Annotated in this window: 58 protein-coding genes and 4 tRNA genes (2 of these 62 only partly in view); 20 read left to right on the plus strand and 42 right to left on the minus strand. The window is 65.7% G+C overall.

Annotated features, from left to right (window positions below):
• The 3 genes from CH306_RS22220 to CH306_RS22230 all read right to left on the minus strand — a co-directional run.
• Window positions 1–498, minus strand: the 5' portion of a protein-coding gene (locus tag CH306_RS22220; RefSeq protein WP_045199773.1) for a transglutaminase family protein. The gene continues 402 nt to the left of window position 1, outside the view; the window shows 498 of its 900 coding nt (coding positions 1–498); the start codon lies at window positions 496–498; the stop codon falls past the left edge of the window.
• A complete protein-coding gene (locus CH306_RS22225) occupies window positions 498–3254 on the minus strand; it encodes a circularly permuted type 2 ATP-grasp protein (RefSeq protein WP_373453989.1) in 2757 nt (918 codons plus the stop codon). Before CH306_RS22225 ends, CH306_RS22220 begins: the two co-directional genes overlap by 1 nt.
• A gap of 128 nt (window positions 3255–3382) precedes the next feature.
• Entirely contained in the window at window positions 3383–6772 is a 3390-nt protein-coding gene (locus CH306_RS22230) for a transglutaminase family protein (protein ID WP_094648024.1), read from the minus strand.
• A 206-nt stretch (window positions 6773–6978) separates the two neighbouring features.
• On the opposite strand from CH306_RS22230, the gene CH306_RS22235 reads away from it, so the two are divergent.
• Together CH306_RS22235 and CH306_RS29180 are read left to right on the plus strand one after the other, a co-directional pair.
• The gene (locus CH306_RS22235) at window positions 6979–7581 is read left to right on the plus strand and encodes an RDD family protein (protein ID WP_256981235.1); all 603 of its coding nucleotides are present in this window, start codon (window positions 6979–6981) and stop codon (window positions 7579–7581) included.
• A 126-nt stretch (window positions 7582–7707) separates the two neighbouring features.
• Complete coding sequence (locus CH306_RS29180; RefSeq protein ID WP_179272740.1) at window positions 7708–8775, plus strand: DUF3824 domain-containing protein; 1068 nt, start codon at window positions 7708–7710, stop codon at window positions 8773–8775.
• 68 nt (window positions 8776–8843) lie between these two features.
• On the opposite strand, the gene aspS is transcribed toward CH306_RS29180, so the two are convergent.
• On the minus strand, window positions 8844–10628 hold the full coding sequence (gene aspS / locus CH306_RS22250) for an aspartate--tRNA ligase (RefSeq protein WP_094647959.1): 1785 nt from the start codon (window positions 10626–10628) through the stop codon (window positions 8844–8846).
• A gap of 169 nt (window positions 10629–10797) precedes the next feature.
• Here aspS and ypfJ point away from each other — a divergent pair, with 169 nt between their 5' ends.
• The gene (gene ypfJ / locus CH306_RS22255) at window positions 10798–11715 is read left to right on the plus strand and encodes a KPN_02809 family neutral zinc metallopeptidase (protein ID WP_094630111.1); all 918 of its coding nucleotides are present in this window, start codon (window positions 10798–10800) and stop codon (window positions 11713–11715) included.
• A 9-nt stretch (window positions 11716–11724) separates the two neighbouring features.
• Here the strand turns inward: ypfJ and CH306_RS22260 are convergent, their stop codons facing one another.
• A complete protein-coding gene (locus tag CH306_RS22260) occupies window positions 11725–12753 on the minus strand; it encodes an Rv2578c family radical SAM protein (RefSeq protein ID WP_094647960.1) in 1029 nt (342 codons plus the stop codon).
• 125 nt (window positions 12754–12878) lie between these two features.
• Here CH306_RS22260 and CH306_RS22265 point away from each other — a divergent pair, with 125 nt between their 5' ends.
• On the plus strand, window positions 12879–13349 hold the full coding sequence (locus CH306_RS22265; protein WP_032397972.1) for a DUF3237 domain-containing protein: 471 nt from the start codon (window positions 12879–12881) through the stop codon (window positions 13347–13349).
• Between the two features lie 7 nt (window positions 13350–13356).
• On the opposite strand, the gene CH306_RS22270 is transcribed toward CH306_RS22265, so the two are convergent.
• The 3 genes from CH306_RS22270 to CH306_RS22280 are packed head-to-tail and all read right to left on the minus strand — an operon-like array spanning window position 13357 to window position 15966.
• On the minus strand, window positions 13357–14010 hold the full coding sequence (locus CH306_RS22270; RefSeq protein WP_045195334.1) for a hypothetical protein: 654 nt from the start codon (window positions 14008–14010) through the stop codon (window positions 13357–13359).
• Window positions 14000–15271, minus strand: a complete 1272-nt coding sequence (hisS, locus tag CH306_RS22275; RefSeq protein ID WP_032397971.1) for a histidine--tRNA ligase — start codon at window positions 15269–15271, stop codon at window positions 14000–14002. The genes CH306_RS22270 and hisS overlap by 11 nt, the downstream gene beginning before the upstream one ends.
• A 2-nt stretch (window positions 15272–15273) precedes the next feature.
• Complete coding sequence (locus CH306_RS22280) at window positions 15274–15966, minus strand: MBL fold metallo-hydrolase (protein ID WP_094630043.1); 693 nt, start codon at window positions 15964–15966, stop codon at window positions 15274–15276.
• A 192-nt stretch (window positions 15967–16158) separates the two neighbouring features.
• On the opposite strand from CH306_RS22280, the gene CH306_RS22285 reads away from it, so the two are divergent.
• Complete coding sequence (locus CH306_RS22285; protein WP_094630044.1) at window positions 16159–17022, plus strand: peptidylprolyl isomerase; 864 nt, start codon at window positions 16159–16161, stop codon at window positions 17020–17022.
• A complete protein-coding gene (locus CH306_RS22290) occupies window positions 17019–17816 on the plus strand; it encodes a peptidylprolyl isomerase (RefSeq protein WP_045195339.1) in 798 nt (265 codons plus the stop codon). Before CH306_RS22285 ends, CH306_RS22290 begins: the two co-directional genes overlap by 4 nt.
• A gap of 67 nt (window positions 17817–17883) precedes the next feature.
• Here the strand turns inward: CH306_RS22290 and CH306_RS22295 are convergent, their stop codons facing one another.
• From CH306_RS22295 to CH306_RS22350, 12 genes are all read right to left on the minus strand, one after another.
• Window positions 17884–20376, minus strand: coding sequence for a RelA/SpoT family protein (locus tag CH306_RS22295; RefSeq protein WP_179272741.1), 2493 nt, complete (start codon window positions 20374–20376; stop codon window positions 17884–17886).
• Window positions 20377–20448: 72 nt separating this feature from the next.
• Entirely contained in the window at window positions 20449–20979 is a 531-nt protein-coding gene (locus CH306_RS22300) for an adenine phosphoribosyltransferase (RefSeq protein WP_373453533.1), read from the minus strand.
• A 5-nt stretch (window positions 20980–20984) separates the two neighbouring features.
• Window positions 20985–22688, minus strand: a complete 1704-nt coding sequence (locus CH306_RS22305; protein WP_094647961.1) for an ABC transporter substrate-binding protein — start codon at window positions 22686–22688, stop codon at window positions 20985–20987.
• A gap of 26 nt (window positions 22689–22714) precedes the next feature.
• The gene (gene secF, locus CH306_RS22310) at window positions 22715–23896 is read right to left on the minus strand and encodes a protein translocase subunit SecF (RefSeq protein ID WP_094630046.1); all 1182 of its coding nucleotides are present in this window, start codon (window positions 23894–23896) and stop codon (window positions 22715–22717) included.
• Window position 23897: 1 nt separating this feature from the next.
• Window positions 23898–25673 carry a protein translocase subunit SecD gene (secD, locus tag CH306_RS22315; RefSeq protein WP_179272742.1) on the minus strand — a complete coding sequence of 592 codons (1776 nt, stop codon included), beginning with the start codon at window positions 25671–25673 and terminating at the stop codon, window positions 23898–23900.
• A 161-nt stretch (window positions 25674–25834) separates the two neighbouring features.
• Window positions 25835–26245: a preprotein translocase subunit YajC gene (yajC, locus tag CH306_RS22320; protein WP_094630047.1), complete on the minus strand. Its 411-nt coding sequence runs from the start codon at window positions 26243–26245 to the stop codon at window positions 25835–25837.
• Window positions 26246–26383: 138 nt separating this feature from the next.
• Complete coding sequence (gene ruvB, locus CH306_RS22325; RefSeq protein ID WP_045199784.1) at window positions 26384–27412, minus strand: Holliday junction branch migration DNA helicase RuvB; 1029 nt, start codon at window positions 27410–27412, stop codon at window positions 26384–26386.
• 54 nt (window positions 27413–27466) lie between these two features.
• A complete protein-coding gene (ruvA, locus tag CH306_RS22330; protein WP_045195348.1) occupies window positions 27467–28072 on the minus strand; it encodes a Holliday junction branch migration protein RuvA in 606 nt (201 codons plus the stop codon).
• Window positions 28069–28686 carry a crossover junction endodeoxyribonuclease RuvC gene (gene ruvC, locus CH306_RS22335; protein WP_032397961.1) on the minus strand — a complete coding sequence of 206 codons (618 nt, stop codon included), beginning with the start codon at window positions 28684–28686 and terminating at the stop codon, window positions 28069–28071. The genes ruvA and ruvC overlap by 4 nt, the downstream gene beginning before the upstream one ends.
• A gap of 107 nt (window positions 28687–28793) precedes the next feature.
• Window positions 28794–29552 (minus strand): YebC/PmpR family DNA-binding transcriptional regulator, encoded by a 759-nt coding sequence (locus tag CH306_RS22340; protein ID WP_032397960.1) that lies wholly within the window; start codon window positions 29550–29552, stop codon window positions 28794–28796.
• An 88-nt stretch (window positions 29553–29640) separates the two neighbouring features.
• Window positions 29641–30243: a pyridoxal 5'-phosphate synthase glutaminase subunit PdxT gene (gene pdxT / locus CH306_RS22345; RefSeq protein ID WP_094630048.1), complete on the minus strand. Its 603-nt coding sequence runs from the start codon at window positions 30241–30243 to the stop codon at window positions 29641–29643.
• Window positions 30240–31091: an acyl-CoA thioesterase gene (locus CH306_RS22350; protein WP_045195353.1), complete on the minus strand. Its 852-nt coding sequence runs from the start codon at window positions 31089–31091 to the stop codon at window positions 30240–30242. The genes pdxT and CH306_RS22350 overlap by 4 nt, the downstream gene beginning before the upstream one ends.
• Before the next feature lie 80 nt (window positions 31092–31171).
• Here CH306_RS22350 and CH306_RS22355 point away from each other — a divergent pair, with 80 nt between their 5' ends.
• Entirely contained in the window at window positions 31172–31783 is a 612-nt protein-coding gene (locus CH306_RS22355; protein ID WP_094648027.1) for a hypothetical protein, read from the plus strand.
• A gap of 10 nt (window positions 31784–31793) precedes the next feature.
• On the opposite strand, the gene pdxS is transcribed toward CH306_RS22355, so the two are convergent.
• From pdxS to CH306_RS22400, 9 genes are all read right to left on the minus strand, one after another.
• A complete protein-coding gene (gene pdxS / locus CH306_RS22360; RefSeq protein ID WP_082073976.1) occupies window positions 31794–32735 on the minus strand; it encodes a pyridoxal 5'-phosphate synthase lyase subunit PdxS in 942 nt (313 codons plus the stop codon).
• Between the two features lie 184 nt (window positions 32736–32919).
• Window positions 32920–33945 carry an NUDIX hydrolase gene (locus CH306_RS22365; RefSeq protein ID WP_032397957.1) on the minus strand — a complete coding sequence of 342 codons (1026 nt, stop codon included), beginning with the start codon at window positions 33943–33945 and terminating at the stop codon, window positions 32920–32922.
• Complete coding sequence (locus CH306_RS22370) at window positions 33945–35069, minus strand: glycosyltransferase family 4 protein (RefSeq protein WP_032397956.1); 1125 nt, start codon at window positions 35067–35069, stop codon at window positions 33945–33947. Before CH306_RS22370 ends, CH306_RS22365 begins: the two co-directional genes overlap by 1 nt.
• Window positions 35066–35971: a phosphatidylinositol mannoside acyltransferase gene (locus CH306_RS22375; RefSeq protein ID WP_094647962.1), complete on the minus strand. Its 906-nt coding sequence runs from the start codon at window positions 35969–35971 to the stop codon at window positions 35066–35068. The genes CH306_RS22370 and CH306_RS22375 overlap by 4 nt, the downstream gene beginning before the upstream one ends.
• Window positions 35968–36651 (minus strand): phosphatidylinositol phosphate synthase, encoded by a 684-nt coding sequence (gene pgsA, locus CH306_RS22380; RefSeq protein WP_032397954.1) that lies wholly within the window; start codon window positions 36649–36651, stop codon window positions 35968–35970. The genes CH306_RS22375 and pgsA overlap by 4 nt, the downstream gene beginning before the upstream one ends.
• Window positions 36652–36676: 25 nt before the next feature.
• On the minus strand, window positions 36677–37219 hold the full coding sequence (locus tag CH306_RS22385; protein ID WP_032397953.1) for an HIT family protein: 543 nt from the start codon (window positions 37217–37219) through the stop codon (window positions 36677–36679).
• A gap of 2 nt (window positions 37220–37221) precedes the next feature.
• Window positions 37222–39282 carry a threonine--tRNA ligase gene (gene thrS, locus CH306_RS22390; protein WP_032397952.1) on the minus strand — a complete coding sequence of 687 codons (2061 nt, stop codon included), beginning with the start codon at window positions 39280–39282 and terminating at the stop codon, window positions 37222–37224.
• A 102-nt stretch (window positions 39283–39384) separates the two neighbouring features.
• Complete coding sequence (locus tag CH306_RS22395) at window positions 39385–39786, minus strand: TIGR02611 family protein (RefSeq protein ID WP_094630114.1); 402 nt, start codon at window positions 39784–39786, stop codon at window positions 39385–39387.
• Between the two features lie 116 nt (window positions 39787–39902).
• Window positions 39903–39974, minus strand: a tRNA-Val gene (locus CH306_RS22400).
• Between the two features lie 243 nt (window positions 39975–40217).
• Between CH306_RS22400 and CH306_RS22405 the strand changes: the two genes are divergently transcribed.
• The 3 genes from CH306_RS22405 (at window position 40218) to CH306_RS22415 (ending at window position 40489) form a co-directional block, all read left to right on the plus strand.
• Window positions 40218–40289 (plus strand) — tRNA-Gly (locus CH306_RS22405).
• A gap of 17 nt (window positions 40290–40306) precedes the next feature.
• Window positions 40307–40377 (plus strand) — tRNA-Cys (locus tag CH306_RS22410).
• Between the two features lie 37 nt (window positions 40378–40414).
• Window positions 40415–40489, plus strand: a tRNA-Val gene (locus CH306_RS22415).
• Between the two features lie 172 nt (window positions 40490–40661).
• On the opposite strand, the gene CH306_RS22420 is transcribed toward CH306_RS22415, so the two are convergent.
• Window positions 40662–41531, minus strand: coding sequence for a hypothetical protein (locus CH306_RS22420; protein WP_143545352.1), 870 nt, complete (start codon window positions 41529–41531; stop codon window positions 40662–40664).
• A 155-nt stretch (window positions 41532–41686) separates the two neighbouring features.
• On the opposite strand from CH306_RS22420, the gene CH306_RS22425 reads away from it, so the two are divergent.
• Window positions 41687–41938 (plus strand): hypothetical protein, encoded by a 252-nt coding sequence (locus CH306_RS22425; RefSeq protein WP_094647964.1) that lies wholly within the window; start codon window positions 41687–41689, stop codon window positions 41936–41938.
• 61 nt (window positions 41939–41999) lie between these two features.
• Here CH306_RS22425 and CH306_RS22430 read toward each other — a convergent pair whose 3' ends face one another.
• The 10 genes from CH306_RS22430 to CH306_RS22475 all read right to left on the minus strand — a co-directional run bounded on the left by CH306_RS22430 (window position 42000) and on the right by CH306_RS22475 (window position 49529).
• Complete coding sequence (locus tag CH306_RS22430; RefSeq protein WP_094647965.1) at window positions 42000–43232, minus strand: phage major capsid family protein; 1233 nt, start codon at window positions 43230–43232, stop codon at window positions 42000–42002.
• Between the two features lie 278 nt (window positions 43233–43510).
• Window positions 43511–43858, minus strand: a complete 348-nt coding sequence (locus CH306_RS22435) for a hypothetical protein (RefSeq protein ID WP_094647966.1) — start codon at window positions 43856–43858, stop codon at window positions 43511–43513.
• Window positions 43851–44213 carry a hypothetical protein gene (locus CH306_RS22440; RefSeq protein ID WP_094647967.1) on the minus strand — a complete coding sequence of 121 codons (363 nt, stop codon included), beginning with the start codon at window positions 44211–44213 and terminating at the stop codon, window positions 43851–43853. Before CH306_RS22440 ends, CH306_RS22435 begins: the two co-directional genes overlap by 8 nt.
• Window positions 44210–44722, minus strand: coding sequence for a phage terminase small subunit P27 family (locus tag CH306_RS22445; protein WP_094647968.1), 513 nt, complete (start codon window positions 44720–44722; stop codon window positions 44210–44212). Before CH306_RS22445 ends, CH306_RS22440 begins: the two co-directional genes overlap by 4 nt.
• 438 nt (window positions 44723–45160) lie before the next feature.
• On the minus strand, window positions 45161–45394 hold the full coding sequence (locus CH306_RS22450; RefSeq protein ID WP_094647969.1) for a hypothetical protein: 234 nt from the start codon (window positions 45392–45394) through the stop codon (window positions 45161–45163).
• A gap of 2 nt (window positions 45395–45396) precedes the next feature.
• The gene (locus CH306_RS22455; protein WP_094647970.1) at window positions 45397–45666 is read right to left on the minus strand and encodes a hypothetical protein; all 270 of its coding nucleotides are present in this window, start codon (window positions 45664–45666) and stop codon (window positions 45397–45399) included.
• A 359-nt stretch (window positions 45667–46025) separates the two neighbouring features.
• Entirely contained in the window at window positions 46026–47360 is a 1335-nt protein-coding gene (locus CH306_RS22460) for an AAA family ATPase (RefSeq protein ID WP_094647971.1), read from the minus strand.
• Complete coding sequence (locus CH306_RS22465; RefSeq protein WP_094647972.1) at window positions 47360–47746, minus strand: hypothetical protein; 387 nt, start codon at window positions 47744–47746, stop codon at window positions 47360–47362. The genes CH306_RS22460 and CH306_RS22465 overlap by 1 nt, the downstream gene beginning before the upstream one ends.
• Window positions 47747–47960: 214 nt before the next feature.
• Window positions 47961–48140, minus strand: coding sequence for a helix-turn-helix domain-containing protein (locus CH306_RS22470; protein ID WP_094647973.1), 180 nt, complete (start codon window positions 48138–48140; stop codon window positions 47961–47963).
• A 261-nt stretch (window positions 48141–48401) separates the two neighbouring features.
• The gene (locus tag CH306_RS22475; RefSeq protein ID WP_094647974.1) at window positions 48402–49529 is read right to left on the minus strand and encodes a tyrosine-type recombinase/integrase; all 1128 of its coding nucleotides are present in this window, start codon (window positions 49527–49529) and stop codon (window positions 48402–48404) included.
• A 312-nt stretch (window positions 49530–49841) separates the two neighbouring features.
• Between CH306_RS22475 and CH306_RS22480 the strand changes: the two genes are divergently transcribed.
• Genes CH306_RS22480 through CH306_RS22495 form a run of 4 tightly spaced genes read left to right on the plus strand, consistent with a single transcriptional unit; the run spans window position 49842 to window position 51819 of the window.
• Window positions 49842–50126 (plus strand): hypothetical protein, encoded by a 285-nt coding sequence (locus CH306_RS22480; RefSeq protein ID WP_256981236.1) that lies wholly within the window; start codon window positions 49842–49844, stop codon window positions 50124–50126.
• Window positions 50119–50826, plus strand: a complete 708-nt coding sequence (locus CH306_RS22485) for an alpha/beta hydrolase family protein (RefSeq protein ID WP_094647975.1) — start codon at window positions 50119–50121, stop codon at window positions 50824–50826. Before CH306_RS22480 ends, CH306_RS22485 begins: the two co-directional genes overlap by 8 nt.
• 16 nt (window positions 50827–50842) lie before the next feature.
• Complete coding sequence (locus CH306_RS29185; protein WP_179272743.1) at window positions 50843–51295, plus strand: hypothetical protein; 453 nt, start codon at window positions 50843–50845, stop codon at window positions 51293–51295.
• Window positions 51292–51819: a GNAT family N-acetyltransferase gene (locus CH306_RS22495; protein WP_094647976.1), complete on the plus strand. Its 528-nt coding sequence runs from the start codon at window positions 51292–51294 to the stop codon at window positions 51817–51819. The genes CH306_RS29185 and CH306_RS22495 overlap by 4 nt, the downstream gene beginning before the upstream one ends.
• Before the next feature lie 7 nt (window positions 51820–51826).
• On the opposite strand, the gene zapE is transcribed toward CH306_RS22495, so the two are convergent.
• Complete coding sequence (gene zapE / locus CH306_RS22500; protein ID WP_094630055.1) at window positions 51827–52840, minus strand: cell division protein ZapE; 1014 nt, start codon at window positions 52838–52840, stop codon at window positions 51827–51829.
• A 34-nt stretch (window positions 52841–52874) separates the two neighbouring features.
• Here zapE and CH306_RS22505 point away from each other — a divergent pair, with 34 nt between their 5' ends.
• The 5 genes from CH306_RS22505 to CH306_RS22525 all read left to right on the plus strand — a co-directional run bounded on the left by CH306_RS22505 (window position 52875) and on the right by CH306_RS22525 (window position 57516).
• Entirely contained in the window at window positions 52875–53663 is a 789-nt protein-coding gene (locus CH306_RS22505; protein ID WP_045195366.1) for a pyrimidine reductase family protein, read from the plus strand.
• A gap of 46 nt (window positions 53664–53709) precedes the next feature.
• Window positions 53710–55272, plus strand: coding sequence for an alpha/beta hydrolase (locus CH306_RS22510; protein WP_094647977.1), 1563 nt, complete (start codon window positions 53710–53712; stop codon window positions 55270–55272).
• A gap of 62 nt (window positions 55273–55334) precedes the next feature.
• Window positions 55335–56573, plus strand: a complete 1239-nt coding sequence (locus CH306_RS22515; protein WP_094647978.1) for a glycosyltransferase family 87 protein — start codon at window positions 55335–55337, stop codon at window positions 56571–56573.
• A gap of 27 nt (window positions 56574–56600) precedes the next feature.
• Window positions 56601–57029, plus strand: coding sequence for a peptide-methionine (R)-S-oxide reductase MsrB (msrB, locus tag CH306_RS22520; protein WP_032397944.1), 429 nt, complete (start codon window positions 56601–56603; stop codon window positions 57027–57029).
• Between the two features lie 28 nt (window positions 57030–57057).
• On the plus strand, window positions 57058–57516 hold the full coding sequence (locus CH306_RS22525; protein WP_045195371.1) for a MaoC family dehydratase: 459 nt from the start codon (window positions 57058–57060) through the stop codon (window positions 57514–57516).
• Here CH306_RS22525 and CH306_RS22530 read toward each other — a convergent pair.
• A protein-coding gene (locus CH306_RS22530) for a molybdopterin-dependent oxidoreductase (protein ID WP_179272744.1) crosses the window boundary here: on the minus strand, window positions 57494–57671 show its final stretch. 2144 nt of this gene lie beyond the right edge of the window; only the last 178 of its 2322 coding nucleotides appear in the window; its start codon lies beyond the right edge, outside the window; it ends in the stop codon at window positions 57494–57496. The two genes, CH306_RS22525 and CH306_RS22530, sit on opposite strands and share 23 nt — an antisense overlap.

A 57671-nucleotide genomic window follows, 5' to 3' on the forward strand; every position in this document is an offset into this window, starting at 1 on the left:
GGTGAAGATCCGATGCGTCAGATCGACCACGACGTCCGCCAGAGGACGACCCGGCCAGAAGCTGGGTGCGGCGTAAGCGCGTACCTCGTCGGTGATCTCCGGGGTCGGCAGATCCAGAGCGAACTCCACAGCCGACGCGCGAGCCGGATCGGCAGGCACGTTCGCACCGAACAGCGCCATCCGAGCTGACTCCCACGACGCCGTCGCCGGCCACGACGTGGTTTCGTCCGCCGGGCGCGGATACACCTCCACGAGAGAATCCGCCGTCACCACCAGTTTCTCGTGGTCCTGGGTGACGTGGAAGTACACATCCTCGTTGCCGTAGACGTCGACACCGAAGGATTGATCGGTCGGTGCCGGCTCCACCGTGACCGACTTCTCCACGCAGTGCTGCCCGTCCATGTCGCGCGGAGCCAGGAATCCACGGCCGTAGGACGAGGTCACGCGGTCGGAGTACGTGTAGGTGGTGATGTGCTTGATTCGATACCGACGACTCATCACCGCACCCCGTTCGCAGATCGGATGTTCGAGCTGCCCCACAGCGGCTGCGTGCCGCCGGGCAACGACATGTGCGTGGCGAGGACGACGCGAGACAACTCCTCGAGTGAGTCGTGGATCCCGTCCACCAGTTCGAGCAACTCCACCCGGCGACCGTTCGCGTCGACCGACTCCAGATCGCCCGGGTCGACCCGTCGCAATCGCACCCGCATCTGCTCGACGAGCTGCTCGGGCCGTGACGTGCCCGAGGCATCGGGCAACGAACCCAGATCGTCCCGAAGCCGGTCGAGCTGGTAGACCAGCGCTCGCGGGTTGCCTTCGTCGAACAGCAACAGCTGCGCGACGGCCGCCGGACGCGCGCGCCCACTGTTGCGTCTGCGGTAGATCACCGAGGACTCGGCGGCGGACAACACCGAATCGATGACCGCCTGTTCCGTGGACGGAGTGAGAGCGTGACTCAGGGTGGCCGAGAGCAGCGCAGTCAGCTGCAGACCACGCTCGATCCGCTTACCGGCGTCCATCAGGTACCAGCCCGCGTCTCGCACCATCGATTCCGACGCCAGGCCGGACAGTGCGAGCAAACCACGCAGCACACTCGACTGCGACGACGCCAGTTGCGCGCCGTTGTGAACCGGCGACTCGGTCAGCTCCTCCAGCGCGGTGTCGATGCGGTTCAGAACCGCCCAGGTGTCGTTCGAGAGCTGGTCGCGTACCGCGCGCGCCGCTTGCTGCATCCGGTCCACCGATTGCGCCAGCGAACCCATACGGCCCGTCGACAGCATCAGCGAACGCATTTCCACGGTCGCGTCGACGTGGTTCTTCTCGTCGAGGAACCCCGGCGAGGTACGCGAGACCTTCGTGACCGCTTCGAGCAGGATCGGCAGACTGTCGCTGCCCTCGAGCCACGGCATCGAGCGGTAGTCCTGATTGCGTTCGCGCGCAGCGATCAGCAAGCGAGTCATGTCCTCGGCACGTTCGCTGTAGCGCCCGAACCAGAACAGATCACCGAGCACACGCGGAGAGCTGACGACATCGACGTTGGACGCGGCGTACTGCGGCAACTCCTCCACCGTGGCGGGAGGGGTGTGCGGGGCGGAGTCCGCCGGGGTGACCCGTTCCACCGACTTGACCCACACGTCCTTCGACGCCACCGTGATGAGCGGATCGGTGACCGGCGCGGTGAGCACCACCTGCCCCAGGCCGCCGCGCATCGGTGTGTACCCACCCCGTTGCGCAACCGTGAACAGCCGCATCCCCACCTGCGCAGGGGCTACCGCCAACTGCGACCCCGACTCGCCGTCGATCGACGAACCGACCGGAGCCAGCGAGAACTCGGGGACTTCCTGCCCGGTCCACTTCCACGGCTCGGCCACGATTCGATCCCACAGCTCCCTGGCTGCGACGTCGGTGAGATCGTGCCCCACCACCGTGCGACGCGAGGTGGTCGACCGCAGTACCAGCGAACGCAGCCGGCTGCCGATGTGCGAGAGCTGATTCGGGTCACCGCCCCAGTAGGTCCGAACCGAACCGAGAATCAGATCCTCGTCCAGCAGCGCACGGCTCAACGCCGGAAGCAGCGGAAGCAGAGCCGGGTTCTCGAGCACACCGCTACCGAGGGTGTTCACCACGCTCACGGCCCCGCGGCGTAACACCTCGACCAGACCGACGACACCCAGGTGCGAATCCGGTCGTAGATCGAGTGGGTCCGCGAACTCGGCGTCGACTCGGCGCAGCACCACATCCACCCGGCGCAACTTGCCGAGCGACCGCATCCACAGACAACCGTCACGGACCACGAGGTCGGCATTCTCCACCAGCGGAAAACCGAGAACCGTTGCGAGATAAGCCTGATCGAATGCCGTCTCGGAGTGCGAACCAGGACTGAGCACCACCACGACCGGATTTTCGGCCGACGCGGGCGCAGCATCGCGAAGCGCCAGGCGCACCGCGCGTGCGAACGTCGAGAGCGGCCTCGGATTGCTCGCCTGGAACAACTCGGGCATCGCGCGAGACATCACCCGTCGATCGGCGAGCGCGTACCCCACTCCCGACGGTGCCTGCGTGCGGTCGGCGACGACTCGGAACTCACCGTCCGAACCTCGGGCGACATCGGCGGCATGCATGAACAGCTGATGCGGCCCCGGAATGGTGATCGCGTGCGCAGTGCGCAGATAACCCGGATTACCGAAGACCAACTCCGGCGGAATCAACCCCCGACGAACGGTTTCCTGGGCCCCGTAGATATCGGTGAGCACGGCGTCGAGCAGCATCGACCGCTGAACCAAACCGGCTTCCAGACGATCCCACTCATCGGCCGCGACCACCAACGGAACACTGTCCAACCCCCACCGAACAGCACTGGGCAATGCCTCGCTGCCACCCGACGGCGGAATGGGGTTGTACGTGATGCCATGGTCGTCGACCAGACGGCTCACCCGCGACTGCAACGTCTGCATGGCACCGGAGCCGGCCTCACGCATACCGTCGACCAACTCCGCCCAATGCGGACGAACGGCGTCGTCGGCGTCGAGCAACTCGTCGAACCGATCGACGCGACCGCTCACGGCCTCGCGCCGACCGCGATACGCGAGCCACGGCGACCCGGCACCACTCGAAACACCGTCGTTCCCGCCGGCTCCACTCGAGACATCGTCGTTTCTGCCGGCTCCACTCGAGACATCGTCGTTTCTGCCGGCTCCACTCGAGACATCGTCGTTTCTGCCGGCTCCACTCAGGGTGGTATCCACGGGCACCATCGAGCCGTTGTTCCTTCCGTCGGTCGATCACACTCCGCCGCCGGGCGGTTCCGCTTGCTGCGGACCCACCCGATACGCGTCGGACCGAGATCGCTACCGGTCGACTCGTTCTCCTGTGCAGTCGCGTCTCAGGACGTGATGACTCCGGTCCGGCGCAGGTCGAGCATGCCGGGCGCGGACACATCGATCGCTTGGCGAGCGTGCATCTCGAGCAATCTTGCTACGTCCACCTTCCCCGAGGTGAACCCGCCCTCCTCGAAGCGGCCGTTGCGGCGAGCCTCGGCTTCGACCGAGTTGACGGGAGGCCCCTCGTACGAGCGCCCGCCCGGATGCACGACGTGGTACGAGCATCCACCGACTGCGCGTCCGGTCTGCATTTCCACCAGGTCGAAACGCAGTGGACTCTGCACCTCGATCGTCGGGTGCAGAGCGCTCGGCGGCTGCCAGGCGCGGTAGCGCACACCGGCGACCTGAACGTCCTGACGCTCGGTGCGCACCATCGGTACCGGCACCCCGTTGCACGTCACCATGTATCGGCCCGCGTCGGCTCCGGCGACCCGAACCTGGATCCGCTCCACCGAGGAGTCCACGTACCGCGCGGTGCCGGAGGACGTCGACTCCTCGCCAAGGGTGTTCCAGGGCTCGATCGCGCCACGTAGTTCGATCTCGGCATCGCCGACCACGGTGGTGCCGATCCGCGGGAATCGGAATTCGGTGAACGGATCGAGCCAGCTGGTGTCGAAGTCGATACCGTGCTCACGGAGGTCCTCGGCCACGCGGCCGATGTCGCTGATCACGAAGTGCGGAAGCATGTATCGGCCGTGCAGATTGGCACCGTGCCGGATCAGCGGAGCTTCGAGCGGGGTGTCCCAGAATCGCGAGACCATCGATCGCACGAGAAGTGACTGCACCATCGCCATCTGATGGTGCGGCGGCATCTCGAACCCGCGCAGTTCGAGCAATCCGAGTCGGCCGCGGGTGGAGTCGGGGCTGTAGAGCTTGTCGATGCAGAACTCGGCGCGGTGCGTGTTGCCGGTGATGTCGGTGAGCAGGTGCCGCAGTGCTCGGTCGACCACCCAGGGTGAGGCCGATCGATCGGCCCCGGTCAGTCGCTTGATCTCGCTGAATGCGACCTCGAGCTCGTAGAGCGATTCCTCTCGACCCTCGTCGGCACGAGGTGCCTGCGAGGTGGTGCCGATGAAGCGGCCCGAGAACAGGTACGACAGCGACGGGTGCCGCTGCCAGTGAGTGAGCAGCGACACCAACAGATCCGGTCGACGCAGAACGGGTGAATCGACCGGCGTCACGCCGCCGAGAGTGATGTGGTTGCCGCCGCCGGTTCCGCGGGTGGTGCCGTCGTTGTCGAATCCTTCGGTGCTCAACCGGGACTGGCGAGCCTCGAGGTAGAGACGCTCCATCAGTTCGTTCTGTTCGGCCCACGAGGAGGTCGGTTGCACGTTGACCTCGATCACACCGGGATCCGGTGTGACAGTGAGGGTTTGGATACGCGGATCCGACGGCGGGCCGTAGCCCTCGATCACGACGGGGGTGTCGATGGTCGACGCCGCCTGCTCGACGCGTGAGACGAGGTCGACGAAATCGTCCAACCGATCCATCGGCGGCATGAACACGTGCAGGATGCCGTCACGGACCTCGGCGACCAGAGCGGTGACGGCGGTGCCGCCGACCCTGGACGTCTCGTCGACCAACTGCGCGTACCGCGACTCGGCCGGGTTCACCGCGCGCGGCGGCTGCTGCGTGAGCTGCGGTGTCGGCAGATCCGGCTTGGGGGCGGTGGGGTCGGCCGGGTTCTCGACCGGTCCCCAGTCCCAGGAGATCGCTCGCAGGGGCAGCCGCAAGCCCGCAGGAGAATCGCCTTCCAACAACACGATTCGGCCACGGCGCAACTTCCAGTCCGAGCTCTCCCAGCCGGACCCGTCCTCGGTGCGCGAGATGGGCAGCACGAATGCCGCCGGCTCGTCGGTGCTGGCATCGAGCCGTTCGAGCAGTCGCTTCCTGGCGTCCGCGGAATCGGCTCCCGGTTCGAGGTCGTCGTCGTCGGCGGGCGGGTCACCGTAGGGCTGACGAACCAGGTCCAACAGTTTCACCAGCGGGTCCTCGTAGGCGGGACGCGCTTGTGAGGCAGGCAGTCCGAGAGCCTTGACCAACTCGTCGATCAATTCCTGCGACGCCGAGTTGTCCACCGGTTCCGGGCGCAGATCCTCTGCCAACCAGGGATCGGCGATCAGGTCGGAGTCGTGCCACAGGGCTTGACCGTCGGTGCGCCAGAACAATCCCACCTGCCACCGTGGCAGCGGCTCACCCGGGTACCACTTGCCCTGACTGCGTTGCACCAGGCCGTCCGGTGCATAGATGGTGCGAAGCCGTTCGGCGAGCACACTTGCCAGCTTGCGCTTGTGTGGGCCATCGGCCGTGGTGTTCCACTCGGGCGCTTCCTGATTCTCGATCGCGACGAATGTGGGCTCCCCGCCGACGGTCAGTCGAATGTCCTGATCGAGCATCCGCTTGTCGATCTTCTCGGCTGTCGCCTTGATCGACTCCCACTGTTCGGCGGTGTAGGGCAACGTCGTTCGCGGATCCTCGTGGACGCGTACGACGGTGTTGGAGAAGTCGAGTTCGGCCTTGCACTTGCTCGTGGCACCGGAGATCGCGGCGGCAGTCGACGGGTGTGGCGTCGCCGACAGTGGAATGTGACCTTCGCCGGCGAACAGGCCGGAGGTCGGATCCATCCCGACCCAGCCCGCACCGGGAAGATAGACCTCGGTCCACGCGTGCAGATCGGTGAAGTCCTCCACCGGCCCGGACGGGCCGTCCAAAGACTTGACGTCGGAGGACAACTGAACCAGGTAACCCGAGACGAAGCGCGCGGCCAGACCCATCTGACGCAGGACCGACACCAGCAACCACGCCGAGTCGCGGCACGACCCGACGGCGGACGTCAGGGTCAGATCCGGGGTCTGCACTCCCGGTTCCATCCGCACCGAGTACCCGACGTCCCCCATCACGGCTTGGTTTGCCATCACGAGAAAATCGATGGTGCGCAACGACTCTCCGCGTTCGACGACGGCTGCCTGTAGCTTCTCCACCCATGCCGAGACCACCGGGCCCGGTCCTGATCCCGCCTTGCCCTCGTCCACCGGGCGCAGGTACGGCTCGAGGTCGGGAAGGTCGTGCTCCTCGTACGCGAACCCGAAGTGCTCGGCCCATTCCTCGACGAAGAAGTCGAGGGGGTTGATCGACGCCATGTCCGCGACGAGTCCGACGGTGATCGACAGGTGGTCGGTTCGCTCGGGGAAGACCACCCGAGCGAGGAAGTTTCCGAACACGTCCTGCTGCCAGTTGACGAAATGCTCCGCCGGTTCGATCTTCAGCGAGTACGCCTCGATGGGAGTACGCGAATGCGGTGCCGGTCGCAGCCGAATCTCGTGCGGAAAGATCTTGACGGTGCGGTCGAATTTGTAGCTGGTGCGGTGTTCGAGTGCAACCTTGATGCCCACGGCGAGCCCCTCGTGATAGTCCCGGTATGGGTAGAACACCCAACCCTAGTAGGACCGGGCCCGGTGCGCTCGGCGAGAAATCGTGTCCGAAATGTGCCGACCGGGCAGGCGCGTAGTCCTTGACACCCCCTTCGTGGTGCGGTTCGCTCAGCGAGAATCGAGTACTCGTTCGACGCACGTCACAGTTTGCAATCAAAGGGAATCTCGTGAGCGACAATCCATCCGACGGACCGCACTACGGCTCCGATCCGAACCGACCCCAGTACCCCACGAATCCAGCGTCCGGCTACCCGCCACCCGGCAACTACCCGCCCCCGGGCAACTATCCACCGCCGCCGGTCGGCGGCAACGCGGCCTTCGGCATGGGTTCCCCGCTGCCCGGCGGCGCGCAGCCCGGCAGCCTCGGAGCACGGTTCGCCGCCCGCTTCCTGGATGGGCTCGTTCTCGCGGTCGTCCAGTTCATCCTGTACGTGATTCTCCCGAGCGGGTTCTTCGGAACTGTGCTGCTGAGCCTCGCGTCCGCACTCCTCGGCTTCGCGTACTTCACGCTGCTCGAGTCCTCGCGCGGCCGGACCCTGGGCAAGCAGCTCCTCGGTCTGCGAACCCTCGGCGCATCGGGCGGACTGCCCACCCAGGCCGAAGCGGCCAAGCGCAACGCCTTCCTGCTGCTGAACGTGGTACCGGTGCTCGGCACCTTCCTGGTGATCGTGGCGTACATCGTCATTGCGGTGACCATCAACTCGAGCCCGACCAAGCAGGGCAAGCACGACGAGTTCGCCGGCGGAACCCAGGTCGTCGCCATCTCGTAAACCCCATCCACGCACGAGCGGACCTCCGACACACGGCGGAGGCCCGCTCGTCTGCGTCCGGGTGTTCAAGGGCCTCGACGCCCCGAATGACCCCATTGCTCCCGACCACAGACCAGGAGAACGACGTTGAGCGACAATCCGACCGGCGAACCCCGGCCCGGCGAGGGATCCGATCCCGACCGCACCGACACGCCCAACACTCCCCCGCCGAGCACGGGAAACACCCCGCCGACTCCCGGCGGTCAGTACCCACCCCCGACCGAAAGCTACCCGCCGCAGGGCAACTACCCGCCGCAGGGGAACTACCCACCGCAGGGTGGCTACCCGCCTCCCGGCAACTACCCACCGCAGGGGAACTACCAACCGCAGGGCGGCTACCCACCTCCCGGCAACTACCCACCGCAGGGTGGTGCACCCGGCGGCTATCCACCGCAGGGTGGTGCGTACCCGCCGCCGCCCGGCACCTATGGAAACCAGGGCTACGGGCAGACGCCACTGGGTCCGAATCCCGGACGGCTCGACGTCGGGGCAGCGCTGAGTTACGGGTTCGACAAATTCAAGGCCAACGTCGGCCCATGGCTCGGAATCACCGCCATCGTGTGGGCCGTGACGGCTATCGGTCTCGCCGTGGTCTTCGCGTCGACGTTCACCGCGGCGATGGTGGCAGCCGACAGCGGCGACACGACATTCACGGCCACGACATCCGGGGTGGCCGTCGTCCTGACGGCGATCCTCACGTTCGTGTCGTATTTCGTCAACGCCGCGTACGTTCGAGGTGCGCTGGACGAGACCGGTGCCCCGCAGAAGCCGTCGTTCGGTAGATTTTTCCAGCTCACCAACGTCGGCCAGATCGCCGTTCTCGCACTGATCTGGACGATCGTGAGTGTGGTGGTCAGTTTCATCCCGTTCCTCGGAACGGTCGTTCTGATCGTGATCGGCTTCCTCGCCAATTTCGCACTGACGTTCCTGATCGATCGCAACCAGACGGCGATCGAATCCATCAGATCGAGTGTCGACCTGACCGTGAAGAACTTCGGTCCCGTGGTGTTGCTCCTGCTGCTGCTGGCCGCGATCAACATCGTCGGTGCGCTGCTGTGCGGTCTCGGTCTGCTGTTCACCATCCCGATCTCGGTGATCGCAACCAACTACGCCTACCGCGTACTGACCGGTGGGCCGCTGTCCCCCGCACGCTGACCTGCCCGACAACAGACGACTGTCCCCGTAGCGCACAGCGCTACGGGGACAGTCGTTTTCGAAACTTCTCAGGCCTCGGCCGGTTCTTCCTTCTTCTCCGGCTTGAAGTCGACGCCCGATTCCTTACGCTGCTGCGGGGTGATCGGGGCGGGCGCGTCGGTCAACGGGTCGATGCCGCCACCGGACTTGGGGAACGCGATGACCTCGCGGATGGAGTCGACGCCGGCGAGCAGCGCAGTGATGCGGTCCCAACCGAACGCGATGCCGCCGTGCGGCGGTGCGCCGTAGGAGAAGGCGTCGAGGAGAAAACCGAACTTCTCCTGGGCTTCTTCCTTGCCGATACCCATGATCGCGAACACCCGTTCCTGAATGTCCTTGCGATGGATACGAATACTGCCGCCGCCGATCTCGTTGCCGTTGCAGACGATGTCGTAGGCGTAGGCCAGTGCGGATCCGGGATCGGTGTCGAACGTATCCATCGACTCCGGCTTCGGCGACGTGAAGGCGTGGTGCACGGCAGTCCACGCACCGGATCCGACGGCCACGTCACCACTGGCGGTGGCGTCGGACGTGGGCTCGAACAGCGGAGCGTCGACGACCCACACGAATGCCCATGCCTTCGGGTCGATCAGGTCGAGCTTGCGAGCGATCTCGCCGCGCACGGCACCGAGCAATCCACGTGATGCCTTGATCGGGCCCGCGGAGAAGAAGATCGCATCGCCGTTGTTCGCGCCGACGTGCGCGGCGAGGCCGTCACGCTCGGCGTCGGTGAGATTCTTGGCAACCGGGCCACCCAAGGTGCCGTCCTCGCCGACGAGCACGTAGGCGAGGCCTTTGTGGCCACGCTGCTTGGCGAATTCCTGCCACCGGTCCAACTGCTTGCGGGGCTGCGATGCACCACCGGGCATGACGACGGCACCGACGTACGGGGCCTGGAACACTCGGAACGTGGTGTCGGAGAAGAAGTCCGTGCATTCGACCAGTTCGATGTCGAAGCGGAGATCAGGCTTGTCCGAACCGTAGCGACGCATCGCCTCGGCGTAGGTGATCCGTGGAATCGGAGCCGTGAAGTGGTGGCCGACGAGCTTCCACAGCGACGCCAGGATCTCTTCGGCCAGGAGGATGACGTCGTCCTGGGTGACGAAGCTCATCTCGACGTCGAGCTGAGTGAACTCCGGTTGACGGTCGGCGCGGAAATCCTCGTCTCGGTAGCACCGTGCGATCTGGTAATAGCGCTCGATACCGCCGACCATGAGCAACTGCTTGAACAGCTGCGGGCTCTGCGGCAGAGCGTAGAAGCTGCCCGGCTGCAACCTCGCCGGCACCAGGAAGTCGCGGGCGCCCTCGGGAGTGGATCGCGTGAGCGTCGGCGTCTCGACCTCGACGAACTCGTGGTGCGCGAGTACCGAGCGGGCTGCTGCGTTGACGTGCGAGCGCAGGCGAATGGCGTGGCCCGGTCCCTCGCGACGCAGATCGAGGTAGCGGTACTTGAGCCGCGCTTCCTCGCCGGGCTGGTCGTCGAGCTGGAACGGCAGCGGCGCGGCCTCGGACAGGACCTCGATTTCGGATGCCTCGACCTCGATCGCACCGGTGGGGATCTCGTAGTTCGCGTTGCCCTCCGGACGACCCTCGACCTTGCCGGTCACCTTCACCACGTATTCGGCGCGCAGGCGGTGGGCCTGCTCGAGTGCTGCGCCCTCACGGAAGACGACCTGGGACACACCGGACGCGTCGCGCAGATCGATGAAGATGACGCCGCCGTGATCGCGTCGGCGGGCCACCCATCCCGTCAGCGTCACGGTTCGGTCGACGTGCTCGGGGCGTAATGAGCCGGCGAGGTGGGTGCGCAGCACGGGTGTCCTTTCGAGAAAAATCCGCTGATCGTGTTGTTCGATCCTCGATCCTACGGAGCACATCGCCGTAGAAGGAAACGAGATCGCAACGCGGCATGCGAAGCTAAGGCCGACAGTGGCGGTATCGGTTCGCATCACAGATGCGCGCTCGGCGGAGGGGAACTCCAGCATGACGTTCAGAGAAGGCTCGCAATCGACACCAGGCCGAGTCTCCGTCGGTGGCAGCGGAGGGGGTGGCGGACGCGGCAAGTTGGCGATCGGAGGCGGCGCGGGTGGACTGGTCGTCATCGTCCTTGCCCTGCTGTTCGGCGGCGATCCCGGCGCGATCCTGAACCAGATCAGCGGCGGCGACAGTTCCGCCGGCCAGAACGACTCCGGGTCGTCCGGAACGCTCGACTGTGACGTCACAGAGGCGAACAGCAACGTCGACTGCCGGGTGGATTTCACGGTGGCGAGCCTCGATACCGTGTGGGAATCGCAGCTGCAATCGCAGACCGGCGTCGCCTACGTCCAGCCGGCCGTGAGATTGTTCTCCGGTTCGACCGGTACCGGCTGCGGCAACGCCACCAGCGCCGTCGGGCCGTTCTACTGCCCGGCCGATTCCACCGCCTACTTCGACACGAGCTTCTTCCAAGTACTCGTCGACCAGTTCGGCTCCAGCGGCGGACCACTCGCACAGGAATACGTGGTGGCGCACGAGATCGGCCACCACATCCAGAATCAGCTGGGCGATATCGGACGCGCGCAGGCCGATCCCCAAGGACCCGAGTCCGGTGGCGTCAAGGTGGAGTTGCAGGCCGACTGCTACGCGGGAATCTGGGCGCACTACGCAGCCGAGACGGTCGACCCGAAAACTGGAGTCCCCTTCCTCGAGCCGCTGACCGCTACCGACATCGACGACGCACTCTCGGCGGCGTCGTCGGTGGGCGACGACCGCATCCAGCAGGCATCCACCGGCCGCGTCAACCCCGAGGGTTGGACGCACGGTTCTTCTGCGCAGCGTCAGGCATGGTTCACCGCGGGCTACGAAACCGGACAGGTGGCGGCCTGCGACACGTTCTCGGCACGCGACCTGAACAACCCCTGATCACCCAGCTCAGAACAGGGTGAGAGCCGGCCCCGAGGTCACCAGTGCTCGGGGTTCGGCAGGCTCGTTGGCGGGCAGCGAGCGGGTCTGCTCAGCGGCGAACCCGTAGGTGTCGAGCAGCGGATCGATTCTCGCTTTGAGCCACTGCTTGTACTCCGGAGTCACGTAGGCCCCGTGTCCGTAGAGCTGACGGTATCGACGCACCAACGCGGGGTGTTCCTTCACCAGCCAGCTCATGTACCAGTCCTTGGTGCTCGAACGCAGATGCATCGGCAGCGCCGTCACGGTTGTCGCACCTGCCTCGGCCAGGGCGCCGATGAGGCCGTCCAACTGCTTGGCCCCGTCGGTGAGAAAGGGAATCACCGGTGCCACCAGAACGCCGCAGTCCAGGCCCGCGTCGCGGACCGCACGAACGAGATCCAATCGCGCTCGCGGACTGGGGGTTCCGGGCTCGAGCTGCTTCTGCAGGTCGACGTCGTGAATGGCCAGGCTGATGCTCACCTGCACCTCCACCTGCTGCGCAGCCAGCGTCAACAGGGGCAGATCACGCCGCAGCAGTGTGCCCTTGGTGAGAATGGAGAACGGCGTCCCGGATTCGGCCAATGCTCGAATGATCCCCGGCATCAACCGATATCGCCCTTCCGCGCGCTGATAGGGGTCGGTGTTGGTACCGAGCGCCACCGGCTCCCGTTTCCACGACCGGCGCGCGAGTTCCTTGCGCAGTACCGCAGCAACGTTCGTCTTCACGACGATCTGCGAGTCGAAGTCGTTGCCGGAGTCCAGATCCAGATATTCGTGCGTCGGGCGGGCGAAGCAGTATCGACATGCGTGCGAGCACCCGCGCATCGGATTGACGGTCCACGAGAAGGGCACCTGAGATTCGCTCGGCACTTCGTTCAGAGCGCTCTTGCACAGCACTTCGTGGAAGGTGATGCCCTCGAACTCGGGCGTCTGGACGCTGCGGACCAGTCCCGATCGCTCGAGCCCCGGTAGCGCCCCGTCGTCCGCGGCATCGAGAGTCTGGCCGGCCCATCGCATGCACACAGTCGAACATTTGTTCTATGTCGTGTCAAGGGCGGCTCTCCCCCGCGGATCCCCGCTCGGGCGTGGTCACCGGAAGGCGATAGCGTAGGCCCCCAGCCGATCCTAGGAGTGCACCGCAAGTGACCGCCCCGAACACACCGACCCTCGAGCCGATTCTGCGTCTCGGCCTCACCCTCGGACCGGGAATCGACATCGGCTCGGTGCCGGCCGGTGAGCGGGTGGTCACCACCGTGCTCGGCGGCGCAGCTCCCGGCCCCGACATCGAGGGCACCCTCGCCGCCGGGTCGACCGTCGTCAGCGTGACGCGGCCCGACGGATGCACCGAGTTCAGCACCGACCTCGTCCTGGAGTTGGCAACCGGCGGTTATCTCTCGCTCGACTACCGCGGAGTTCAGTTCGGGCCGGCCGAGGTGATCGACGCTCTGAACGATCCCGAGCGTGAGGTGGACCCCGCCACGTACTACTTCCGCGGCACCCTTCGCGTGTCGACCGCGGTCCCGAAGTTCACCTATCTCAACCGTGCGCTCGTCGTCACGTCCGGATCTCGCTCGGCCGAAGCCGTCGTGCTCGACGCATTCCTGGTCACCTGATCCCGGCTCAGTCGAGCAGTTGGGCGACCTCCCGGTCGGTCAGAGTCGCCTGCGGAGTTCGCCCCTTGCTACGGACGAGTTCGACGGCGCGGTAGAGCGGCCGTTGGTCGAGCCCGGCGTCGCGTGCCTCGGCGCGCAGCTGATCGACCAGCACCGATGCGATCGCCGCAGCCGGCACCAACTCGGTGGTCCACAGCGAGTCGGCGAGGGTGCGCAACGACAGAATCGGCAGTTCCCGGCCCCCGTCTCTGGTGTAGAGCGCAAGCGGAACCACGACGTGGGTACGCCCGTCGTAGAGCCGTAGCGAGATCTGATCGATTCCGGCCGTCCGAATGGTCAGTTCGGCGGTCACCACCTCCGGCATCTTCAGTCGGCGAGTCCGCAACCCTCGTGCACACAGTTGCGGACCGTCGAGCCATATCCGGCGGCGCAGACCGAGCCAGCCGGACAGTACCGCGGGACCGCCGACGATCACTCCGACGAGAACTGCGACCCACACCGGCGCGAACAGCGCCAGCACGACGGCGACAACGATCCCGATCGCCGCCGACCCGACCATGATCTTGCGCAGGCGCGGTTTCAGGAACTCCACCGAGACCAGGTCCAGCGCTACCGGCCCCGCGTTGGACCGGGAGTCACCGGGCGGGGACTCACCGGGCAAGACGCGCTCCGAGGGCGTCGACCACGTCGGCCATCGGAACGGTGTCCTGCTCACCGTTCGAAAGGTCCTTCACCAGAACCGCTTCGGCAGCCAGTTCCTGATCCCCGAGCACCAACGCGAAACGTGCTCCGGATCGGTCGGCGGCCTTCATGGCACCCTTGATTCCGCGATTCCCGTAAGCCATGTCCACCGCTATTCCTCGTTCGCGTAGCTGAGCCGCGATGTCGACGATCGCCAGCTTCGCACCGGCACCCATCGGAACGCCGAAGACCTGGCATCGTGCCGTCGCGCCCGCAGTCTTGCCCTCGGCGGCCAGGGCCAGCACCGTGCGGTCGACCCCGAGGCCGAACCCGATTCCGGAGAGCGCCTGCCCGCCGAGCTGTTCCATCAAACCGTCGTAGCGGCCGCCGCCGCCGATGCCCGATTGCGCGCCGAGTCCGTCGTGCACGAATTCGAACGTCGTCTTGGTGTAGTAGTCGAGGCCACGCACCATTCGCGGGTTCACGAGGTACGGGACGTTCATCACGTCCAGGTAGGCCAGCACTTCGTCGAAGTGTTCCTTCGCCGAATCCGAGAGGTGATCGAGCATCAGCGGTGCGTCCGCGGTCATCGCGCGCACCTCGGGCCGCTTGTCGTCGAGCACACGCAGCGGGTTGATCTCGGCACGTCGGCGAGTGTCCTCGTCGAGCGGAAGGGCGAACAGGAACTGCTGCAACAGCTCTCGGTACTGCGGGCGACAGGTGTCGTCGCCGAGCGAGGTGATCTCGAGCCGGAAGCCGGTCAGACCCAGGGCCCGGAAACCGGCGTCGGCCACGGCGATGACCTCGGCATCCAGTGCAGGGTCGTCGACGCCGATCGCCTCGACGCCCACCTGCTGCAGCTGCCGGTAGCGGCCGGCCTGCGGGCGTTCGTAGCGGAAGAACGGCCCGGCGTAGGCCAACTTGACCGGTAGCGCTCCCCGATCCAGTCCGTGCTCGATCACCGCGCGCATGACTCCGGCGGTGCCCTCGGGGCGCAGCGTCACCGATCGGTCTCCGCGATCGGAGAAGGTGTACATCTCCTTGCTCACCACATCGGTCGACTCCCCGACCCCACGGGCGAACAGGCCGGTGTCCTCGAAGATCGGCAGTTCGATGTGGCCGTAGCCGGCGGTGCGGGCTGCGTCGAGCAACCCTTCGCGTACGGCGACGAACTCGGCCGAGTTGGGCGGGAAGTAATCGGGAATGCCCTTGGGCGCGGAAAAGGCGGTCGGCTTGCTCACGCTCACAGCTTTCCTTGCCCGGGGTCGGTGAGTCCAACGAGGAACGGGTTGGATGCGCGCTCCTGGCCGATCGAGCTCTGTCCGCCGTGTCCCGGGAGCACCACCGTGTCGTCGCTCAGAGGGAGCAGCCGAGTCGCGATGGAGCGCAGCAGTTGATCGTGATCGCCACCGGGCAGATCGGTGCGCCCGATCGACCCCGCGAAGAGGGTGTCCCCGGTCAGAGCCAACGGAACCGAGCCGTCGGGCCCGTCGGCGTGAGCGAGGAACACCACCGATCCCTGAGTGTGCCCGGGGGTGTGTACCACCGTGAATTCGATTCCGGCGAGTTCGAGCCGTCGACCGTCCGTGAGCTCGATCACCTCGGCCGGTTCGTGGAACTCGAGGTCGCCCAGTACCGCCGCCAACGTCGGGCCGGTTCCCTTGATCGGATCGGCCAGCATGTAGCGGTCCTCGGGTGCGATGTACGCCGGGATGCCGTACTTTGCGCAGATCGGCTCCACCGACCACGTGTGGTCCAGATGGCCGTGCGTGAGCAGTACTGCGGTGGGGGTGAGCGAGGACTGCGTCAGGAAGTCGATCAGCGGATCCGCGGCGTCCTGACCGGGATCGACGACGACGCACTCGGACGCGTCGTCCTGGGCCAGGATGTAACAGTTCGTCTGAAACATGCCTGCGGGGAATCCGGTGACGAGCAAGACAAACGCTCCTAAATGGCTGAGGCCGAAGTACCGAACAAGCTTAGTGGGGCCGATCCCGTCGGGTCCCCCCAGCATGCTCTCAGGCAGTGATGGCAAACTCGCGTTGGCCGATTCTCGGCCGGTTACCACACGATCGGTCCGTGCAGCGAGCGGGCGAGGTCGTTTTTCGACAAGCGGGAGGAACACGAATTGCCCAGCAACGAGCAACGGCGCGAGGCTGCCAAACGAAAGCTCGAACGCCAACTCGTACGCCGTGCCGAACGAGCCCGGCGTCGTAAGCAATTGACGATCGCCGGTTCCATTCTCGGCGTCGTTGCGGTGGTGGCCGTCGTCTCGGTCGTGTTCGTGGTGACCCGCGGTGACGACGATGCCAGTACCGCCCAGGAATCCTCGACGTCGGCACCCGCCGATTCGATCATCGCAGCCGGACGCACCGAGCCGTTGCCCGAGACGGTGAACTGCTCCTACCCCGCCGCGGCGGGGCCTGCGGCCAAGCCGAACACTCCCCCGCGCACCGACAACGTGCCGACCAGCGACGAGCCGCTGAGCTACAGCATGACCACGACTGCGGGAAACATCGGTCTGACGCTGAACAACCCCGAGTCTCCCTGCACGGTCAACAGTTTCGTCTCGCTCGCCAATCAGGGTTACTTCGACGGCACCACCTGCCATCGACTCACCACGGGCGCGGGTCTGCAGGTTCTCCAGTGCGGCGATCCCACCGGCACCGGTTCCGGCGGACCGGGCTACCAGTTCGCCGACGAATTCCCCACAGATACGTTCGCCGAAGGCGACCCTGCCGCGCAGACCCCGATCTCCTACCCACGTGGAACGTTGGCCATGGCCAATGCGGGCCCGGGAACCAACGGCAGCCAGTTCTTCCTCGTCTACGGCGATTCCGAACTGCCGCCCGCCTACACCGCGTTCGGCACCATCGACGAGACCGGACTCGCCACCCTCGACGCCATCGCGGCCAAGGGAGTCGAAGGCGGCGCGTCCGACGGAGCCCCCGCCGAACCGGTCGACATCACGTCCATGTTGAGCGACCTGTGAACCGCACCTCGGCTCTGACGATCGCGATCTCGGCCACCGCGCTGGTTCTCGCAGGGTGTTCCGGTTCGGCCGAACCGGCAGCAGCGCCGGCCACCACGCCGTCGTCGACGACCACCACGACAACCGAGGCACCCGCGCCGCGGCCTGCACTCGATCTGTCCCGTTTCGGGGCTCTGCCGCCCGTGCCGCAGCCGACGACCGACACGGTCTCCTGCTCGTATCCGGAGCAGTCTCCGGCCGTCAAGCAGGTCACCGCTCCGGCTACCGACAACGTCGACGTGTACGGAACCGTCGATGTGACGTTGTCCACCACTGCAGGTCCGATCGGCATCACACTGGACCGGACACCAGCACCGTGCACGGTCAACAGTGTCGTGAGCCTCGTCGAGCAGGGGTACTTCGACGGCTCACCCTGTCACCGACTGACGACGTCACCGGGCCTCGAGGTACTGCAGTGCGGTGACCCGTCCGGTTCCGGTCGAGGCGGACCGGGATACACCTTCGCCAACGAGTACCCCACCACCGCGTACACGGACGATCCGGCGCAGGCCGAGAACCCGGTGGTCTACCCTCGCGGAACGCTGGCGATGGCCAATGCCGGCCCCGACACCAACGGCAGCCAGTTCTTCCTGGTGTACGCCGATTCGGTGCTGCCGCCGCAATACACGGTGTTCGGCACCATCTCGGACGCCGGTCTGCAAACCCTGGACGCCATCGCAGCGGGCGGGGTGACCGGTGGCTCGGAAGACGGCGCACCGGCGACTCCGGTGATCGTGGAATCGGCAACGGTGTAGCTCCGATAGAACGACGAGAGGGTGAGCAGAGATTCTCTGCTCACCCTCTCGTCGTTCTCCGGACCGCTCAGGCGGCCGACGTCAGCCGATACACGTCGTACACGCCCTCGACGTTGCGCACGACGTTCAGCACGTGCCCGAGGTGCTTCGGGTCACCCATCTCGAACGTGAACTTGCTGATCGCCACCCGGTCCCCGGACGTGGCAACCGATGCCGAGAGAATGTTGACTCGCTCGTCGGCGAGCGCCTTGGTGACGTCGGAGAGCAGTCGGTGACGGTCCAGTGCCTCGATCTGGATGGCGACCAGGAACACCGAGGACGCCGACGGTGCCCACTGAACCTCGATGAACCGCTCGGACTGCTCTTCCAGCGATCGTGCGTTGGTGCAGTCGGTGCGGTGGACACTCACCGATCCACCACGGGTGACGAATCCGAGGATCTCGTCTCCCGGCACCGGCGTACAGCACTTCGCAAGTTTCGCGACGACGCCCTCGGCACCGGTGACCAGCACGCCCGCGTCGCCGACCTGACGGGGTCGAGTGGGAATGGTCGACGGTGTCGACCGCTCGGCGAGCTCTTCCTCGACGTCGCCGACTCCACCGAGATGGGCGACCAACCGCTGCACCACGTGGCGAGCGGATACGTGATTCTCGCCGACCGCGGTGTAGAGAGCGGAGACGTCGACGTACCGTAGCTCGTGCGCGATCGCCGACATGGACTCGGCATTCATCAAGCGCTGCAGGGGAAGTCCGCCTCGACGGACCTCCTTGGCGATGCCGTCCTTGCCTGCCTCCAGGGCTTCCTCGCGACGCTCCTTGGCGAACCACTGGCGAATCTTGGTCTTGGCTCGCGGTGAGGCGACGAATCCCTGCCAGTCCCGACTCGGGCCTGCGGTGGCAGCTTTCGAGGTGAACACCTCGACCACTTCACCGTTGTCGAGTGTCCGTTCCAGGGCGACGAGTCGACCGTTGACCCGCGCGCCGATGCAGCGATGTCCCACTTCGGTGTGCACGGCGTACGCGAAGTCGACCGGGCACGATCCGGCAGGCAGGGTGACGACGTCGCCCTTGGGGGTGAAGACGAAGATCTCCTTGACCGCGAGGTCGTAGCGCAGCGACTCGAGGAACTCCCCCGGATCGGCGGCTTCTCGCTGCCAGTCGAGCAACTGGCGCATCCACGCCATGTCGTCGACCTCGGCGTTGTCCTGCGAGTGCTTGCCCTTGGTCTCCTTGTACCGCCAGTGTGCCGCGATGCCGAACTCGGCTGTGCGGTGCATGTCGCGCGTACGAATCTGCACCTCGAGGGGCTTGCCCTCCGGTCCGATCACCGTGGTGTGCAGCGACTGGTAGACGCCGTAACGCGGCTGTGCGATGTAGTCCTTGAAACGGCCCGCCATCGGCTGCCACAGCGAATGCACCACGCCGACAGCGGCGTAACAGTCACGGATCTCGTCGCACAGAATTCGGACGCCCACGAGGTCGTGGATGTCGTCGAAGTCGCGACCCTTGACGATCATCTTCTGGTAGATCGACCAGTAATGCTTCGGGCGACCCTCGACGACCGCGCTGATTCTCGACGCGGCGAGCGTCGCGTTGATCTCGGCCCGAACCTTCTCGAGGTAGGTGTCGCGGGACGGTGCCCGATCGGCGACGAGCCGCACGATCTCGTCGTACTTCTTGGGATGAAGAATCGCGAACGCCAGGTCTTCGAGCTCCCACTTGACCGTGGCCATTCCGAGCCGATGGGCAAGCGGCGCAATGACTTCCAACGTCTCCTTGGCCTTGCGCGCCTGCTTCTCCGGGGGAAGGAACCGCATGGTGCGCATATTGTGCAACCGGTCGGCGACCTTGATGACCAACACCCGCGGATCTCGCGCCATCGCGATGATCATCTTGCGGATCGTTTCGCCCTCGGCTGCGGTTCCGAGTACGACCTTGTCGAGCTTGGTCACCCCGTCCACGAGATGGGACACCTCGTCGCCGAACTCCTCGGTCAGCTTGGCAAGCGAGTATCCGGTGTCCTCGACCGTGTCGTGCAGCAGAGCTGCAACCAGCGTTGTCGTGTCCATCCCCAGCTCGGCCAGAATGTTGGCCACGGCGAGCGGATGCGTGATGTAGGGATCGCCGGACTTGCGCATCTGCGAGGCGTGCAGCTCGTCGGCAACGTCGTATGCACGCTGCAGCAGCGTCAGGTCTGCCTTGGGATAGAGCTCACGGTGCAGGCTGACGAGTGGCTCGAGCACCGGTTTGACCGCCGCGCTGCGCCCAGCGGTGATGCGGCGCGCCAGGCGTGCGCGGACCCGCCTCGACGCGGAGGTGGGAACGGGTGCCGAATTACGGGTTCCGGACGGAGCCTGCGAATCGGTCGCCGCCGGGTCGTGGGGAACCGGACCGTGGGGAACCGGAGCGTCGACGGCCGGACGGACACCGCCGGCCGCGGACTCGTCGGTCGTGACGACGTCGACTCCGGTCCGATCGGTAACTCCGGTCCGATCGGCAACTACGGGCCGCTCGGGGACGGCAGGCCCGTCGGGCAAGGGTTGATCGATGTATCGGGTCACTCTCATCACCTCCTGCCACACATTCCGCGCTGTCGTCGAAACGTCAACGCATTGTGACAGAGACTTTAGTCCTCATACTCGAACCAGGCAGCCGAGCGGGTAGCCACTGCACTTGTCGCGCCCGCCCAGAACGGCGATCTCGAGAACGACAGCGGCACCGACGATCACCGCTCCCTGCTCGGTCAACAACCGAGCCGTTGCATCGACGGTACCGCCGGTCGCCAGCACGTCGTCGACCACGAGCACTCGTTTTCCGGCCACGTCGATCGCAGTCGGGATCTGCAGTGCGGCGGTTCCGTACTCGAGTTCGTACGACCGTGAATGCACCGGAGGCGGCAGCTTGCCCGCCTTGCGCACCGCCAGCACACCGCACCCGAGTTCGAGGGCAACTCCGGCACCGAGCAGGAACCCCCGCGCATCGATACCCGCCACCAGGTCGACGTCCTCGAAACCCTGCGCCAGCTCCGACACGACACTGCGCAACGCCGGTCCGTCCGCGAACACCGGCGTCAGATCGCCGAAGCGAACGCCCGCGACGGGGAAGTCGTCGACCCACCGCGTCAGCCTGGTCACCGCGGCGGCAGCACCCGCTCGCTCGTCCACGTCGTTCATCGAAGAAGCACCCACCGATCCATGTTCCAACCGGCACCTGCGGCCGTCGGGTTCGGCACCACGTCCTGCATGCCGTCGCTGACGACGGTGGTCCGTGGCTCGTTGTACAGGGGAAGCGACGGCATGTCGTTCCACAGGATGTTCTCACCCTCGGTGGCCAGAGCCAGCACTCGCTCGGGGTCGTCGGTCACCGCCAACTGATCGACGATGGAATCGATCCTGCCGTTGCTGTATCCGCCGACGTTCAGGCCGATTCCCGTCCGCAACGAATACCGTGCGGTGACCGCGGCGGCAGAACCCGACGGTCCGGGAAGGGATCCGCTGCTACCGAGCACGGCGTCGACAGCCCCGGCGGCCAGTGCGGACGGTGTGAAGTCCGGTGAGCTCGCGTCCTCGACGGTGATGCCCGCAGCCGCGCAATCGGCAGCCATGCGACTCACCACCTGGGCGCGGCGCGCGTCCGGTCCCCGGTAGCCGACACGAACGGTCAGAGCATTCTCGCCCGCAGCCTCGAGTTCTCGGCTCGCCTGGTCCAGGTCCGAGCGCTGGTATCGATCGCCCACCACCGTTGCGACCGACGGATACTCGAGCGTGTCGGGCTGGACGAGACGAGAGTCGACGACGCCCGAACCCAGACCCGCCGCCTCCGCCTCGAAACCGGGGTGACCCAGAGTGTCGAACAGGTCCGACCGCGGGATGCACGCGGCCACTGCTCGACGAGCACTCGCATCGGCCAGGACCCCCTGGGTGGCGAACGTCAACTGCTCGACGCCCCGCGACGGTTCCTCGGTCGTCGTGAATCCCTCGGTGGTCCCGAGGTCGACGGCACCGGCACCGTGGTCGATCACGTCCAACGATCCGTCCGCGGACTTCGCGGCCAGGTCGGTGCCCTTGGGCCAGACTACGACCTGCTGGGTCTGGGGTGGGTTTCCCCACCAGGCGTCGTTCGCCACGAGCACGAGACCGTCCTCGGCGGTGTAGGACTCGATGCGGTAGGGGCCGGCCGAGGGCAGCAGCGACAGGTCGATCGAGCCCGGTGTCAGGGTCCAGCCGGTGTTCCAGAAGTCGGCGATACGGGTCACCACGTCGTCGTCCTCGGCCAGGATGGGATCGACGACGTTCGGCACGCCCGCTGCTCGAGCCGCGACATGTGCCGGTAGCAGGTCGGTGGCTCCGAACAGGGCACGCCAGTTCTGGTAGCTGCGGCCGGACGCGAAGACGACCGTCGCTTCCTTGGCCCCCGGGACGCAATCGATGCGCTCGATGTCGGAGTACCCGGCCGTCGACGCCGCGTCGAACAGGGGGCGGTCGGTGGCGAACTTTCCACTGTTCGCCGCCCACGCCAACACCAGATCGTCACAGGCCATCGGCGCACCGTCCGAGTACGTCGCCGCGGGGGCAATGGAGTACTGCACGGTCAGGGTGTCGCCGGGAACCACGGACACGGTTCCGATGTCGTTGTCCGACAACGCGTCTCCCTCGGGCCCGAGATAGCTGAAGCCCACCTGCACCCGAGTGAACGCCTGCCGGGCTCCCGACGCCGCGCCGTCGACGGTTCTCGCGTTGTAGGTGTCGACCACGTTGTCGAAGGAATAGCCGATCGAGGGCACCTTGTCTTCGGGCGACGAGCACGCAGTGATGGACACCGCACCGACACTCGCTGCCACCAGTGCCGCGCTCCACCGTCGTTTCACGTGCACTCTCCGTCCCTGTCGAGGATGGACATCTACCGTCGCTTCTTGTTTCGCTTTCCGGTGGGCCGGTTGCCCGGCTGCGGAGCCGACGCCTTCGGGGCGGCCACACCGACGGCCACCGGTTCCGGAGCGTGGCCTGCTGCACGAGCTGCCGCTTCGGCACGCTTGGAGTGGACCTTGCGCGTGTGAGCTGCGACGGGACCCCACTTCTCCTTGAGCGTCACCAGCAACGGAGTGGCGAAGAAGATCGACGAGTAGGCACCGACGATCATGCCGACCAGCTGTACCAGAGCCAGGTCCTTCAGCGTGCCCACTCCGAGCAGCCACACCGCGATGATCATCAGTGCGATCACCGGGAGGACACCGATCACGGTGGTGTTGATCGAGCGCATCAGGGTCTGGTTGACGGCCAGGTTGGCCTGTTCGGCGTACGTCTTGCGATGCAGGTTGAGGATGCCGCGAGTGTTCTCCTCGACCTTGTCGAACACCACCACCGAGTCGTACAGAGAGAAACCGAGGATCGTCAACAAGCCGATCACGGTTGCAGGCGTCACCTCGAACCCGACGAGCGAGTACACGCCTGCGGTCACGAGGAGGTCGAATGCCAGGGCGGCCAGCGCCGCCAACGCCATGTCTCGCTCGTATCGGACACCGATGTAGATGCTGACGATCACCAGGAAGACCACGAGTGCGATCAGGGCTTTCTGGGTGATCTGGCTACCCCACGTCTCACTGACGTCGGACACACTGATGGCGTTGGGGGTCGCGGTACCGGAGTTGTCCTGCGGCTGGAATGCCTCGAACAACGCCTGGCGAAGGGTGTCCACTTCGGCGGGGTCGAGTGCTTCGGAGCGAATCTGCACCGTTGCTGCGGCACCCGAACCGACGGTCTGCACCGACACCGGCGGCATGCCGAGCGAGTCGTCGTACACGGTTTCGACCTGCTCGGTGGTGATGTTGTCGGCCGCGGGCAGCGCAATCCGCGTTCCGCCCTCGAAATCGATACCGAGGGTGAAGCCGCGGACGACGAAGCTCAGCAGGCACACCAGCACGATGACGCCGGTGAGGATGTAGTAGAACCGGCGACGACCGACGATGTCGAAGGCACCGGTACCGGTGTACAGCCTGGACAACCAGCTGTGCTTGGGCTGGGCGGATTGATCGACACCCGAGTCGTCGAGGGGCGATGGGGTCGACGTGGTCGTGTCCGACATGTCATGCCTCCTTCGACGGCGCAGCGCCGGTCTTGACGGCGAGTGCCTTGTTGGCTGCGCGCTTGCGTTCGAGCGCGATCTGCTGGACGGCACCGAGACCGTTGACGGACGGCTTGGACCAGAACGTGGATTTCGACGCCAGGTACACCAGCGGCCACGTCACCAGCACCACGACGATGATGTCCAGGATCGTCGTGAGCCCGAGCGTGAACGCGAAGCCGCGGACCTGACCGACGGCCAACACGTAGAGCACTGCGGCGGCGATGAAGCTGACCGCATTGCCCGACAGGATCGTCTTGCGTGCGCGTGCCCAACCGCGAGGAACCGCCGATCGGAAGCTGCGGCCCTCCCGGATCTCGTCCTTGATGCGCTCGAAGAACACGACGAACGAGTCAGCGGTCATGCCGATACCGATGATCAGGCCGGCGATGCCGGCGAGGTCGAGCGTGAAGCTGATCCATCGACCCAGCAGAACGATGATTCCGTAGACGACGAGACCGGCCAGCGCCAACGACAGCGCAGTGAGCAGCCCGAGGGCCCGGTAGTAGAGCAGGCAGTAGACCAACACCAGAGCCAGTCCGATGGCACCGGCCAGCAGTCCGGCTTCCAGAGAGGCCAAGCCCAGCGTTGCCGACACCGTCTCGGCCTCGGAGGACACGAAGGACAGCGGCAGGGAGCCGTACTTGAGGGTGTTGGCGAGCTCGGACGCGGTCTGGTTGTTGAAGTTGCCGGTGATCGAGGTGGCGCTGCCTGCAGGGGTGGCCCCCTGAATGACCGGCGCACTGATCACCTTCGAGTCCAGTACGAACGCGGCCTGCTTCTGGAGATTGGCCGCGGTGAACTGAGCCCAGGTGTTCGAGCCGTCCGTGTCGAACGTCAGGCTGACCTGGAACTGGGCCTGCTGACTGTCGAAGCCGGAGGTCGCGTCGGCTATCTGCTGGCCGTCGATGATCGTCGGACCCAGCAGGTAGACCGCTGTTCCGTCGGTCGAGCACGCCACCAGGGGAAGCGCCGGATCGTCGTTGCCTGCGAGCGGGTCGGCGGCGTTGCAATCGAGGGACTGCATGGCCAGCTGCTGGATCTGCGGATCCTCGCTCTGTCGGAGCGTCTTGGCGTCGGCGATCTCCTGCGCTGCGCGCTCGGCGTCGGACAGGTTCGCGTCGGTGGCGGGATCGTCTGCCGCCGGTGCGTCGGTGGCGGGCGCATCGGTGGTGGGGGCGGGAGCCGGATCGACCGTGGTCGGATCCTGCGCCGGGAACACCCGGTTCTGCGGAGTGGCCGGGTCTGCGGGCGCAGCCGGATCGGCCGAAGCAGCAGGGTCTGCCGGTGCAGCAGGATCGACCGGCGCGGCCGGGTCGACCGGGGCCTGCTGCGAACCTGCTCCCTCGCCTGCCGACGGAGCTACCGAGCTCAGAACCGGTCGAATGAACAGTCGCGCCGTTTGCCCGAGAGTGCGCGCCTGGGAGCTGTCGTCGCCGGGCACCGTGATGACGAGATTGTCGCCGTCGATGACCACCTCGGAGCCCGAGACACCGAGACCGTTGACACGAGTCTCGATGATCTGCTGCGCCTGCTTCAGGCTGTCCTGCGTCGGCGCGTTGCCGTCGGGTGTCCGCGCGGTGAGTGTCACGCGCGTGCCGCCCTGCAGGTCGATTCCCAACTTCGGCGAGGGGTCTTTGTCTCCGGTGAAGAAGACCATGGCGTACACCGCTGCCATCAGCACCGCGAAAACGGCGAGATAGCGGGCGGGTTGCACCGGTCCGCTGGAAGGTGCCACGGTGTGTGTTTCTCCTCTGGGCGATGAAAAGTGTCGGTTCCTGCAGGGCCTGGCGGCCCGATGTGTCGGCGATGAGCGGTGCGATTGTGCACCACATCGGTCACCGCAGAGAAAACCGCTGCCGGATACTGTCTCCGACAGCGGTTTCGATCACATCCTGCTCACTCTTTTTCCAGCCTCTTCGACGTCTGCTCGATGGTCTCGTCCGGCCGACTCACGTCCGCCTTGCTCAGCGACGGTCCAGCGGTGTCGTTCGAGCCGAGCGCCGTGATGTCCGACTCGGTGGTGGCGTCGAGGTCGGTGTCGTCGAACTCGGAGTCGTCGGGCAGAACCTCACGTACCACTGCACGCGACCAGGTGGTGATCACGCCGTCGGCGATCTCCAGATCGATGGTGTCGTCCTCGACCAGGACCACTCGGGCGTACAGGCCTGCGGTGGTGACCACCTCGTCACCGATCTTCAGCGAGTCCTGCATTTCCGTTGTCTTGGCCAACACCTTCTTCTGTCGACGCGCATTGAGAAACAGCGGTACCAGAAGTGCCACGATCAGCAGCGGGAACAGCAAATCCATCGGAAGGTCAGTCCTCGAAGTCGGGTTCGAAATACGTCATTGTCTCGTGCGAGAGCGTCGCCGGTGCGGGCCTCGCAGCTACCCAGTGTGCCATTACCTGGAACCGGTCCGGTCCGTTCGTGTCCTGTTGTGCCCGATTCATTCGAATAATCCCTGCTGGACCTCCGAGGATCGGACCGAAATTCCACCCACCGCGAGATCCGGTGGCGGCGTCAGACCGAGGTGTTGCCACGCAGCAGCGGTCGCGACGCGCCCGCGGGGGGTACGGGCGATCATTCCGGCACGTACCAGGAACGGCTCGCACACTTCCTCGACCGTCGACGGTTCCTCCCCGACGGCGACGGCCAGCGTGGACACACCCACCGGCCCTCCGCCGAAGCTCCGGATAAGCGCGCTCAGTACGGCGCGGTCGAGTCGATCGAGCCCGAGTTTGTCGACGTCGTACACCACCAGGGCGGCCTTCGCGGTGTCCTGAGTGACGGTGCCGTCGCCGCGCACGTCCGCGTAGTCGCGGACTCGGCGGAGCAATCGGTTCGCGATACGGGGGGTGCCACGCGAGCGCCCGGCGATCTCCGCGCATCCGTCCCGATCGATCGGCACACCCAGGATTCCCGCGGACCGCATGAGGATGCGCTCGAGTTCGTTCGGCTCGTAGAAATCCATGTGCGCCACGAATCCGAACCGGTCGCGCAGCGGTCCGGTGAGCGCACCCGACCTGGTGGTGGCACCGACGAGGGTGAACGGTGCGACCTCGAGTGGAATCGACGTCGCTCCCGGCCCCTTGCCGACGATGACGTCGACGCGGAAATCCTCCATCGCCAGATACAGCATCTCCTCGGCCGGGCGAGCGATGCGATGGATCTCGTCGATGAACAGCACGTCGCCTTCGACCAGGTTGCTGAGCATCGCTGCGAGATCGCCTGCCCGCTCGAGCGCCGGACCCGACGTGAGCCGCAGCGAGGTTCCCAACTCGGCGGCGATGATCATCGCCATACTGGTCTTGCCGAGGCCCGGCGGCCCGGACATGAGGATGTGATCGGGGGTTCCGCCGCGCATCTTGGCACCCGACAACACGAGCTGCAGCTGCTCCCGCACCCGAGGTTGACCGATGAAATCGGTGAGGTTCTTCGGACGCAGACTCGTCTCGACATCCAGGTCGTCGGACATCGGGTCCGCACCGACCTGGGATTCTGCGAACCGATCTTCCTCGGTCACCCGGGCCTACCTGGACTTTCCGAGGTATGCCAGCGCCGACCTCAACGCGGTCGATGTCGTGGCCTCGGGCTGCTGAGCGAGCACCGCGTCGGTCGCTTCCTCGGCCTGTTTCACGGGGAATCCGAGACCGATCAGCGCCTCGACGATCTGGTCTCGCATCGAGTTGCCGACTCCGGATCCCGGCACGGCCGCGCTTCCTGCGCGTCCGACCACTGCGTCGACCTTGTCGCGCAGCTCGACGACCATTCTCTCCGCGCCGCGCTTACCGATACCGGGAACCCTGGTCAGTGCTCCGATATCACTGTCGGCCAACGCAGTTCGCAGTGCGTCGGGCTCGTGTACGGCAAGAGTTGCCATGGCGATCCGCGGGCCGACGCCGGTCACGGTGAGGAGCAACTCGAACAGCTCCCGCGACTCCTTGTCGGGGAATCCGTACAGCGTCTGCGAATCCTCGCGCACGATCATGGTCGTCAGGAGGGTCGCTTCGCTCCCCCGGTGCAAAGTGGCCAACGTGGCCGGCGTGGCGTTGACGCGGTACCCGACGCCCGCAGCCTCGAGCACGGCGTGATCGAGCGCGATGTCGAACACCGAGCCCCTGATCGACGCGATCATCGGGCGCCCGCCTCCTTCTTGGCCATTTTCTCGATCCTGCGTGCCACGACGGCGCGAGCTTTGCGCTCCTCGGCCAGACGAGCGTCGTACTTGCGTTTCTGTTCGGCGGCCATGGCCTCGGCCTTGGCCATGCGGGCGATCATGGGCGCTCGCCAGCAATGACAGATGCCGAGGGCCAGCGCGTCGGCGGCGTCGGCGGGAGTCGGTGCCGTCTGCAGACCGAGAATGCGCATGACCATCGCGGTCACCTGAGCCTTGTCGGCCGAGCCGTTGCCCGTGACGGCGGCCTTGACCTCACTGGGAGTGTGAAAGCAGACGTCGATGCCGCGTCTGGCCGCCGCGAGGGCGATGACGCCACCGGCCTGGGCCGTACCCATGGCCGTACGCACGTTGTGCTGGGCGAAGACTCGCTCGATGGCCACCACCGAAGGCTTGTGGGTATCGAGCCAGTACTCCGCGGCCTCGGAAATCGCCAGCAACCGCTGCGCCAGATCCATGTCCGCAGGCGTTCGCACCACATCGACATCGAGGGCGACCACCGTTCGGCCAACACCACCCTCAATCAGACTGAGCCCACACCTGGTGAGACCGGGGTCGACACCCATCACCCGCACGCCACCACACCTTCCGCTTACGAACTGTTGTTCGATAGCGTAGCGGAGCCCACCGCTGGATCAGGGATACGACACCCGGTCGAACACGTCGTCGGATGCGAGGGGCGTCAGTCCTCGTCGTCGAGCTCGGCCATGACCTCGTCGGAGAGGTCGACGTTGGACCACACGTTCTGGACGTCGTCGCTGTCCTCGAGGGCATCGATGAGCTTGAACACCTTGCGTGCACCGTCCGCATCGACCGGGACGTTGACCGATGCCTGGAAGCTCGCCTCGGCCGAGTCGTAGTCGATTCCGGCCTCCTGCAACGCGGTGCGCACCGCGACCAGGTCGGTCGGCTCGCTGACGACCTCGAACGTATCGCCGTTGTCGTTGACTTCCTCGGCACCGGCTTCGAGGACGGCCATGAGCACGTCGTCCTCGCTCTGCCCGTTCTTCTCCAGGGTGACGACGCCCTTACGGGAGAACAGGTAGGACACCGATCCCGGATCGGCCATGTTCCCACCGTTGCGGGTCATCGCCACGCGTACCTCGCCCGCGGCGCGGTTGCGGTTGTCGGTGAGGCACTCGATCAGAATAGCGACACCGTTGGGACCGTAGCCCTCGTACATGATGGTCTGCCAGTCGGCACCGCCGGCTTCCTCGCCCGCTCCGCGCTTGCGCGCGCGCTCGATGTTGTCGTTGGGGACCGACGTCTTCTTCGCCTTCTGGATGGCGTCGTACAAGGTCGGATTGCCCGTCGGGTCACCACCACCCGTGCGGGCCGCCACCTCGATATTCTTGATGAGCTTGGCGAAAGACTTGCCGCGTCGGGCGTCGATCACCGCCTTCTTGTGCTTGGTGGTGGCCCATTTTGAGTGGCCGCTCATGCGATAGGGCCCCTTCCTGCTCGAAATCAGTGTTGTCGACTTTACTCGCCCGGTACCGCGCTCGGCACCGACCGACCGCCGAGGGATTCTAGCGGCGTCGTACCATGTCGACGAAGAGTGCGTGTACGCGATCGTCCCCGGTGACCTCGGGATGGAAGCTCGTCGCCATGACGGAGTTCTGGCGAACGGCCACCACGCGTCCGGCAGCCGGGCCGTGCGGCACGGTGGCGAGCACCTCGACATCCTCGCCCACCCGCTCGACCCAAGGCGCGCGAATGAACACCGCCCGCACCGGTCCGCCGTCGACGCCGGTGACATCGAGATCGGTCTCGAAGGAATCGACCTGACGGCCGAAGGCGTTTCGCCGAACGGTGATGTCGAGCGCATCGAGATGCCGGGCGTCGGGCCTGGTGTCGAGGATCTCGGAGGCCAGCAGAATCATGCCCGCGCACGAACCGTAGGCGGGCAGTCCCTCGGCCAACCGAGCACGCAGTGGATCGAGAAGGTCGAACACGCCGAGCAGGTTGCTCATGGTCGTCGATTCCCCGCCGGGGACGATGAGTCCGTCGATCTGCGCGAGCTCGGCGGGCCGACGCACCGTGACACCGCGCGCACCGCTCGATTCGAGCGCAGCCAGGTGTTCGCGAACGTCGCCCTGCAGGGCGAGAACACCGATGGTCGGAGCGCTCACTTGCGGCCGAAGGGATCGACATGGGGCGCGTCGGGGTCCCGCTCGTAACGCATCAACCCCTCTTGCACCACCGCGGCGACCAACCGGCCTGACGTGTCGAAGATTCGTCCCTGCGTCAGCGCCCGCCCGAAATCTGCCGACGGAGACGTCTGGTCGTAGAGCAACCATTCGTCGGCCCGGAAGGGCCGCAGGAACCACAGCGCATGATCGAGCGAGGCCGTCTGAGTGACGGCGTCCGGGTGCGGAACCTTGGCCGATCCGAGCAGCGTCATGTCGCTCATGTAGGCCAGCGCACACACATGGAAGACCTGGTCGTCGGGCAAGGTGTCGCGGTAGCGGAACCAGACACGTTGTTGCGCAGCGAAACTGGGATGCTTGACGGTCTGGTCCTCGGGAATGAGACGGATATCCCACTCGGACCACTCCTTGTAGTAGGAGTGGTCGTACTCGGCAAGGGTGGTGGGATCGGGCAGGGTGTCCGGCCCGACGACCTCGGGCATGACGTCCTGGTGCGAAATGCCGTCGTCGTCGCCGTGGAACGAGGCGGACATCGTGAAGATCGCCTTGCCGTGCTGAATGCCGGTGACGCGGCGGGTGCAGAACGACCGTCCGTCGCGAATCCGGTCCACCATGAACACCGCCGGCTCGTTCGGATTGCCCGGACGCAGGAAGTAGCCGTGCAGCGAGTGCACACGAAACTCGGGGGCCACCGTGCGCACCGCAGCAACGAGCGCCTGGCCCGCAACCTGACCGCCGAACGTACGGGGCAGCCGAGAAGGAAAGGTCCGTCCCCGATAGATGTCGTTCTCGATCCGTTCCAATTCGAGAATGTCCTCGATGCTGGCCATGGCTGGTGTCCACCTTTCTGTGACAACGGCTCAGGCTAACAATGATCGGACCAGGCAAGATGGTCGGCGTGGGTCAACCGATGCCGATATTTCCCGACCTTCTCGTCGAGTCGATCGTCGATTCGTGCCGAGACGGTGCCCGATCGATCGTCGTGATCGACGGCGCGGATGCCGCGCGGCCGGTCGAGTTCGCCACGCGCACAGCCGAACACGCCCGCTCTCTGGGCCGTCCGGCTGCCGTCGTCGACCTGCACGACTACGTCCGACCTGCGTCCATTCGATTCGAGTACTCGCGCACCGACGAATTGAGCTATCGCACACTGTGGTTCGACTACGACGCCCTCGTCAGAGAGGTCATCGCCCCACTACGCCCCGGTGGCGGAGGTCACTTCCTGCCGCGACTGTGGGATGAGGCCACCGATCGTTCGGCGCGAGCCCGCAGCGCCTCGGCAGCAACGAATCAGATAGTCCTGATCGCGGGACCGATGCTGCTCGGCCGCGGATTGGACGTCGATCTGTCGGTGCATCTACGCCTGTCCGGCAGCGCATTACGCCGCAGAACGAGCGCCGACGATCAGTGGACCTGCGCCCCGCTGCTCGAGTACTACGACGGCCTCGACCACGCGGCCGGGCGGCCGGACTTCCTGGTCCGCTGGGACCATCCCGACCGCCCGGCCCTCGAACGCAACTGATCGAAAACCGTCACCAACCGCGCTCGGCGAGACGGTGTCCGACTGGGAGGTCGTCGACGTTGATTCCGACCATCGCCTCGCCGAGACCGCGCGAGACCTTGGCGAGCACATCGGGGTCGTCGAAGAACGTGGTGGCCTTGACGATCGCCTCGGCGCGCTCCTTGGGGTTGCCGGACTTGAAGATTCCCGATCCGACGAACACGCCCTCGGCACCGAGCTGCATCATCATCGCCGCGTCTGCGGGAGTGGCGATGCCGCCCGCGGTGAACAGGGTGACGGGCAGCTTGCCTGCCCGGGCGACCTCGACGACGAGGTCGTACGGGGCCTGCAGTTCTTTCGCCGCCACGTACAGCTCGTCCTCGGGAAGCGAGGTGAGGCGACGGATCTCGTCACGGATCTTGCGCATGTGCGTCGTCGCGTTCGAGACGTCGCCGGTTCCGGCCTCGCCCTTGGAGCGAATCATGGCCGCGCCCTCGGTGATTCGGCGCATTGCCTCACCCAGGTTGGTGGCACCACAGACGAAGGGAACGGTGAAGTTCCACTTGTCGATGTGGTTCGCGTAGTCGGCCGGGGTGAGCACCTCGGACTCGTCGATGTAGTCGACGCCGAGGCTCTGCAGGATCTGCGCTTCGACGAAGTGGCCGATGCGGGCCTTCGCCATCACCGGGATGCTGACCGAGGAGATGATGCTGTCGATCATGTCGGGATCGCTCATTCGCGACACCCCGCCCTGCGCGCGAATGTCGGCGGGGACGCGCTCGAGTGCCATGACGGCCACGGCTCCTGCGTCTTCGGCGATCTTGGCCTGATCGGCGGTGACCACGTCCATGATGACGCCGCCCTTGAGCATCTCGGCCATTCCTCGCTTGACGCGTGCGGTGCCGATTCCGTTCTCGGCCGCCCCGCCTTCGGCGGATCCAGCGGGTGTAGTGGATGCGTGTGGGGTACTCAAGCCGACTCCTGTGTTCTGGGCACCGAACCGGTGCTCCGGACTGATACACGCGACCACGCTCAGCCGCGGTAACCGAGGACGATCGCACGCGGCGCGAAGTCGCGCCCAGAACTGTAGGCCTCGACGCGACGGTTTCCCATAACCACTTGACGATTGCTGGACTGCTCGAAAAGGGTCCAGATCGCTAGCGGATAGCGCGCACGTCCGGATCACCGCGTCGAGCGAGAGCCACGTTGACCTCGTCGAGCAGTTCCGCCAGGTCCTGGGGATAGACGTTCTCGCCGACCGCGCTCAGCGCACGGATGTCGGCCTCGGTGCACCACTGATGGCCGGTCACGGTGCGGCGTTCGAAATCGGTGAAACCAGCACTGTGCGGTTCGAACTCCTGCGTCCGGATCGCGAAGAACAATTCTTCCGAGCGGATCAGAGTTCCGTTGAACGGGAACGTCGCAACCCGACGCCACAGCGGACCGCGCAGGTCGGCCGGAGCGATGGTCAGGCCGGTCTCCTCGTGTACCTCCCGCACCGCTGCCTCGCGGAGCGATTCGCCCTTCTCCACTGCCCCACCGATGGTGAACCAGAAGAAGGTGTCGGGAACCGTCGGATCGTGTCCGCGCAGCAGCAGTACGCGACCGCGCTCGTCGAGCAGCACCACCCGCGCGGACGTTCTCGGGGTGGCGCGGTTCTCGCTGCCGAACGTCGCGGCAGCAGACCGCTCGGCGATCTCGAAGTACGACGGCAGTGCCGCGGTTCCGCCGAGGTGCAACCAACGGACGGGACGTCTGACGCGCAGGGCAAGGGTGTCGCGAACTGCGTCGTTGTGAAACCGTCGTGCGATCAACACGCGGGCCTCGGCGTCGGCCAGTTCGGCGACCAGTTGCGGGGGCAAGTCGTTCGGTTCGACGACGGCCAGAGCCATGGACACCGCGTTCTCGGCCTCTTCACGCTGTGACCGGTCGACGCGTTCGGCCCGATCGGCCAACGCAGCGAGTTCTCTGCTCGACGGGGCCGAGTCCCGGGTCGCCGCGGACACCGCGCGCGCGACGACGGCCCGGCGGGCGAGTGCTGCATCGAGCGCCTGCCAGGCGAGGTCGGTGCGCACGTGTAGGCGGTCGAGTCGGTTCGCCGTTCCGTAGGCCCACAGGCCGACGACGAGGATCAGTACGGCGATCAGCCCGAGTACCAGAATCGTGAGCGCTGAGAAGGTCATCAGTTCGCTGCCCGCACCTTCTGGCCCCCGAGGGTGACGGTTTCGTAGACACGCAGGATCTGCTCGGCGACGACGGGCCAGTCGTAGGTGGTGACAGCCACGGAGGCGGCGTCGACCAGACGTGCACGGACGGCATCGTCGCCGAGGATCGAGCAGACGGCGACGGCGAGGGCAGCGGAGTCGTCGATCGGAACGAGGAGTCCGCACGTGCCGTCCCGCAGGACCCGTCGGAATGCGTCGAGTTCGCTTGCCACCACCGGTGTTCCGGCGGCCATGGCCTCGACCAGGACGATGCCGAAGCTCTCACCGCCGAGGTTCGGTGCGCAGTAGACGTCGGCGCTGCGCATCGCGGATGCCTTGGTCGCATCGTCGACCTGCCCCAGAAACGTCAGGTGCGACGCGAGTGCGCCCGCGTCCTTGCGTAGCTTGTCCTCGTCGCCACGGCCGACGATCAGGATCTCGATGTCGGGGTGGGATTCGACGAGTGTGGGCAGAGCGCCGAGCAGGACTGCCATTCCTTTGCGCGGTTCGTCGAAACGGCCGAGGAAGAGCACCGTGCGACCGGCGCGTGGATAGCCTTCCAGCACAGGGGCATCGGCGAATGCGGGCACGTCGACTCCGTTGGGGATCTCGACGGCGTCGGAGCCGAGGGCCTCGACCTGCCAGCGCCGGGCGAGTTCCGACACGGCGATACGGCCGCTGATCTTCTCGTGGTACGGACGCAGCACTCCTTGAAAGGTGCTGAGCACCAGGGACTTCGTCGTCGAGGTGTGGAAGGTCGCCACGATCGGGCCGTCCGCGGCCTTGAGCGCCAGCATCGACAGGCTCGGCGCGTTCGGTTCGTGGATGTGCAGCACGTCGAAGTCGTTGTCGGAGATCCACTTCCGGATTCGAGAATACGTGATCGGTCCGAATCGCAGCCGTGCGACGGATCCGTTGTACGGAATGGCGAGAGCCTCGCCCGCCGACACCACGAAGTCCGGTAGCTCGACATCGTCGGACGCCGGAGCCAGGACACTGACGCGATGCCCGCGTTCGATGAACACCTCGGCCAACTGCTGAACATGTGCTTGCACTCCACCGGGAACGTCGAACGAGTACGGGCACACCATGCCGATCTTCACGCGCCCTCGATTCGGGCGCGTCGATCGGCCGACCAGTCGCTCATCCACAACGGCTGCAGCATGTGCCAATCCGCCGGATGGGCTCGGATTCCGGCTGCGAAATGATCGGCCAACGTCTGGGTGGCAGGCCCGACCCCGGCCGAGACATCCACTGCGGGCGAGATGTCGAATCCCCAGCCGTCGCCGTCGAAGTAGCCGTGCACCGGGAGCAGCGTCGCCCCGGTGTCGATCGCGAGTTTCGCCGCGCCCGCAGGCATCCGGGTCGGTTCACCGAAGAAGGTGACCGGCACCCCGTGCTTGGCGAGGTCCCGCTCGCCGAGCAGGCAGACGACCTTGTTCTGGCGCAGTCTCTCGGACAGTGCGAGCAGAGGCGGTTGCTCGCCGCCGCTGAGCGGGAATATCTCGAAGCCCAGGCTCTCTCGATAGGCGACGAATCGCTGGTACAGGGATTCGGGCTTCAGCCGTTCGGCAACGGTGGAGAGTCCTCCGTGCGTGCGCACCAGCCACATTCCGGCCATGTCCCAATTGCCACTGTGCGGCAGAGCCAGGACCACTCCCTTACCGGCCGCGAGCGCACCCTCGAGATGTTCCTTGCCGTTCACGCACCGATCGATGACGGCGGCCTGCGCGGCCAGATCCATCGACGGCAACCGAAACGCCTCGCGCCAGTATCGAGCATAGGAGCGCAGGCTGTCGCGAATCAGCTCGTCGGGTACCTCGGAGGGAGTGGTTCCCAGGACGCGAGCGAGATTGCGACGCAACTGATCCGGGCCGCCGTTGCGCGTCGACGCGAAGTCTGCGCCGCGATCGAACAGGCGTCGTGCCACCGGCTCGGGCAGAGACCGGACCAGGCGCCAACCGGCCGCGTAGCCGGCGTCGCTCGCTCTGTCGGAGAGATTCACGACGCGGCCACGTCGCCGTCGTCGGGTGCCGGTGCCACCGGAGGCACGATGATGTCACGGGCACCCTCGGATCCACGAACTGCGAGAACGCGCTGGAACACGGTGACGATGCTCAGGGCGGCGAGAATCCACATGGCCGGGTAGATCAGGCTGTCCAGCCACGGAATGTCGAAATGTCTTCCGACACCGGTGAGCCCAGCTCCGACCAGAACGATGACGAGGCGGTCCGGTCGTTCGATCCAACCACCGTCCGCTGACAGGCCGCTGGCCTCGGCGCGGGCTTTGGCGTACGAGATGACCTGCGAGGTGACCAGGCAGATCAGGGTGGCCACCAGCAGCAGCTTGTCCTGCTCGGAATAGACGGCCCACCAGGCCAATCCGCCGAAGATCGCACCGTCGGCCACTCGATCGCACGTCGCATCGAGGACGGCACCGTACTTGGTACCACCACCCCGAGCCCGCGCCATGGCACCGTCGAGCATGTCGAACAGGACGAACAGGGTGATGACGATCGAGCCCCACCACAGGTAGCCGGCGGGGTACATCGTGACCGCCGCGGTCACGGTGACGACGGTGCCGATGATCGTCACCGAGTTGGGGGTCAGTCCGGTGCTGTTGAGGGCGCGCCCGAGCGGGGCGGTCACCTTCGAGACCGGCGCACGGCCGAAAATGCTCAGCACGGCGCGTGCTCCTCTCGCCTGTGGTTCATTCGTTCCAGGCCGACGCCAGCAGGGCCCGAGTGTCGCGGAGCAGCTGCGGCATCACTTTTGCGCCGCTGATCACGGTGATGAAGTTCGCGTCGCCGCCCCACCGGGGCACGATGTGCTGATGCAGATGCTCGGCCAAGGACCCGCCCGCGGCAGCTCCGAGGTTGAGCCCGACGTTGAACCCGTGCGGACGTGACACTCGCTTGATGACGCGAATCATCTGCTGCGTGAAGGCCATCAGTTCCGCGCTCTCCGCGGGCGTGAGGTCTTCCAGTGCCGCGACGCGACGGTACGGCACGATCATCGCGTGGCCCGGGTTGTACGGATACAGGTTGAGGACCGCATACACCGATTCGCCTCGTGCGACGACGAGACCGTCCTCGTCGCTCATCTTGGGGATGTCGGAGAACGGCTCGTTCGACTTCGCCGAGCCCTGAGGAGCCTCGGCGATGTAGGACATCCGATGCGGCGTCCACAGTCGCTGCAGCCGATCGGGCTCACCGGCCCCGGTGACGACGATCGACTCGTCCTGTTCCGACATGATCAGCTCACTCCTGCGGGTTCGGTCTGCACGAGCTCGGCGGTCGGTGATGCGTTGTTGCGCTGGGAGATCCAGTCGGTGACGACGGTGATGGCCTGCGCCACCGGGACGCCGTTGACCTGAGTGCCGTCCCGGAATCGGAAGCTCACGGCACCGGCTTCGACGTCGCGTTCGCCGGCGAGGAGCATGAAGGGAACCTTCTGCGCCGTCTGGTTGAAGATCTTCTTCTGCATCCGGTCGTCACTCGCGTCGACCTCGGCGCGTACGCCACGCTTCTTCAGCTCGTTCACCACCGCGAACAGGTGGTCCTGGTAGACCTCGGCAACCGGGATGCCCACGACCTGGACCGGTGCGAGCCAGGCCGGGAACGCGCCCGCGTAATGCTCGGTGAGCACTCCGAAGAAGCGCTCGATGGATCCGAACAGCGCGCGGTGAATCATCACCGGGCGTTCCTTGGTTCCGCCCGAGCCGGTGTATTCGAGTTCGAAGCGTTCGGGCAGGTTGAAGTCGAGCTGAATGGTCGACATCTGCCAGGTACGCCCCAGCGCATCCTTGGCCTGTACCGAGATCTTCGGTCCGTAGAACGCCGCACCACCCGGATCGGGCACCAGGTTCAGGCCCGACGCAGCCGCCACCTCGGCGAGGGTGTTGGTCGCTTCTTCCCAGACCTCGTCGCTGCCGACCGACTTCTCCGGGTTGCGAGTGGAGAGTTCGAGGTAGAAGTCGTCGAGGCCGTAGTCCTTGAGCAGCCCGAGAACGAACTCGAGGGTGCTGGTGAGCTCGCCGCGCATCTGCTCGCGGGTGCAGAAGATGTGCGCGTCGTCCTGGGTCATCCCGCGCACCCGGGTCAGACCGTGGATGACGCCGGACTTCTCGTAGCGGTAGACCGAGCCGAACTCGAACAGGCGCAACGGCAGTTCGCGGTACGAACGGCCGCGAGAGCGGAAGATCAGGTTGTGCATCGGGCAGTTCATCGGCTTGAGGTAGTAGTCCTGGCCGGGCTTGCGCACGTCGCCGTTCTCGTCGAGTTCGGCGTCCAGGTGCATCGCCGGGAACATGCCGTCCCGGTACCAATCGAGGTGACCCGAGACCTCGTAGAGATGGCCCTTGGTGATGTGCGGGGTGTTGACGAACTCGTAGCCCTCTTCGATGTGCCGCTGGCGGGAGTAGTTCTCCAGCTCGTTGCGGATCACACCACCCTTCGGATGGAACACCGGAAGACCGGAGCCCAATTCGTCGGGAAAGCTGAACAGGTCCAGCTCGGATCCGAGCTTGCGGTGATCGCGACGCTCCGCCTCGGCCAGCAGTTCGAGATGCGCATCGAGCGCTTCGGCAGACTCCCAAGCCGTTCCGTAGATGCGCTGCAGGCCTGCATTGTCCTGATTGCCGCGCCAGTAGGCGGCCGAACTGCGGGTGAGCTTGAACGCGGGCACGTACTTGGTGGTGGGGATGTGGGGTCCGCGGCACAGATCGCCCCAGATGCGCTCGCCGGTCCGGGGATTGAGATTGTCGTAGGCGGTCAGCTCTCCCCCGCCGACCTCCATGACCTCAGGATCGTCGATGCCGGACTTGTCGTCGATCAGCTCGAGCTTGTACGGCTCGTTAGCCAACTCCTCACGGGCCTGCTCCACCGACTCGTACACCCGACGTGAGAAACGTTGTCCGGCCTTGACGATCTGCTTCATCTTCTTCTCGAGGGCCGTCAGATCCTCGGGAGTGAACGGCTGCTGAACGTCGAAGTCGTAGTAGAAGCCATCCTTGATGAACGGTCCGATGCCCAGCTTGGCGTCGGGAAAGAGATCCTGAACGGCCTGCGCCAGCACGTGCGCAGCCGAGTGCCTGATGACGCTTCGTCCGTCCTCGGTGTTCGCCGGAACGGGCTCGACCTCGGTGTCGCCCTGCGGTGCCCATGACAGGTCACGGAGCTTGCCGTCGGGATCGCGCACGACGACGATCGCGTCGGGTCCCTTGTTGGGCAGGCCGGTGTCGCGGAGCGCCGTACCTGCCGTGGTTCCGGCCGGCACCATGATGCGGGCGGGCGAAACAGCGGCGACAACGGGCATGCTCACAGCGATGTACTCCTCGATCGGTTCTTCTGGCCAGGAAGGCCTCCGACAGCCTATCGGCATCGGTCCACTCGATTGGCCTCAGCGCGACGCGTGACGTCAGATCGGGCTTTCGAGCCACGTCCAGTCGAGCCCGATCCACCCTCCGACCAACGCGAACGTTCCCAGCAGCCACAGCGTGGCCAGCACGACCACGGTGGTGAACAGAACGCCGAGGCCCTTGACGAACATCGATTGCTTGGAGAACCACGCCATGAATGCGTCGTATCTCTTGCGGACGAACCGCAGCGCACTCTTGGCCCACGCGAATTCCGAGGCCAGGATGCCCAGACCCGCGAACACGATCAGCCACCCGGGCCCCGGGTACGGAATGGCGAGTACACCCAGCACCAGCACGACCGTTCCGACGACACCGATCGTTATCCGGTACGCGAGATCGAGCGACTTGTTCTCGGCGATGCGCGCCCGGAAGCGCCGATGCTTCACCTTGGCTGTGTCCATCGGACCCTGGTCGTCGACGGCCTGCGGCTTCGTCTCTTCGGTGCTCACCGACCCAGGTTACCGGCCTCGAACGCAAGAAGGCCCACACCGACGAGCGGTGCGGGCCTTCTTTTCTGTGGTCCCGGCTGGGATCGAACCAGCGACCTTCCGCGTGTGAAGCGGACGCTCTCCCACTGAGCCACGGGACCGAACGAGGCAAAACATTAACACGAGGTGCCGCGGCGAACCGAATCGCCTGCCCGATCATCGAATTCGTCGATGGACTACCTCCACTGGACTCGTTCCGCCTCTGCTTTCACATCATTCACATGGGCCGATCGGTCGAATTCCGCGGCTGACCACGAGATTTGTGAGTTTCACTCCCGTTGGGTTAATGTTTTCCCCGCACCACGGAGACAGCAACTGCCCAGCAGTGAACGGCTCCGGGGTATGCGGATGTGGCGCAGTGGTAGCGCATCACCTTGCCAAGGTGAGGGTCGCGGGTTCGAATCCCGTCATCCGCTCGAGGGTCTCGACCCATGGTGGAGTGGCCGAGTGGTGAGGCAACGGCCTGCAAAGCCGTGCACACGGGTTCGATTCCCGTCTCCACCTCGCAAGTGCGTCGGTCGCAAGGCCGATGCGAGGACACGCGCGATTAGCTCAGCGGGAGAGCGCTTCCCTGACACGGAAGAGGTCACTGGTTCAATCCCAGTATCGCGCACCACAGCAGGACCAGGTCAGGCCCCCTTTCGAGGGGGCCTTTCTTGCGTCTGCACCACGTTTGCCCCACGTTGGTGGCGCACACCCCCACGCAGGCCGCCGCCCCGGTCTCATACGAGGCCGGGGCATTACCTACCGCGAACGCACGCGGGTTGCAGTTATGGACCGAGTGCGAGCTATCGGGTGGTTTGCACCTCGGTACTCGGGTCCACGATAGGGCCGAGTCCTAGCATCTGTTGCCGCACGAGGTTTATCAGCGGCTTACGTTGTCCATGAATCTTGGAGAATTGCTCACTAATTGCCTCGAAATCGGGCTCTTCGAGCCCGCCTACGAGCTTGTCTAGGGCCTCGCTAGCCATAAAGACGACCGCCCGGTAATCGACGTACAGGGTACGAACAGCCCGCTCGACCTCGGGTTCAACAAGCGTCACAAACGCTGGCGTGAATACGAGTTCAAGGGCCACTAGGCGTAGTAACCACGGTCTACCAGCATCGGAAATGTTTTGTGCAACCTGTTGAGCGTTTAGGGGTGTGTTCTGCGCCCGCCAGCCCGCGTGCTTTTTCAACGCCTTGAACTCGGTCCACGGGAATCCGGCCACCTCCGCGATTGCCTCGAAAATGGGCGGCAACGTCGCAACCTGCTCTTGCCTCCGCTGAGCGTCAAGCTCGCGGGTCAGCAGCTCCTCGGATCGAGCTAACTCGGCCTCTAGTCTTAGCTGGGCCGCGTCACGGTCCTCACGTGCCCGTTCGCGCACCGCGTCGAGTTCTCGAACCAACCTTGCGTCCGCAGCGTCGGCGTCGGCGACTCTCAAACGCTCGGCCTCAAGTGCCCCTGCTTCCGCGTCTTCCCGTGCTTGCGCAGACTGAAGTAGGGCGACCACCACAGCCGCGACGGTGCCAACACTGGCCACCCATGTGCCGACCACGCTCCACACGTCGACACCCCACCCGGCGATGATCCCCCACACACCGACCACCGCGCAGAGCAACACGACCGCGCCGCCAGCCAGCCACCTCACCACTTTTTGATTCCCCGTATTTGCCATATCGAGAACCCTAGGGGCAAGCAACGACAACAGCCCCCGTCGTAATGATGGACTGCCCATGCCGCCGTGCACATGCTTAAAAGTTCTGTCGGGTCGTTCTCTTAGGCTTGGCCGTGCCAACCACGAGGTCGGTACCCGCCAGGAAAGGGCAATATATGACCGCAGCACCATGGGATTACGAGGCCGTGAGCGGCACCAAGGTTCGATTGACCAACCGCACCGGGGCCAAGGCCGCGATGGTCTCGTTGCGCGAACACGAAAGCAACAAGGTTGTTCACTCGGTAAGCCCCGTCGAACCCGACGCGTCGTTCGAGTTCAAGACCTCGGGCGGCCTCGTTCTGCACGTGGAATGGCGGTCGATACACCCCGAGGGCGACCATGAGGCCATGTGGACGTTCAAGACATAGCCTCACGCACAACACCGCCCCGGTCTCACACGAGGCCGGGGCGGTGTTTTGTCACAAGGGTTTACGCCCTCGTGCCCACCTCGACGACGCCGAGGGGGCTCGTGAGGTTGACGCCGATACGCGTCTCGGTGCGCACCTCGATTTCGTTGCGAGAGAACCCGCTGTACGGGTTCCAGTCGACCGAGATACGCCCGTCACCGACGAACTCGATTGCCGTGGTGTCGAGCACGGTGCCGGTCTTGGCCGGTAGGACGTTGCTCGTCACTGTCGGCACACCCCACACGAGACGCTTGGCGCGGTCCACCGGGAGATTGGCGGAGCCGAGGTCGAACGCACCGTCACCCTCACGGCGGGTGAGTTCGAGCATTTCCCAATCGTCGGGTGAGAGCACGATCCCCCGCGCCACGTGGCCGAGTCGTTCGAGGTCGGTGATTGCCCTACGCAGCGTGGTCAACAGGTCGACCGCAAACGGCCTCGATTGGATGGCCGGGTCGTTGAGGATGCCGCGCACGTTGTCGACCCGAGGCGGCCCCGCCGACACGGCACCGTCACCGACCAATACGGCGTCCTCGATACCGAGGCGCAGACCGTGCAACATGCGCCGTTCTAGGAACGCCTGCACCGCCGCCGAGTCTTCGAGCACGTACTTGTCGACCGGCCCCGCCAGGTGCGCCACGACGCGCAAGTGATCCTCGACCCGCTCGATTGCGTAGTCGGAGCGAGGCTTTTCCTCACCGACGGCCACGACCCCGGCGTTATCTTCGCGGCTCACCTCACGCATGTACGAGAAATGAGACGCCACGGGGCTCATGGGCAACAGGTCGAGGATCGTGGTTGGCAGGTCGGGCCGCTCGTAAATACCGATCATCGGAATGTCGCCGGTGGCACTGCCCGCCGGTACGAGTGCCTTGGCCAACGGATCGGGGCCAGCCATGCCCTTGACGAGGGTGGCCGCCGCCGCCTTGACGCCACCCGGCGTCGTGAGGCCGAGGTACTGCACACCGGCGTTACCGGCGTACCTGTTCCCGCCCTCAGGGTTGGACTTACCGAGGCGGTGCATGACGTCCGACGACTTGAGGGCGGCCTCGATCTTGCCGTCGATGCGGGTAATGGCGTCGGCCCCCGCCTTGGCCGCCTCGATTGCCTCGGGTTCGGGGTCGTCGAGTGACTTGAGTTCGGTCAACACCTTTTGACCCTCGGTGATAAGCGCCGACCGGCGTTCGACGAGGCTTCCCGCCGAGTTGTCGTCGGCGGCCTTGATTGCGGCGCGTAGTGCGTCGAGCTTGATTCTCATGGGAGACGTCCTAAGGACTCACGGCCACTGTTGTGGCACAACGGTTTCGAGTGAATCCCCACGGCCCACCTATGCCCCCGCCGCCAGCATCGGCGGCGTGACCCTGGCGTATGGCAGGGGCGTCGATACCCACGGCCCGCCGATGCCCCCGCCGACGATCCGGCGTGACCCTTGCGTATGGCTTCGATCAACGCACCGTCGACCCTACAGGGCCAATCCCGTTGTGCTGCAAGGGTAACGCTACCCCTCGTGACGCGGCGGTGACACCGCAGTGACGCCTAGAACCCCCGCCGTTTCCACAGCGTCTCGTCCCACCCGTCGGCGGCGGCGCGCGTGGTGCCCTCGTGGGTGTCGTCGTCGAGCACGTCACTACCGCGCATCGGAACCTCGACCGACTCGTTGCCGGGGCGCACCTCGGGCGGTACCGACGGCCACGGCGGCACACCGATTGCACCGCCGTCGTTCGCCCGCTGCGCGGCGGCCCTGGCCGCCCCTGCCCCGTTCGGCCCGCCACCGAATCGGTAGGCCGTGGCCCCGTCGGGTGCGGTGACCCACCACCGGCCAGTGCGGTCGACACCGGCGGCGTAGACCGCCTCGGTGACGTCCTCGGTCGTCGTCTCACTCATCGGTCGACCCCTCGTCGTCGGGTGTCGGCAGGGCGTCCTCAACGCTCTCGGCGTCGAAATCCCACCCGTCGGGTAGGTCAGGCTTGGCGGCCTGCGTGGCCCGTTTGGGCACCTCACCGAACAGGTCACGGTGGTAGCTGGCGCACAGGCCCTCAGGGCGGTCGACGTGAGGCCTCAACAAGGCCACGCACCGCTCGAAATCGCCTTGGTACCCCCATGCGATCTTGACCGCGCCGAGGCCCAACGTTGCCCACACGCGTGGGTTGTCGGCGTTGGGGTCGGTGTCCTGGCCGTCGAACTTGAGGGCCAGGGCCGCCGCCTCGTATCGGCGCACCACGTCATCGAGGCCGGTCACGTCGTCGCCCCGTAGGCAAACGGGTTGACCGCGCCGCCGTCGCCCATAGCCGCCGTGGTCTGCGCTGAGGCGTATGCCTTGGCCTCGGTGGCGGGAGATAGCCCGAGTTCGCCGGTGAGGCGGTGCACCTCGGCGCGGGCGTCGGCCAGCATCTTGACCTCAGGGCGCACAACACGTTTCGTCGTCTCGTCACCGGCACTGTTGCGCACGGTGACCCACTCGGTGCGGCCCTGCTTGGCCACGTCGGCGCGCAGCTCGTGAAACTCGGCCCACGCGGTGCAGTACCGCACGAGGACGCCTCGGTGCAGGTCACCGGCCAACACGCGCAGCTTGTCGAGTAGGGGCACAACGCGTTTCCACTCGGCCTGCGCCTCACGAGGTAGGCCCTTGGGCATTGGCGGGGCCTCACGGGCCGACGGGACGGTGACGACCTTGCGGCCCGCCGAGTCATGGCCGGGGCCTCGACCGCCGATCAACTTGAGGGCGGTGGGCTTGACGGGTGCGGCCATGTGACACAACCCCTTTCGTGTGGACGTCGAAAGCAGAAACGCCGGGGTCGTCTCCACAAACGACCCCGGCGTCACCGACGGGTGCGCAAGTACCCGACCTATCACTCACCTGCATTTCCTGACGAAAGGAACAGCAACCCCCACCATACCCGATAGTCATGCATTGCAACGGATTTCCATACACCGTGTCGTGACACCCGGTGTCACGTCGACGACGGTGCTCACTTGACATTGCGCGGTGCGCGTGGGTCACACTGCCGCGCCGATCTGTGCACGCAGATAAAGCCCGAGAGAGGGGGGTGCACCAGCGGCGAGACGTCAACAATTCCGACCCCACCCCCTCGTGAGCGGTCGAGAGAGCCGAACCGACTGCGTGATTGTTGTCACACCACCGCCGACCGTGGCACCACGAGCCACGGTCGGTCTGGTTATGCATGTTTATGCACCGAGGTCGTCACCCTCTGGCCAAGGTGCCACGGCGTCGGGGCCGTGTTGCTCGACGAGGATACGCCGGATAGCCCTACGGGCCTCGTCCCTGGCCGCCAGTCGCCGTGCATCTTTGGCGTCGAACCGATCCTCACGCGCCGTGCCGCTGTACCCGCGATTCTGCGCCCTAGGCTCACGCTGCCGCTTGATCTTGCCGTCGAGGGGGTCGTGTGTACGCCGCGCCATGGTCACGCGTCCTCGACCATGTGCGTGGCGGCCAACTGTGCGTGCAACATGCGGGCCGCACCCTCGGCACCGTGAGCACGGCGCATGACCGCAACGTATCGACGGGCCAAGGCCACGATGACCTCCCCGTGCGGCACGTCGCCGGTCGAGAGTTGGTCGACTGCCTCACCGAGTACGTCAGCGGTGGGGTCGTCGGCGTCGGCGGCGTTGGACATACCGAGGGCAATGAGTAGGCCGAGGCGGTCGGCCTCGTTGTTGACGGTGACGCTCATGGGTTGGTTCCTGTCGCTCGGTGGACCCGTCGGGTCCGGTGGTTGGGTTGCCGGGGCCAATGCCCCGAGGCGGTCTCGTTGCCGGTGCCGTGGGCGGTGATCGACCGGTGCCAGCGCCCCACAATCGGGGTCGGGTTCTGTAATCGAAAATCATTCGATGCCCCATTGCCCGCCCCCTATAGAGAGGGGGCGCGGGCACTTTTGGCGGGCATTGCCAGCGGGCACCGGCGGGCAACCGGCGGGCACCACCGGTGACCTGCGCAAACCACCGGACTCGTTGCGAGTGGCGGGCACCGGCGGGCACCCTCGGCGGGCAGGGGCGGCGGGCACCCAAACGGGCACCCTCGGCGCGGGTGTTTTCATGCCTCACCGAGGTCGAGTTCGGCGGCATAGGCGGCGGTGATCTTGTACCGCATGACCGGGTTGCCGGTGGCGGCGCTGGTCATCATTTCGAGGTGCCCTCGGGCCTCCAAGGTCGACCACGCCTGCGGGAACCGCTTGCCCACGGTGCGGGTGTCACCGGTGATCTTGAGTTCGTGGTCGGCCTGTAGTGCCGACTTGGCCTCGACCTTGGTGCACCCCGTCGTGCCGTGGTTGAACGTCTCGACGATGACCCGCGCCAACCGCTCGTAGATCGGTGAGGTGGCGTTGACGCGCTCGGTCGCCGGTAGGTCGAGCGGGTCCACGCCGAGGTCTGCCGAGTCGAGCACTATCGACGTCATGCCCTCGACGGCCACGGCGTGCAACTCGACCGGCTCGGGTTCTTCGATGTCCTTTTGCTTTTCGGTCTTGAGCTTGACCGTGCCTCGTTTGCCGGGTGTCATCACGAGTTCGGTCTGCACGCCGCCCTCGATAGCGGTCGACCCCCGGGCGTGCTCGGTGCCCCTGGTGGTGTGGTGTACGAGCAACACGCACGCCCCGGTCCCCCGTCGCAACGCGTCGAGGTTGTTGACGAGGATGCCCATATCGGTCGAACTGTTTTCCTCGTGGCCGGGTGTGTAGCGGGCCTGTGTGTCGACGACGATCAACGAGGGCTTACGCCAGAACAACAGACGGGCCAGCGCCACCCACTCGGCGGCGTCGGACTGCGGCGCGGCCAGGTCGACGATCCCGTCGAACACCTCGACCTCGGCGGGCTTGCCGTCGAGGCGGTGGCGTTCCCACGCGGTCAACCGGGCGTCGATCCCGCGCACGCCCTCACCCACGAGGTACACGACCCCGCCCTGCGCAACGGCCTGGCCGTGCCACGGCGTGCCGGTGGCAACCGAGGCCGCCCAATCGAGGGCCAGGAACGACTTGTAGCTACCGGGCGGGCCGACGAGGCGGGCCACGGTGTCGAGGTACAGGAACCCGTCGACCAACGGCTCTAGGGCGGGCATGGTGGCCAGGTCGGCCCGCGACCGCATGGCCCCGGCCACCTTGGCCTCGGCGTGGGCGCGGGCGGTCGCAAGCTTGTCGGCTTTCTTCCCGCTGGCCATGCGCGCAACCATGGCGTCGAGGGATTCCGAGGGCGGTGACGCCGCCGGGTTGTACCTCGTATCCTTCTGCGGCGGTGCATGTTTGGGTACTGGCCGCACCACGTGGTCGGGCAGGAACGCAGGACGGTCGCCCTCACCGCGAACCCACCGCATGGCCCGACGTTGCTGGCGGGCGTCGAGGGCTTGATACCACGCGGGTTCGTATGCTCTGGTCATCACGCCGCCCCGTGGTGATCGACGACGTGGCGGGCAATGTCGAGTTGACGAGTGAATACGGCCTCGGCCTCACCGACGCTCGTGCCGAGGTACCGCCGGTGTCGTATCCATGCGTCGTGCACGCGGGCCAGGGCCTCGGCGTCGTCCTCGACGCTCTCTAACGCCTCGTACAGTTCGCCCGAGTCGAGGTCGACCACGGGCGTCACCGTGGCGGCCATGGTGATGGTCGGGGCCGGTGCGCCGTCGTTCCAATGCTTGCGCCACTGCGCCACCGTCCCGGCGCGCAGCTCGAACGCTGATGCCTCGACCGGCGGGGCAATGCGCAATGCACGTAGCGACGAAACAAGGCCGATCACGGGGTCGGGGGTATCGTAGGTGTCATCCATGAGATTGCCTCTCAAGCTCGGCCAGTGCCCTCGGTTGGTCCCCGAGGGCATCGGCATTTCCAGGGGTGTTGCTGGTCGCTTGGCGGGCGTCGAAATACTTGGCGCGTTCACTGCGCTCGCTGGACACGGGCGGCACGTCTGGCCTTGGCGGCGTACTCGACGAAGTAGCCGAACACACTGCCCCACAACGCAATCGAGGCGTACACAGGGCTGGTCACCGTGCGGAACGAATCGGCGTGAGCAATTTGTCGAGACTGGCAGAGTCGATCCGGATACCGTGACCGGCAAGCTTGAACCCGTCGAGCTTTCCGGCGGCCAGCCACCGGCGGATCGTGGATACACCGACGCCGAGTTGATCGGCGGCGGCCTGTTGAGTGATGAGTTTGCGGGCCATGGCGGCGCTCCTAGACAGGTGTGGTCGATGAGACCAATCACCTGTCGGAGCGCCCCACAGGCGGGCTTACCGACACTGGCGTGGTTGACTGCGTTTCCCGGCGCGGTGTGATCCGCTTTTGGTGACCGGTACTCCCGTGTCCGACGTCGTGTGTGTATTGGTGGCGTTGCCGCTACCGGCGGGCCTGTGAACCCGTGCCCATAGGTCTACACGCCTGTGCACTAGTCGTCAAACGACGAGATACGTTGCGGCACTGTTTGATTACGCATGAGGCGGATTGACCAACGCCGACAACGCTGCCGCTATTGCCTTGTCCCGGCCACCGGCTACGTGCTGGTACCGCAACGCGGCGGCGGGGGTCGAGTGACCGAGGCGGCCCATGAGTTCGGCCAGAGTCGCACCCGTAGCACTGGCGAGCACAGCACCGGTGTGGCGCAGGTCGTGAAAGCGTAGATCGTCGCGTCCCGCCCTGCCCCTGGCCGTGTAGAACCGCCGATACAGCGTGGCCGGTGCCAAGTGGCCGCCATGCTGCGCAGGAAACAACAAGGCGTTGCGGTCGGGGCCGACGTGCTCGGCCAGGTGCGCCGAGAGCACCGGCACGAGGTGGGGCGGTATGGCCACGTCGCGGCTACCCGCCTCACTCTTGGGGTCACCGACCACGAACGCGCCGTCGACTCGCACCACGGCCCGCCGTATGCGGATCACCTCGTCTGTGAGGTCGACGTCGTGCCGCCGTAGCTCGGTGAGTTCACCGAACCGGAGAGCGCACCACGACGCCAACAGGATCATGGCCTGATACGGCGCGGGCATGGACCCGGTGAGCGTTTCCAACTCGGCCAAGGTGGCCGGCCGAATCTTGTGGACCCGCTTGGCCGAACCGGCCCCGCGAATGTGGCACGGGTTGGTGGTGATCTTCCCGTCACTGGCGGCGGTGGCCAGGACTGTGCGCACGAGGCCGTAGGCGTGACTGCGCAGTGTCGGTGTGCCGGTGCCGAGGTCGGTGTACCAACCGCGAATGTCGTCGGGTGTGATCGACGCCAGGGGTAGTGCGCCGAGAGTCGGCAACACGTGCGCGTCGAGCAACTTTCGGTAATGCTCACGCGTGCGCGGCTTGAGGTCGCGGTGGGTCATCCAATCCTCGGCGTACTCACGGAACGCAACGGGCTTGGCCTTGGCCGTCGCGGCGTCGGTCGGCGGTGACCACAACTCGCGGTCGATTTCTCGTCGGCGGTCCACTAGCCACGCCTCGGCGTCTATCTTGGCCGCGAACGTTGCGGGCGCGTCGTACAGCCGCCCGTCCGGCCCGGTGTAGCTCGCTTTCCAGCGACCGCTCCGGAACTGCCGTAGTCGCCCGAAACCGCGTTGCGTCCTGCCCTTAACCCCCGCCATTACCACTCACCCCTGCCTGTTTTGCACCACGTTTGCACCACGTCAGACTATATCGGTAGATATTCGTGCACAGTTCTGCGCCGCGATACTGGCCATTGAATATGCATGTCAGAGCCTTATTTTGCAGGTCGTGGGACGTGTTGCCAGTACCGCAGTGAACTAATTCAATCCCAGTATCGCGCACCACAGCAACACAACGAAGGCCCCCTTTCGAGGGGGTCTTTTTTGTGCTTGACGAATCAAATGTGGTGATTCACGCCATAGAAGTGCACAGTGGAGATGACGCACACACTTCGACGGAAGGACACTCACGTGTCGGACGAAGCTCAGAGCGAACCCACAGTCGACGACGCCACCCTGGAGGAAGCGAAGAAGTCCGTCGAGGGCCTCGACGACCGGTATCGACCCGGCGCCCGGCCCACCGTGGCCCTTCCGGGAACCAACGGGACCGTCGCCGGCACCGCGTTCGCGGACATGGTCGACGACAACGGTGAGATGGTGGACGCCGACGACCGGGACTCCGCCGGCTCCGATGACGATTCCGCCACGGATCACGCCGACAACCAGGAAAAGGTAACGTCCTCGAACGATGCCTGAACCCGAAGGTCCCGACGCCCCCGCCGACATCGATCTCGGCGGGGGTGTCGCCTTTCTGCACACGCCCGCGATCCCGTCACGGGGCGGCCTGGCTCTCACCCACGGTGCGGGCGGCAACTGCGAGTCGCCGCTGTTGCAACGCATCGCCGCAGTATGGACGGCAGCCGGGTTCACGGTGCTGAGGTTCGACCTTCCCTTTCGGGTACGCAAACCCAAAGGACCGCCGCACCCGTCCCGCTCGGCCGAGGACCGGCTCGGTATCTCCGTTGCCGTCGAACGCCTCCGCGCCGAGACAGACGGATTCATCGCGTTCGGTGGGCATTCCTACGGTGGCAGGCAAGGGTCGATGATCGCGGCCGAACGACCGGGCCTCGTCGACGGGCTCGTGCTGACGTCCTACCCCTTGCACCCGCCGGGCAAGCCGGAAAAGGTTCGTACCCAGCACCTTCCGGAACTGCGAACACCGGCTGTGCTGGTGCACGGCACGAAGGACCCGTTCGGCACCACTGCCGAGCTGAGCGCTGCGCTCGCGCTCGTCCCGGCACCTACACTGCTCGTCGACATCGAGGGCGCAGGCCACGACCTCGCTCCGGTCAGGTACGACGCGGCGACGAAAACCCTTGCCGGGGCCACCTCGTTGTTCGCTGCCCCGACGTCCGATTCGTCCGTTGACGTCCCGCTCTTCGACCCGTCACGCTGAAGTGGTCTACTAAGGCATGCCGACCTGGGGATGGTTCATCGTGGCGTTGGTCCTCGTCGACGCGGCGGTGCTCGCGGCGTGGCTGCTGGCCCGCAAGAAGCCCGGCTCGTCCTCGGACACCTCACGCCACATCATGTTCGTCGGTCTCGACGAGAGCGCCCGCGCAGACATTCATCAGCTTCTGGCCGCCAACAAGAAGCTCCAGGCGATCAAGGTCTTTCGCGACCGAACAGGTGCCGGCCTCCACGACGCGAAGATCGCGATCGAAAGCGTCCAGCGCGGCGAGCCCCTTCCGTCCTCGGCCACCATCGTCGACGCCGCGCAATCCGGTCCGACACCCTGGAACGATCTGATCCCGCGACTGCAGTCCCTCAAATCGGAGGGCAAGACGATCTCGGCCATCAAACTGCTGCGCGACCGGACCGGTATGTCGTTGCGCGATGCCAAGAACGCAGTGGATCTGCTGTGACCGTGCGGGTAGCAACACTCGGCGATGCACATCGCGTCGCCGAGGTGGCCGCGTCGACCTTTCCGCTCGCCTGCCCGCCGGGAACCCGGCCCGACGACATCGAGCAGTTCATTTCGAACGTGCTGTCGGCCGAGCACTTCGAGAACTACATCGCCGATCCGAACAGAGCCGTCCTGATCGACGAAACTGTGGACGCTCACGTGGTGGGCTACGCGATGCTCGTGTCGGGGACGCCCACCGACCCGGATATTCGCGCCACCCTGTCGCACGAGCCGACCATCGAGATCAGCAAACTCTACGTGGAACCGACCCAGCACGGCAGCGGAGCCGCGGGCCGACTGATGTCGTCGTCGCTGAGCCAGGCACGCGAATCCAGTTGTGCGGCAGCATGGTTGGGTGTCAACCAACAGAACGTACGGGCGCAGAAGTTCTACACCAAACACGGCTTCCAGATCGTGGGCACCAAGAAATTCGTCGTCGGCGTCCAGACACACGACGACTACGTCATGGAGGTGAGGCTGTGACGACCGCTCAGCCGACTGCGGCGAAACGGGACAACGCGAGCAGCCGCGACGTGGCGCGCAGATACTTCTTGCGGTAGCCGCCGGCCAACATCTCCTCGGTGAAGATCTCGTCGAGCTTGCCGCCCGACGCCGTCACCGGGATACCCGCGTCGTACAGGCGATCGGCGAGGACCACCAGGCGCAGGGCGATGGCCTGATCCGATGCCGGGTGCACGTTCTTCAGGAACACCGCAGGAATGCCGTCGAGCAACTTGCCGTAGCGCGAGGGGTGCAGCGTGCTCAGATGCGCCAGCAGCTCGTCGAAATCGTCCAGGGTTGCGCCCTCGACGGTATCGGCGCGGTCTACCAGCTCGGCCTCGGACGTGGGCTCGGGAGCCGGGGGCAGGTCGCGATGGCGGTAGTCGGGTCCGTCGACCCGGATGGACTCGAAGATCGAGCCGAGTTTCTTGATCTCCCGCATGAAGTCCTCGGCGGCGAAGCGACCCTCACCGAGCTGCCCGGGCAAGGTGTTCGAGGTCGCGACGATGGACACTCCGCGCTGCGAGAGCTCGGAGAGCAACCGAGAGACCAACATCGTGTCGCCGGGATCGTCGAGCTCGAACTCGTCGATACACAGCACGCTGTGGTTGGAGAGTTCTTCGAGGGCCTTGTTGAAGCCCAGAGCACCGACCACGTGCGTCAGCTCGACGAACGTGCCGAACGCCTTGGGCTCGGGAACGCTGTGGTAGATCGAGGCGAGCAAGTGAGTCTTGCCGACACCGAAGCCGCCGTCGAGGTACAGGCCTGCACCGATGGCCGGGGTCTTCTTGCCGAACAGACCTCGTTTGCCCTTGCCGCGGATCTTCTGCACCTTGTTCGCGAACTCCTCGGCCTTCGCGACCGCAGCAGCCTGCGTCGGCTCCTTGGGGTCGGGAATGTACGAGGAGAAACTGACGTCGTCGAACATCGCCGGCGGGACCATCTGCGCGATCAACTGATCGGAGGGGACCACGGGATTTCGGTCGACAAGGCGTGCGGGCATTTGTCGAGCGTAACGACGTGGTCTGATCTCTCTCATGCAGCTTCTCGATAATGGGACCTACTTCACATCGGAGCAGGCAGCCGACTCCGCGCCCGCCGTCGGCTCGATCCTCGACGACGATGCCATACGGGCCCTGTACTCCTACCCCACACAACTGGACCGACCGTGGATCCGCACGAACTTCGTCGCCAGCATCGACGGATCGGTCACCGCTGAAGGTAAGTCGGCGGGCCTGGGAACCCCCGCGGACGCCCGACTGTTCGGCATTCTGCGTGAACTCTGCGACGCCGTACTGGTCGGTGCCGGAACCGCTCGCGCCGAGAACTACGGCGGCGTTTCGCTGTCCGCCGAAGCGAAGGCACGGCGGGTGGCCGGTGGACTCGAACCGGTTCCGACGATCGTGGTGGTGACCGCCTCCGGTTCCATCGATGCGGATTCTCGATTGGTCACCGACGCCGACGTGCAGCCGGTGGTGCTGACCTCCGCGGCGGCGGACAGCTCGACAGTGGCCGCGCTTCGTTCGGCGGGTGCGACGGTGATCGGGGTGTCCGGCGAATCGGTGTCGACCGGCGACATCGTTGCGACGCTGAGCGACCTCGGATTCCGCCGCATCCTGTGCGAGGGCGGACCGGGACTGTTCGGGCAACTCGTCTCCGACGGGGCGGCGGACGAATTGTGTCTGACGACCTCGCCGATGTTGGTCGCAGGAGAGGCGGGCCGTATCGCCCACGCAGGCGTCGCGTCCGACACGCCCATGCACCGGGCACACGTTCTGGGCGATGCGGACGGAACGCTGCTCACGCGCTGGGTTCGTCGCCCATGAGCTGCGCGCCACCCGGCAACGATCGAAAAGTCGATAGCCTCGCACGGTGACGCAGAAACGAACGTTGCTCGCCGCGGTCCTCGTCCTCGCCACGATGTGCGCGGCCTGCGGCGCCGGCCCGTCGCTCCGACCCGACGTCGCGGTGGAACAACGATCCCCCGGTCAACCGGCGGAAACCTCGGCGGACGCGCCACCGGAACCGGTCGCGCTTGCCGTTCCCGCTACCGATCTCGCCTGGACCGACTGCACCACAGCCACACTCGGCACCTTCGGGCTCACCTCCACCACCCCCGGGCTGACACTCGAATGCGCAGAGTACGAAGCAGACGTCGATGCCAGCGGGCAGATGTTCGGCACCTTCGCCGTCGGCGCGCTGCGAGCTCGGCTCGACCGAACACCCACCGATGCGGGACCGCTGGTGTTCACGTCCGGTTCGGATCGGTCCTCGATTGCCACGTTGGCCACGATGGCCGCCGGCCCGCTCGCGACGCTGCTCGAGGCCCATCCGATCGTCGCGGTGGATCGACGCGGCATCGGCCGATCCACCGCCGTCGACTGCATCGACCCGACGACCAAAACGGACGTCGACGCGCTGGGACAGTTCACCAGATCCGATGCCGACAGCGTCGACCGCGCTGTCGACGCCGGTCGTGACGCCACGATCGAGTGCACCGACACGTTGCAGCCGCAGGAGCTCGCCTTCGGAACCACTTACGCCGCCGACGATCTCGACCGTCTGCGTCAACTTTGGGGCGTGGAACAGATCGGCCTGATCGGCTCGGGCAACGGCGCGCTCACCGCGTTGGCCTACGCAGCGAAGTTTCCGGCCAACATCTCGCGCCTGATCCTGGACTCACCGGCCGGAGTGGGTGCCGACCAGATCACGTTGGCAGAGCAGCGGACACAGGGCAAGGAAGCAGCGTTCGGTGCGTTCGCGCAGCGATGCGTCGCGCTGAACTGCTCCCTCGGCCCCGACCCGACGGCCGCCGTCGCGCAGCTGCTCCGACGCGCCGCCGGTGGCGAATTCTCACCGCTGTCCACGCACGAGATTCTCGACGGCATCACCTTCGCCCTCGCCTCGACAGCAGGCGACGCGTCGTCTCGGGCCACCGGGCTCGCCGCCGCCCTGTCCTCGGCTGCCGGGTCCGACACCACCGCGTTGTCCGCCCTCGCCGAGCGAGGCCGCAACGCCTACGGCACCGACGGGCAATTCGTGTCTCGGTGCACGGACGGGCAGCAGTGGCCATCACCGCAGGGCGTTCGCGACCTGACTTCGCAGTGGACCGACCGCTATCCGATCTACGGCACCGATGCTGCACTGACGGCGTTGCTGTGCTCGTCCTGGCCGACGGCTCCGTCCACTCCCCTGCCCACCTCTCTGGACGTTCCGGTATTGGTCCTGTCCAACGCAGGCGACCCGATCGTCGGCAACGGCGGACTGTCCTCGGTCACCGGGTTGGTCGGTGCGACCGGTGCAGGCGTCGCCTCGGCTGCATGGCAGGGCAGCGGGCATCCGAGCCTGGGCGGATCGCAGTGTCTGCAGAGCGCAGCGGTGAACTACGCACGCGACACCGCGCTTCCGACCGACGGCACGGTCTGCCCCGCCTGAGTCGGTACCCGTCGCGGGGTGTCCTTCGCCGGGACGGTCACCGCCTCGGGTACCGTTCCCGGGTGTCACTTAGCTTTCTGGAGCCGCGTTCGGGGCGGACGACCGCCGAGGTAATCAAGTACGCCCTGTGGCCGATCGCCATCATGACCGTCATCCAGCGCGTGGTGATCAAGGCGGTCAACGGTGACATCACCAACGACTTCAACCCGGTGTACAGCGCTGCCCTGGCATTTCTCAACCGTCAGCCGGTGTACACCGCGAACTTCGACTCCGTCGATCCGCACTACCTGTACCAACCGAGCGCGACGATGCTGCTCTCCCCCATCGCCGTCATCGACCCCGAGCGGTCTCGTTGGCTGTTCATCCTCGCCAGCACGATCGCCATTCTCCTGGCGTTGTACATCCTGTTGCGCATCTTCGGGTTCCGGCTCGATTCGGTCGCGGCCCCCGCTCTCCTGCTGGCTGCCTTCGTCAGCGAAACCGTCACCAACACGTTGGTGTTCACCAACTTCAACGGCTTCGTTCTGCTCGGCGAGGTGGCCTTCCTCGGGTTCCTCCTTCAGCGCAAGGACCTGTCGGCAGGCGTCGCCATGGGTTTGACTCTGGCGATCAAGCCGATGCTCGCGCCGCTCCTCCTGCTCCCGCTGATGACGCGTCAGTGGAAGGTGTTCATCACCTCGATCGCCATTCCGGTCCTGATGATGGCCATCGCCTGGCCGTTGTCGGTGGATCCGATGAACTTCATCGATCGCACGCTGCCGTACCTGCTGCAGACTCGCGACTACTTCAACAGCGCGGTCGTCGGCAACGGCCGCTACTACGGTGTCCCCGAACTCCTCACCCTCGGAATACGAGCGGTACTGGGAATCATGGTTCTCATCTCGCTGTGGCTGCTCTACCGATACTGCCGCGAGGACCGTCTGTTCTTCTTCGCCACCACATCGGGGTTGATCCTCACCGCGCACTGGCTGCTGGGCTCGCTCGGCCAGATGTACTACTCGATGATGCTGTTCCCGCTGCTGATGACCGTCGTGCTGAAGAATTCGGTGCTGCGGAACTGGCCCGCCTGGCTCGCGATCTACGGGTTCATGAACTACGACCGATGGCTCTCGGGGCGCTGGATCGAAACCGGCCGGGCCTTGGACTACCTGCGCACCACCTTCGGCTGGGCACTGCTGATCGTCGTCATCTTCGGGGTCCTCGTCGCCCGCTGGTTCGCCGCACGCAGCGAAGGGCGGTTGGAGGACGGAATAGAACCCAGCTACCTACTGCCGAGCGCACCACCAGCGAAAACGGCATAGCCCGACAAAACGTATTAGCGTGTGAGCATGAGTTCAGCTACCGACAACAATTCCGCCCCGGCCGTCCAGCTCACCGATGCACAGTGGCGCGAGAAGCTGACCCCCGAGGAGTACGCGGTGCTGCGGCAGGCAGGCACCGAGCGCCCAGGAGTCGGCGAATACACCGACACCACCACCGAGGGCATCTACGAATGCCGCGCCTGCGGTGCCGAACTGTTCCGCAGCACCGAGAAGTTCGAGTCGCACTGCGGCTGGCCGTCGTTCTTCGACCCGGCCGACAGCGACGCCGTCATCCTGAAGGAGGACACCTCGCTCGGGATGCGTCGCGTCGAGGTCATCTGCCGCACCTGCCACAGCCACCTCGGCCACGTCTTCGAGGGGGAGGGCTACCCCACGCCGACCGACCAGCGGTACTGCATCAACTCGATTTCGTTGACACTCAAGCCTGCATCCTGATCGGCGCTGCTTCGTCCATACTGTGAGCATGCGCACTTTCACGTCACCAGAGCAGATCAAAGCGGCCGTCGGCGAAGACCTGGGCACCAGCGATTGGTTGCAGATCACCCAGGAACGGGTGAACACCTTCGCCGACGCCACCGGCGATCATCAGTGGATCCACGTCGACGTCGAGCGGGCGAAGAAGGAAAGCCCCTTCGGAGCACCTATCGCCCACGGATTTCTGAGCCTGTCCCTGGTGTCGATGCTCAACTGGCAGATCTACACCATCGAGAACACCAAGCTCGGAATCAACTACGGCTCCAACAAGGTTCGCTTCATCAACCCGGTGAAGGTCGGAGCCCACGTGCGTCTGCAAACCACCCTCGTCTCGGTCGAAGAGGTATCCGGCGGAGCACTGCAGATGGTGACGGCGGGAACGTTGCAGATCGAGGGCGAGGACAAGCCTGCACTCGTCGCCGAGATCATCTCTCGGGTCGTGTTCTGACCCTGGACCGAACCGGTGGATCGAACGCTGTGATCGGCGGCAACGGCTCGTCGTAGCGTTCGATCTCCACCAACACGTGTTGGCCGGTGCAGCCGCGTGCGAGCGCCGACGATCCCTCGTCTGCGGTGAGCACGTTCACGCTCCCGTGAACGCAC

This window comes from Rhodococcus sp. 15-725-2-2b (assembly GCF_002259075.1).
Lineage (GTDB): Bacteria > Actinomycetota > Actinomycetes > Mycobacteriales > Mycobacteriaceae > Rhodococcoides.

Excerpts from the sequence above, each read along its gene's own strand:
- CH306_RS22395 (WP_094630114.1), bottom strand. The coding sequence starts at position 39,786 with ATGGACACAGCCAAGGTGAAGCATCGGCGCTTCCGGGCGCGCATCGCC.
- CH306_RS22425 (WP_094647964.1), top strand. The coding sequence starts at position 41,687 with ATGACCGCAGCACCATGGGATTACGAGGCCGTGAGCGGCACCAAGGTT.
- CH306_RS22350 (WP_045195353.1), bottom strand. The coding sequence starts at position 31,091 with ATGGCCAGCATCGAGGACATTCTCGAATTGGAACGGATCGAGAACGAC.
- CH306_RS22470 (WP_094647973.1), bottom strand. The coding sequence starts at position 48,140 with ATGGCCCGCAAACTCATCACTCAACAGGCCGCCGCCGATCAACTCGGC.
- CH306_RS22445 (WP_094647968.1), bottom strand. The coding sequence starts at position 44,722 with ATGGCCGCACCCGTCAAGCCCACCGCCCTCAAGTTGATCGGCGGTCGA.
- thrS (WP_032397952.1), bottom strand. The coding sequence starts at position 39,282 with ATGCCCGTTGTCGCCGCTGTTTCGCCCGCCCGCATCATGGTGCCGGCC.
- CH306_RS22430 (WP_094647965.1), bottom strand. The coding sequence starts at position 43,232 with ATGAGAATCAAGCTCGACGCACTACGCGCCGCAATCAAGGCCGCCGAC.
- CH306_RS22355 (WP_094648027.1), top strand. The coding sequence starts at position 31,172 with ATGCCGATATTTCCCGACCTTCTCGTCGAGTCGATCGTCGATTCGTGC.
- CH306_RS22505 (WP_045195366.1), top strand. The coding sequence starts at position 52,875 with ATGCAGCTTCTCGATAATGGGACCTACTTCACATCGGAGCAGGCAGCC.
- CH306_RS22455 (WP_094647970.1), bottom strand. The coding sequence starts at position 45,666 with ATGAGCGTCACCGTCAACAACGAGGCCGACCGCCTCGGCCTACTCATT.
- CH306_RS22525 (WP_045195371.1), top strand. The coding sequence starts at position 57,058 with ATGCGCACTTTCACGTCACCAGAGCAGATCAAAGCGGCCGTCGGCGAA.
- ypfJ (WP_094630111.1), top strand. The coding sequence starts at position 10,798 with ATGACGTTCAGAGAAGGCTCGCAATCGACACCAGGCCGAGTCTCCGTC.
- CH306_RS22420 (WP_143545352.1), bottom strand. The coding sequence starts at position 41,531 with ATGGCAAATACGGGGAATCAAAAAGTGGTGAGGTGGCTGGCTGGCGGC.
- CH306_RS22485 (WP_094647975.1), top strand. The coding sequence starts at position 50,119 with ATGCCTGAACCCGAAGGTCCCGACGCCCCCGCCGACATCGATCTCGGC.
- CH306_RS22225 (WP_373453989.1), bottom strand. The coding sequence starts at position 3,254 with ATGGTGCCCGTGGATACCACCCTGAGTGGAGCCGGCAGAAACGACGAT.
- yajC (WP_094630047.1), bottom strand. The coding sequence starts at position 26,245 with ATGGATTTGCTGTTCCCGCTGCTGATCGTGGCACTTCTGGTACCGCTG.
- CH306_RS22465 (WP_094647972.1), bottom strand. The coding sequence starts at position 47,746 with ATGGATGACACCTACGATACCCCCGACCCCGTGATCGGCCTTGTTTCG.
- CH306_RS22460 (WP_094647971.1), bottom strand. The coding sequence starts at position 47,360 with ATGACCAGAGCATACGAACCCGCGTGGTATCAAGCCCTCGACGCCCGC.
- CH306_RS22340 (WP_032397960.1), bottom strand. The coding sequence starts at position 29,552 with ATGAGCGGCCACTCAAAATGGGCCACCACCAAGCACAAGAAGGCGGTG.
- secF (WP_094630046.1), bottom strand. The coding sequence starts at position 23,896 with ATGTCGGACACGACCACGTCGACCCCATCGCCCCTCGACGACTCGGGT.
- CH306_RS22450 (WP_094647969.1), bottom strand. The coding sequence starts at position 45,394 with ATGGCGCGGCGTACACACGACCCCCTCGACGGCAAGATCAAGCGGCAG.
- CH306_RS22435 (WP_094647966.1), bottom strand. The coding sequence starts at position 43,858 with ATGAGTGAGACGACGACCGAGGACGTCACCGAGGCGGTCTACGCCGCC.
- msrB (WP_032397944.1), top strand. The coding sequence starts at position 56,601 with ATGAGTTCAGCTACCGACAACAATTCCGCCCCGGCCGTCCAGCTCACC.
- CH306_RS29185 (WP_179272743.1), top strand. The coding sequence starts at position 50,843 with ATGCCGACCTGGGGATGGTTCATCGTGGCGTTGGTCCTCGTCGACGCG.
- CH306_RS22475 (WP_094647974.1), bottom strand. The coding sequence starts at position 49,529 with ATGGCGGGGGTTAAGGGCAGGACGCAACGCGGTTTCGGGCGACTACGG.
- CH306_RS22365 (WP_032397957.1), bottom strand. The coding sequence starts at position 33,945 with ATGACCTTCTCAGCGCTCACGATTCTGGTACTCGGGCTGATCGCCGTA.
- zapE (WP_094630055.1), bottom strand. The coding sequence starts at position 52,840 with ATGCCCGCACGCCTTGTCGACCGAAATCCCGTGGTCCCCTCCGATCAG.
- ruvA (WP_045195348.1), bottom strand. The coding sequence starts at position 28,072 with ATGATCGCGTCGATCAGGGGCTCGGTGTTCGACATCGCGCTCGATCAC.
- CH306_RS22260 (WP_094647960.1), bottom strand. The coding sequence starts at position 12,753 with ATGCGATGGGCCGGCCAGACTCTCGATGCCGCGGACGACGGGGCGCTA.
- ruvB (WP_045199784.1), bottom strand. The coding sequence starts at position 27,412 with ATGTCCGACGACCTGGATGTCGAGACGAGTCTGCGTCCGAAGAACCTC.
- CH306_RS22385 (WP_032397953.1), bottom strand. The coding sequence starts at position 37,219 with ATGTCGGAACAGGACGAGTCGATCGTCGTCACCGGGGCCGGTGAGCCC.